The sequence below is a fragment of the Fonticella tunisiensis genome (assembly GCF_004364155.1).
Lineage (GTDB): Bacteria > Bacillota > Clostridia > Clostridiales > Caloramatoraceae > Fonticella > Fonticella tunisiensis.
In genome coordinates this window covers 1-57,671 of the sequence record NZ_SOAZ01000003.1, presented here as the reverse complement: position 1 = coordinate 57,671, position 57,671 = coordinate 1, and the positions used below count along the sequence as shown (strand labels likewise).

52 protein-coding genes and 1 pseudogene (1 of these 53 running past the window's edge) are annotated in these 57,671 nt (G+C 37.0%); 42 read left to right on the top strand and 11 right to left on the bottom strand.

Features of this window, described 5'->3' with window-relative positions:
- On the bottom strand, positions 1-288 hold the 5' end (the start) of the coding sequence (locus tag EDD71_RS02560) for a response regulator transcription factor (RefSeq protein ID WP_133627180.1). It extends 408 nt beyond the left edge of the window; the window shows 288 of its 696 coding nt (coding positions 1-288); its start codon is at positions 286-288; its stop codon lies off the left edge, out of view.
- A 560-nt stretch (positions 289-848) separates the two neighbouring features.
- Between EDD71_RS02560 and EDD71_RS16065 the strand changes: the two are divergent.
- The 15 genes and pseudogenes from EDD71_RS16065 to EDD71_RS02490 form a co-directional block, all read left to right on the top strand.
- Positions 849-959: pseudogene (locus EDD71_RS16065) on the top strand (helix-turn-helix domain-containing protein); the annotation flags it as partial.
- Positions 960-1,485: 526 nt separating this feature from the next.
- Positions 1,486-3,891, top strand: a complete 2,406-nt coding sequence (locus EDD71_RS02550; protein ID WP_243116376.1) for an ATP-binding protein — start codon at positions 1,486-1,488, stop codon at positions 3,889-3,891.
- A 253-nt stretch (positions 3,892-4,144) separates the two neighbouring features.
- Positions 4,145-5,443, top strand: coding sequence for a CitMHS family transporter (locus tag EDD71_RS02545; protein WP_133627178.1), 1,299 nt, complete (start codon positions 4,145-4,147; stop codon positions 5,441-5,443).
- A gap of 266 nt (positions 5,444-5,709) precedes the next feature.
- Positions 5,710-6,393: a GntR family transcriptional regulator gene (locus EDD71_RS02540; RefSeq protein ID WP_133627177.1), complete on the top strand. Its 684-nt coding sequence runs from the start codon at positions 5,710-5,712 to the stop codon at positions 6,391-6,393.
- A gap of 10 nt (positions 6,394-6,403) precedes the next feature.
- On the top strand, positions 6,404-7,282 hold the full coding sequence (citG, locus tag EDD71_RS02535) for a triphosphoribosyl-dephospho-CoA synthase CitG (RefSeq protein WP_133627176.1): 879 nt from the start codon (positions 6,404-6,406) through the stop codon (positions 7,280-7,282).
- Positions 7,283-7,638: 356 nt separating this feature from the next.
- Positions 7,639-7,950 (top strand): citrate lyase acyl carrier protein, encoded by a 312-nt coding sequence (gene citD, locus EDD71_RS02530; RefSeq protein WP_133627175.1) that lies wholly within the window; start codon positions 7,639-7,641, stop codon positions 7,948-7,950.
- Positions 7,938-8,837, top strand: a complete 900-nt coding sequence (gene citE, locus EDD71_RS02525; protein WP_133627174.1) for a citrate (pro-3S)-lyase subunit beta — start codon at positions 7,938-7,940, stop codon at positions 8,835-8,837. The genes citD and citE overlap by 13 nt, the downstream gene beginning before the upstream one ends.
- On the top strand, positions 8,827-10,359 hold the full coding sequence (gene citF, locus EDD71_RS02520; RefSeq protein WP_133627173.1) for a citrate lyase subunit alpha: 1,533 nt from the start codon (positions 8,827-8,829) through the stop codon (positions 10,357-10,359). Before citE ends, citF begins: the two co-directional genes overlap by 11 nt.
- Positions 10,360-10,373: 14 nt before the next feature.
- Entirely contained in the window at positions 10,374-10,919 is a 546-nt protein-coding gene (citX, locus tag EDD71_RS02515) for a citrate lyase holo-[acyl-carrier protein] synthase (RefSeq protein ID WP_133627172.1), read from the top strand.
- Positions 10,920-10,977: 58 nt separating this feature from the next.
- On the top strand, positions 10,978-12,381 hold the full coding sequence (locus tag EDD71_RS02510) for an oxaloacetate decarboxylase subunit alpha (RefSeq protein WP_133627171.1): 1,404 nt from the start codon (positions 10,978-10,980) through the stop codon (positions 12,379-12,381).
- A 23-nt stretch (positions 12,382-12,404) separates the two neighbouring features.
- Positions 12,405-12,605 (top strand): hypothetical protein, encoded by a 201-nt coding sequence (locus tag EDD71_RS02505; RefSeq protein ID WP_133627170.1) that lies wholly within the window; start codon positions 12,405-12,407, stop codon positions 12,603-12,605.
- Positions 12,606-12,625: 20 nt separating this feature from the next.
- On the top strand, positions 12,626-12,982 hold the full coding sequence (locus EDD71_RS02500; protein ID WP_133627169.1) for a biotin/lipoyl-containing protein: 357 nt from the start codon (positions 12,626-12,628) through the stop codon (positions 12,980-12,982).
- Between the two features lie 18 nt (positions 12,983-13,000).
- Positions 13,001-14,125 carry a sodium ion-translocating decarboxylase subunit beta gene (locus tag EDD71_RS02495; protein WP_133627168.1) on the top strand — a complete coding sequence of 375 codons (1,125 nt, stop codon included), beginning with the start codon at positions 13,001-13,003 and terminating at the stop codon, positions 14,123-14,125.
- A gap of 60 nt (positions 14,126-14,185) precedes the next feature.
- The gene (locus EDD71_RS16060; RefSeq protein ID WP_423244796.1) at positions 14,186-14,341 is read left to right on the top strand and encodes an OadG-related small transporter subunit; all 156 of its coding nucleotides are present in this window, start codon (positions 14,186-14,188) and stop codon (positions 14,339-14,341) included.
- Between the two features lie 138 nt (positions 14,342-14,479).
- Positions 14,480-14,677: a thioredoxin domain-containing protein gene (locus tag EDD71_RS02490; protein WP_133627167.1), complete on the top strand. Its 198-nt coding sequence runs from the start codon at positions 14,480-14,482 to the stop codon at positions 14,675-14,677.
- A 29-nt stretch (positions 14,678-14,706) separates the two neighbouring features.
- Here the strand turns inward: EDD71_RS02490 and EDD71_RS02485 are convergent, their stop codons facing one another.
- A complete protein-coding gene (locus EDD71_RS02485) occupies positions 14,707-15,759 on the bottom strand; it encodes a DmpA family aminopeptidase (protein WP_133627166.1) in 1,053 nt (350 codons plus the stop codon).
- A 182-nt stretch (positions 15,760-15,941) separates the two neighbouring features.
- On the bottom strand, positions 15,942-17,183 hold the full coding sequence (locus EDD71_RS02480; RefSeq protein ID WP_133627165.1) for a nickel pincer cofactor-dependent isomerase, group 22: 1,242 nt from the start codon (positions 17,181-17,183) through the stop codon (positions 15,942-15,944).
- A gap of 426 nt (positions 17,184-17,609) precedes the next feature.
- Between EDD71_RS02480 and EDD71_RS02475 the strand changes: the two genes are divergently transcribed.
- From EDD71_RS02475 to EDD71_RS02465, 3 genes are all read left to right on the top strand, one after another.
- Complete coding sequence (locus EDD71_RS02475; RefSeq protein ID WP_133627164.1) at positions 17,610-18,215, top strand: nitroreductase family protein; 606 nt, start codon at positions 17,610-17,612, stop codon at positions 18,213-18,215.
- Between the two features lie 61 nt (positions 18,216-18,276).
- Positions 18,277-18,771, top strand: coding sequence for a YmaF family protein (locus tag EDD71_RS02470; RefSeq protein ID WP_243116375.1), 495 nt, complete (start codon positions 18,277-18,279; stop codon positions 18,769-18,771).
- Positions 18,772-19,056: 285 nt separating this feature from the next.
- On the top strand, positions 19,057-19,974 hold the full coding sequence (locus tag EDD71_RS02465) for an aldo/keto reductase (protein WP_133627163.1): 918 nt from the start codon (positions 19,057-19,059) through the stop codon (positions 19,972-19,974).
- 163 nt (positions 19,975-20,137) lie between these two features.
- On the opposite strand, the gene EDD71_RS02460 is transcribed toward EDD71_RS02465, so the two are convergent.
- Positions 20,138-20,338, bottom strand: coding sequence for a hypothetical protein (locus tag EDD71_RS02460; RefSeq protein ID WP_166636301.1), 201 nt, complete (start codon positions 20,336-20,338; stop codon positions 20,138-20,140).
- Positions 20,339-20,744: 406 nt separating this feature from the next.
- Here EDD71_RS02460 and EDD71_RS02455 point away from each other — a divergent pair, with 406 nt between their 5' ends.
- Positions 20,745-22,943 carry a methyl-accepting chemotaxis protein gene (locus EDD71_RS02455; protein WP_166636300.1) on the top strand — a complete coding sequence of 733 codons (2,199 nt, stop codon included), beginning with the start codon at positions 20,745-20,747 and terminating at the stop codon, positions 22,941-22,943.
- Between the two features lie 170 nt (positions 22,944-23,113).
- Here the strand turns inward: EDD71_RS02455 and EDD71_RS02450 are convergent, their stop codons facing one another.
- From EDD71_RS02450 to EDD71_RS02440, 3 genes are all read right to left on the bottom strand, one after another.
- Entirely contained in the window at positions 23,114-23,401 is a 288-nt protein-coding gene (locus tag EDD71_RS02450) for a spore coat protein (RefSeq protein WP_133627160.1), read from the bottom strand.
- 15 nt (positions 23,402-23,416) lie between these two features.
- Positions 23,417-23,626 carry a hypothetical protein gene (locus tag EDD71_RS02445; RefSeq protein WP_133627159.1) on the bottom strand — a complete coding sequence of 70 codons (210 nt, stop codon included), beginning with the start codon at positions 23,624-23,626 and terminating at the stop codon, positions 23,417-23,419.
- A gap of 65 nt (positions 23,627-23,691) precedes the next feature.
- A complete protein-coding gene (locus tag EDD71_RS02440) occupies positions 23,692-23,961 on the bottom strand; it encodes a spore coat protein (RefSeq protein WP_133627158.1) in 270 nt (89 codons plus the stop codon).
- Between the two features lie 364 nt (positions 23,962-24,325).
- Here EDD71_RS02440 and EDD71_RS02435 point away from each other — a divergent pair, with 364 nt between their 5' ends.
- The 11 genes from EDD71_RS02435 (at position 24,326) to EDD71_RS02385 (ending at position 40,332) form a co-directional block, all read left to right on the top strand.
- Entirely contained in the window at positions 24,326-27,487 is a 3,162-nt protein-coding gene (locus EDD71_RS02435) for a DEAD/DEAH box helicase (protein ID WP_243116374.1), read from the top strand.
- A 253-nt stretch (positions 27,488-27,740) separates the two neighbouring features.
- On the top strand, positions 27,741-27,929 hold the full coding sequence (locus EDD71_RS02430) for a ferredoxin (protein WP_133627156.1): 189 nt from the start codon (positions 27,741-27,743) through the stop codon (positions 27,927-27,929).
- A 262-nt stretch (positions 27,930-28,191) separates the two neighbouring features.
- Positions 28,192-30,219, top strand: coding sequence for a BglG family transcription antiterminator (locus tag EDD71_RS02425; protein ID WP_207669260.1), 2,028 nt, complete (start codon positions 28,192-28,194; stop codon positions 30,217-30,219).
- Between the two features lie 43 nt (positions 30,220-30,262).
- A complete protein-coding gene (locus EDD71_RS02420; RefSeq protein ID WP_133627154.1) occupies positions 30,263-30,727 on the top strand; it encodes a PTS sugar transporter subunit IIA in 465 nt (154 codons plus the stop codon).
- A gap of 42 nt (positions 30,728-30,769) precedes the next feature.
- Positions 30,770-31,081 carry a PTS fructose transporter subunit IIB gene (locus tag EDD71_RS02415; RefSeq protein ID WP_133627153.1) on the top strand — a complete coding sequence of 104 codons (312 nt, stop codon included), beginning with the start codon at positions 30,770-30,772 and terminating at the stop codon, positions 31,079-31,081.
- Between the two features lie 26 nt (positions 31,082-31,107).
- Complete coding sequence (locus EDD71_RS02410) at positions 31,108-32,151, top strand: PTS fructose transporter subunit IIC (RefSeq protein ID WP_133627152.1); 1,044 nt, start codon at positions 31,108-31,110, stop codon at positions 32,149-32,151.
- A gap of 62 nt (positions 32,152-32,213) precedes the next feature.
- Positions 32,214-34,901 (top strand): glycoside hydrolase family 38 N-terminal domain-containing protein, encoded by a 2,688-nt coding sequence (locus EDD71_RS02405; protein WP_133627151.1) that lies wholly within the window; start codon positions 32,214-32,216, stop codon positions 34,899-34,901.
- Between the two features lie 270 nt (positions 34,902-35,171).
- Positions 35,172-36,320: a glutamate 5-kinase gene (gene proB, locus EDD71_RS02400; protein WP_133627150.1), complete on the top strand. Its 1,149-nt coding sequence runs from the start codon at positions 35,172-35,174 to the stop codon at positions 36,318-36,320.
- 3 nt (positions 36,321-36,323) lie between these two features.
- Entirely contained in the window at positions 36,324-37,580 is a 1,257-nt protein-coding gene (locus EDD71_RS02395) for a glutamate-5-semialdehyde dehydrogenase (RefSeq protein ID WP_133627149.1), read from the top strand.
- Between the two features lie 56 nt (positions 37,581-37,636).
- On the top strand, positions 37,637-38,593 hold the full coding sequence (gene menA / locus EDD71_RS02390; RefSeq protein WP_133627148.1) for a 1,4-dihydroxy-2-naphthoate polyprenyltransferase: 957 nt from the start codon (positions 37,637-37,639) through the stop codon (positions 38,591-38,593).
- Between the two features lie 494 nt (positions 38,594-39,087).
- On the top strand, positions 39,088-40,332 hold the full coding sequence (locus EDD71_RS02385) for an MDR family MFS transporter (RefSeq protein WP_133627147.1): 1,245 nt from the start codon (positions 39,088-39,090) through the stop codon (positions 40,330-40,332).
- Between the two features lie 17 nt (positions 40,333-40,349).
- Here the strand turns inward: EDD71_RS02385 and EDD71_RS15175 are convergent, their stop codons facing one another.
- The gene (locus EDD71_RS15175) at positions 40,350-40,496 is read right to left on the bottom strand and encodes a hypothetical protein (RefSeq protein WP_166636299.1); all 147 of its coding nucleotides are present in this window, start codon (positions 40,494-40,496) and stop codon (positions 40,350-40,352) included.
- A 336-nt stretch (positions 40,497-40,832) separates the two neighbouring features.
- On the opposite strand from EDD71_RS15175, the gene EDD71_RS15905 reads away from it, so the two are divergent.
- Positions 40,833-40,958 carry a hypothetical protein gene (locus EDD71_RS15905; RefSeq protein ID WP_279232994.1) on the top strand — a complete coding sequence of 42 codons (126 nt, stop codon included), beginning with the start codon at positions 40,833-40,835 and terminating at the stop codon, positions 40,956-40,958.
- 58 nt (positions 40,959-41,016) lie between these two features.
- Here the strand turns inward: EDD71_RS15905 and EDD71_RS02380 are convergent, their stop codons facing one another.
- On the bottom strand, positions 41,017-41,880 hold the full coding sequence (locus EDD71_RS02380; protein WP_133627146.1) for a DUF4438 domain-containing protein: 864 nt from the start codon (positions 41,878-41,880) through the stop codon (positions 41,017-41,019).
- Between the two features lie 237 nt (positions 41,881-42,117).
- Between EDD71_RS02380 and EDD71_RS02375 the strand changes: the two genes are divergently transcribed.
- Positions 42,118-42,330, top strand: coding sequence for a hypothetical protein (locus tag EDD71_RS02375; protein ID WP_133627145.1), 213 nt, complete (start codon positions 42,118-42,120; stop codon positions 42,328-42,330).
- A gap of 82 nt (positions 42,331-42,412) precedes the next feature.
- On the opposite strand, the gene EDD71_RS02370 is transcribed toward EDD71_RS02375, so the two are convergent.
- On the bottom strand, positions 42,413-43,762 hold the full coding sequence (locus EDD71_RS02370) for a 6-phospho-beta-glucosidase (RefSeq protein WP_133627144.1): 1,350 nt from the start codon (positions 43,760-43,762) through the stop codon (positions 42,413-42,415).
- Positions 43,763-43,881: 119 nt separating this feature from the next.
- Here EDD71_RS02370 and EDD71_RS02365 point away from each other — a divergent pair, with 119 nt between their 5' ends.
- From EDD71_RS02365 to EDD71_RS02340, 6 genes are all read left to right on the top strand, one after another.
- Entirely contained in the window at positions 43,882-45,225 is a 1,344-nt protein-coding gene (locus tag EDD71_RS02365) for an aminotransferase-like domain-containing protein (protein ID WP_133627143.1), read from the top strand.
- A gap of 294 nt (positions 45,226-45,519) precedes the next feature.
- Positions 45,520-46,245, top strand: a complete 726-nt coding sequence (locus tag EDD71_RS02360; RefSeq protein ID WP_133627142.1) for an amino acid ABC transporter ATP-binding protein — start codon at positions 45,520-45,522, stop codon at positions 46,243-46,245.
- Positions 46,246-46,330: 85 nt separating this feature from the next.
- Positions 46,331-47,140, top strand: coding sequence for a transporter substrate-binding domain-containing protein (locus EDD71_RS02355; RefSeq protein WP_133627141.1), 810 nt, complete (start codon positions 46,331-46,333; stop codon positions 47,138-47,140).
- The gene (locus EDD71_RS02350) at positions 47,140-47,805 is read left to right on the top strand and encodes an amino acid ABC transporter permease (RefSeq protein WP_133627140.1); all 666 of its coding nucleotides are present in this window, start codon (positions 47,140-47,142) and stop codon (positions 47,803-47,805) included. The genes EDD71_RS02355 and EDD71_RS02350 overlap by 1 nt, the downstream gene beginning before the upstream one ends.
- Before the next feature lie 2 nt (positions 47,806-47,807).
- Positions 47,808-48,455: an amino acid ABC transporter permease gene (locus tag EDD71_RS02345; protein WP_133627139.1), complete on the top strand. Its 648-nt coding sequence runs from the start codon at positions 47,808-47,810 to the stop codon at positions 48,453-48,455.
- Between the two features lie 489 nt (positions 48,456-48,944).
- Positions 48,945-50,693, top strand: coding sequence for a phosphoenolpyruvate carboxykinase (locus EDD71_RS02340; protein ID WP_133627138.1), 1,749 nt, complete (start codon positions 48,945-48,947; stop codon positions 50,691-50,693).
- A gap of 70 nt (positions 50,694-50,763) precedes the next feature.
- Here the strand turns inward: EDD71_RS02340 and EDD71_RS02335 are convergent, their stop codons facing one another.
- On the bottom strand, positions 50,764-52,158 hold the full coding sequence (locus EDD71_RS02335; RefSeq protein WP_133627137.1) for a hypothetical protein: 1,395 nt from the start codon (positions 52,156-52,158) through the stop codon (positions 50,764-50,766).
- 353 nt (positions 52,159-52,511) lie between these two features.
- On the opposite strand from EDD71_RS02335, the gene EDD71_RS02330 reads away from it, so the two are divergent.
- The 4 genes from EDD71_RS02330 to malQ all read left to right on the top strand — a co-directional run bounded on the left by EDD71_RS02330 (position 52,512) and on the right by malQ (position 57,153).
- Positions 52,512-53,870 (top strand): ABC transporter substrate-binding protein, encoded by a 1,359-nt coding sequence (locus EDD71_RS02330; protein ID WP_133627136.1) that lies wholly within the window; start codon positions 52,512-52,514, stop codon positions 53,868-53,870.
- A gap of 90 nt (positions 53,871-53,960) precedes the next feature.
- On the top strand, positions 53,961-54,803 hold the full coding sequence (locus EDD71_RS02325) for a carbohydrate ABC transporter permease (protein WP_133627135.1): 843 nt from the start codon (positions 53,961-53,963) through the stop codon (positions 54,801-54,803).
- Positions 54,803-55,636, top strand: a complete 834-nt coding sequence (locus EDD71_RS02320; protein WP_133627134.1) for a carbohydrate ABC transporter permease — start codon at positions 54,803-54,805, stop codon at positions 55,634-55,636. The genes EDD71_RS02325 and EDD71_RS02320 overlap by 1 nt, the downstream gene beginning before the upstream one ends.
- A gap of 38 nt (positions 55,637-55,674) precedes the next feature.
- Positions 55,675-57,153: a 4-alpha-glucanotransferase gene (malQ, locus tag EDD71_RS02315; protein WP_133627133.1), complete on the top strand. Its 1,479-nt coding sequence runs from the start codon at positions 55,675-55,677 to the stop codon at positions 57,151-57,153.
- Positions 57,154-57,671: the final 518 nt, after the last annotated feature.

Genomic DNA, 57,671 nt, shown 5'->3' with positions numbered 1-57,671 from the left:
AATATCCAGGCCACGAATGATATCTTCATTTTCTTTTTTTCCACTAAGAAATATAATTGGTAATTTTAAGTCGTGCTCCCTTATAGCTCTAGCCACATCATAACCGGAGATATCGTCCATTAAAATATCTAGAATTATCAAATCAAAGTCGTATTTATCTATCTTTTGAAGAGCCTGTTTGCCATTTTCAGCCTGATAAGTAAGCATGCCTTCCTTTGTAAGTATTCTGGAAATTAATTTTCTTATAGACTCATCATCTTCAACAATAAGAATTTTTGGCTGTTTCATATGTACCACCCTCAATATACAAAGTAATAGATTCAAAAGACAATACAGAATTATTGGATTATTATTAAAATCAAAATAATTATATTAAATATATCCTGGAGAAATCAATAATTCATTATGTTTTGTAGCCATTATTAAACGAAATTTAACCTGAAAAATCTTTAATTTTCAGCAACTTTTTATAATTTAACGTGTTATGTTACTCTGAAAAGCCCATTGGAATAAAAGCAGAAAAAATATACAGACCGATGCTGCGATAAAAATTTAAATTATTGCATTTATTTTTTCCACCGAACAAAAAAGTTTTGGGAAATATAGCAGGTATTTATATTATCTGCGTTAGCCTTGGAAGTTAGCCTATATGACTTTAATAGAAATAACCCATAAACCTCGTACCCATGTGGTCGAGGATGTAAGGGGATTGGATTAGGGAAGTTCGATGATTCCCTAATTCACATTACACTAATTTCTAATTTTGGATGTAACTTTAAATTGTTTTAGCATTAAAGTATAATATACATAAATAGTGATGTGAAATGAAGTGACATTGTAATAAAGAGCAAGAATTAATGTTAAATATGACCTTTGATCATTGTAGGTTTGTATATAATTGCTATCTTGCGAAAAGGGTAGAGCTATACAAAACAAAGGTAAAACTAATTCTTATGTAGAATGTGCCAATGATATGAAAAATCTTAAAAACCAATAAGAATGGTTAAAAAAGAGGCAGTATCACTTTAACAGAGTTTACTGATTTAATTCGTTGTGCCAGATAAATTTACAGATCGGCGCTGCGATAAAAAATATATTTCATTCACCAGTACGCTAGGCAAAGAAGTTCTAAGGCTCGGGATTTGAAAAATCAAGAACTTTCGTTAAACTCGCCTTGCTTAAGTCACGAAAGTTCTAGGATTTTTCTGCATCCCTTTGCCTAGAACTTCTAGTTACACGCTTTATGTGAATTTCATATATTTTTTATCTCCGCTTAGCCTCTGAACTAGCACAACGGATTGATTTAGATAAAGCATATAAGAATTTATTAATGGAAAGTGGATTTCCCAGTTAAAAATCCAAAGTTAGCACAATCCATTAGTGATGTAAGTCGGTATGAATTTACGTGGTTGCAAAGGGCAATGATATGGTAGAACAATACATAAAGTAGATAAATTCTACCCTGAAGTTAGTCATGATCTAATTGTGGATACGAGAATACAGACACAGGTCATTGTTGCGGGAAGGCCTATCTTCTTTTGGGTAGGCAAAGTTTATATATTTGCAATTATTTACCACAGGGCTTTGCGTTATAACACAAGGAAAAAATGGGAGATGATAGGTATGATTGGCACATTAATCAATAGATGGTTTGAAAGGGCAACATTTAAAAAGGGTAGGGCAAAAATAATAGTATATATTACTTTAGTATTAATTTTGAGTACTCTTATTTATCTTACATACGATGAGTATAAAAAAGCAATAATAGTACAACAGCAGCAGAACATGCTGAGAACAGCCAGATCTATATCTAGAAGTATAGAATTGTTTACCAGGGAAGTTGTGGATAGTATAAGGATTCTTACCCTCGATAAAGATTTTGCTAAAAATATTTCAGATATTGAGCAGGGTAAAGTGTTAGACGTTTATAATGATAAGCTTAAATCATACTATGAAGCCGAGGGTAAAGCGTTAAATGCAGTTTATCTTTTTGATGAAAATGGTAAGCTTTTGACGCAATATCCACAGGGGAAAACCCAAATTAACAGTATTCTAAAGGCTGATATTGATTATGTTGTAATCGGAAAAAAGACTCATATTGGAAAGGTATATTTGGATGAAGCTAAAAACACCTTCATATTGAGTGTAAGCGAACCTGTTTTTGATGGAGATAACTTTAAGGGGGTGGTTTCGGTAGAGATAAGCCTCTATGATATATATAACAGATTAATTGCACCCGTGAAAGTAGGAGAAAAAGGGTATGCAATGGTAAAGGATCAGTACGGTACAATCATAATGCACCCTGTAAAGGAACAGGTTGGGATGAATGTTATTGACAGCAGAAAGAAAAAGTACCCAGATCTGGATTATAGTGAGCTTGAAGATCTAATAAAGAACCAGCTAAAAGGAAATGAAGGTACGGCAATCTATTATTCTTATTGGTGGGGGGACAACGTCCTTAGAAAAATAAAAAAGCTAAATGCCTACACGCCTGTTCGACTTGGTGAGCAATTTTGGGTAATTGCATTAGTAATGTCCTATGATGAGATTCAGGAACCAATAAACAAGTTTTTGATTAAAATTGCCGGAATAGTAAGCTTGATTGCTTCTTTAATATATATTCTTATTTCTGAATTAATTATGATGAGAAAAAGCAAGGAGGAACTTGAAAAAGAAACAATATATCTAAAGATGTTAAATGAATCCTCAGAGAAGCTAAGAAAGAAGGAGGCGGAACTTTATCACTCACACAAGCTAAAGATGATTGGTACCCTTGCAGGAGGAATAGCCCATGATATTAATAATCTGCTAACCCCAATACTCGGCTATTCAGAATTATTACTTGAAAGCCTGCCTGAAGGCAGTGAATATTATGATGATATTGATGAAATCTTTAAGGCAGCTCAAAGGGGTAAGGAATTGGTTGAACAGATTTTATCCTTCAGTAGAAACGATACTGGAGCGGTTAAAATGGAATCATTTAGCATTAGCAGGATTACAAAGGAAACGTTAAAGCTCTTAAAGACAGTTTTGCCGAAGAATGTGGTTCTAAAGGAAAATATTAAAGAGGACTGTGGATATATAAGGGGCAATTATGCACAAATTCATCAGGTTATTTTCAACCTCTGCACCAATGCCTATCAAGCTATAAAAGATAATGAGGGAATCATTGAAATATCCCTGCGCACTGTTCAGGGTGCAGAAATTAACGAAAATAATGTATCACTATCTAGTGAAAGAAATTATGTGGAACTTACAGTTAAGGATACAGGATGCGGTATGGATGAAGAAACAAAAGTAAGAATATTTGAGCCCTTCTTTACAACAAAAACGATAGGAGAAGGAACAGGATTAGGCCTTTTTGTAGTTCAAAGCATCATAGACAAACATGAGGGGGCCATTACTGTTGAAAGTGAGAAGGGCAGAGGAAGCTGCTTTAGGGTATATTTACCTTTGATTGATGGACAAGCAGATTTAGAGAATGATAATGGTCCTGAAGTAACTATAAAGAATAATAAAAAAATACTATTAGTTGATGATAATGAGAAAATTATTAAAGTATTGAAAAAAGGCCTGGAGCACCTTGGTTATGAAGTGGTTGCTGAAACAAACAGCCAGAGGGCACTGGAGAAGTTTTGGTCAGATTATAATAAATTCGACATTGTTATAACTGATTATATGATGCCGGGGCTTAAGGGAAGTGAACTGGCAGCTGATATAAAAAAGATTAAGAAAAATACAGGAGTAATATTAATGTCCGGCTATATAGATGAAAGTGAAAAGGTGGTAAGCAGCAATAATCTTATAGATGCATACATTTCAAAACCCATAGAGCTTATAAAGCTTTCTAAAGTTATAGAAAGAGTATTAGTTGGTATGAGCTTAAAGTAAATATTAAGTTTATTGACAAAAATTGGTGTAAAAAATACTAAGCCCTTCTAACTCCAATCATCCCTTTAATATTATTTTAAGATTTTTTTAATATTATTTTAAGGTTTTCAGAAAATTTTAAATTTTTAATAGGAAAAGTGTATGGATTTTATTGAACTGTGTTTTGCACCCCTATATAATGAATGATAGTAGGCTGGCCGAATATTTTAAATATTTATATTATTAAAAATTATTGGGGGGTGTAATTTATATTATGTTAGCTTTATTGGGTTATGGTATTGTCATTACTTTCATGATTTTGATCATGACTAAGCGTATGACTGCGTTTACTTCTCTTATAGTAGTGCCTATTATTTTTGCAATTATAGGTGGGTTTGGTCCGAATGTTGGAAAATTTGCCCTTGAAGGTATTAAGGGTGTATCAACAACTTCTGTAATGTTGCTTTTTGCAATAATTTTCTTCGGAATAATGATAAATGTTGGATTGTTTGATCCGCTTGTCAATGTGATTATTAAGTGTGTTAAGGGCGATCCATTAAAGGTACTTGTTGGAACAGCAATTTTAGCAGCTGTGGTATCCGTAGATGGAGATGGAACAACAACTACCATGATTGTTACTTCTGCCTTATTACCTGTATATAAAAGACTTAAAATTAAACCGCTTTATTTAGCAACAATAATAATATTACAAAACTCAATTATGAACCTCTTGCCCTGGGGAGGTCCAACTGCCCGTATAATGTCGGCTTTAAAAATTGAAGGATCAGATATTCTGCGTCCTTTAGTTCCAGGGATGGTAATTGCTGTAATTTGGGTTATAATTGTGGCATACATTATCGGGTTGAAGGAACGTAAGAGATTAGGTATTGTGGCTTTTGATGATAAAACATTGGAAGAAATGTCTGCTACAGCAGATTCAGAAGAATTAGCTCTTAAGAGACCAAAGCTTATATGGGTAAATTTTATTTTAACAATACTTGTCATGTATGCATTAATCAGCGGAAAACTTCCATCTGCTGTAATTTTTGAAATAGCTGTGGCGTTAGCTCTTATCATCAACTATCCTTCACTTAAGACACAAAGACAACTTATAGAAAATCATGCTGGAAATGCTATACAAGTCATAGCTATGGTACTTGCAGCAGGAGTGTTCATGGGAATACTAACAGAAAGCAAAATGGCAGAGGCTATCGCTCTAAATCTAGCTTCCCTGGTACCAAAATCCTTCGGATCACACTGGGCTTTAGTTACAGCTATTATTAGTATCCCAGGTACCTTCCTCCTATCAAACGATGCATTCTACTTCGGTGTACTTCCTATACTTGCACAAACGGGTGCAGCATATGGATTTACCCCTCTACAGATTGGCATTGCATCTACAATGGGACAAGCGTTCCACCTTTTAAGCCCATTAGTTGCATTCATATATCTGCTTCTACAAATAACAGAAGTAGATATGGGAGAATGGCAAAGGTATGCCGCTAAATGGTCAATCGGCACTTTCATAATCTTTGTTTTAGCTGCAGCACTTACAGGTGCTATGCCTCTATAGTAATTTCCTAAATCCTTCATGCTTTTCCAAAGTATAATAAAAAAGTTCCCCAGGGAACTTTTTTATTATGCTGACATGTGAAGTTAAGTGGTTATAAGATAAAAATAGAAGTTGAAAATATAATTATCAACTTCTGTTTTTTATTAAATACTATTTATTATATTTGAAAGCTACTAATACAATAAAGTACTCGAAATCTTTTATGTTTTTGGTTAAAATTTATATAGTATCAAATATTAACCATTTACATAGAAAGGAAGTTTTTCATGATAAACTATATTGATGAGTTTGTCAAAAATACAAACTTTAATCAGAACAAGCCTATAAGAGAAATAGTATATGAGGGTTTAAGAAAAACCATAATTAGTGGAGTGATTCCTGTTGGAGAGAGAATTGTTGAAAAGGAGTATGCGGAAAGATTAAACATAAGCAGAACACCTGTTAGAGAGGCCTTAAGAAGGCTTGAAATGGAGGAATTAGTAGAGTATCAACCGAGAATAGGAGTTATAGTTAAGAAGATTACTATTGAAGATGTAATTGAGATTTACAAAATCAGGCATAATTTGGAAGTTTTAGCTGCAGTTGATGCAATGGAGAATATAACCCAAGAGGAAATAAAGAAAATTGAAGAATTGCTTGATTTAACTGAGGAAGAAAATAGAAAGGACAATGTTGAAGAGGTTATAAGATTATTTGGTGAATTCAATTTAATGATATATAAGGCCAGCAGAATGAAAAGGCTTACGGGGATGATTAGCAGGCTCAATGAGTATCTGCAAAGGTTTAGAAACATTTCTATCTCTGATAAGGAGAGAAGGGAAAAGGCGATAAAGGAGCACAGGGATATTTTAAAGGCTATAGTTGAAAAAAATAAGGAAGATATTGATAAAATTATTAAAAAGCATCTAGATTACTCCCTTGAGATTGTAATGGCAGAAATCAGGGATTAGGAGGGAAAACTTGAAAGGCAAGGAAGAGTTTGCACATTATGCTGCCTCTTTAGCACAGAGGGCTATATTGTATGAGGTAAGCACTACACCAAAGCCCGGTCTGGTTGATCGCCATAACTCAGGTGCCCATAGGGACATGGATTTTTTTACTTTTATGGCAAGCAGTACTGCCTTATATAGGTGGTTGTATGAGTTTGTCATAGAGGGATTGTCCTTTGAAGATGATGATAGCACAAAGCTTCTTGATAGAATAAGAATTCCAGGTATCCAATGTGAAAGGGATATGTTTGAGGCTACAAATGGAGTGAATACTCATAGGGGTATTATCTTTTCACTTGGTATTCTCTGTGCAGTGGTTGGAAAGCTGTATAGAAAATATGAAACCACAAACTTTATCATCGAGGAGATCTGTGAGGAGGTAAAAAAGGTTGCAAAGGACTTAACTAAAAAAGACTTCAAAGCAGTTTGGAGTAAGAAAGTTTTAACCCATGGAGAAAGATTATTTATAGAGTACGGCTTTAGGGGTATACGGGGAGAGGTTGAAAGCGGTTTTGATACAGTACAGAAAAGGGCAGTTAGGATAATGAGGGATTGGGGAAAAAGCAGGCGGCTTTCCATAAATGATCTGTTTTTGGAAATCCTATTAAACCTTATGGCGGAGAGCGAAGATACGAATGTGATTATAAGGGGTGGAATAGAAAGTCTTGAATACGTCAAGGCCATATCAAAGGAATTTATCGAAACGGGAGGAATGTATCAGCCTAAGGCAAAGGAAAAACTGGAGAGTATAAATTTGGAGTTTATTCGAAGAAATATAAGTCCTGGTGGATCAGCTGATCTTCTGGCGGTTAGCATTTTTCTTGGAATGATGGAAGGAATCATAAATTAAGGAACAACCATAATTGGGCTGTTCCTTTTTTAGTTTATGGATTTAGAGTCTCAGGTGGTTATTCCAAAAAAACACCAAAAATACACAAAAAAACACTGAAAAAACTTGGGGCGTACCATTGAGTGACTTATAATTAAGTTGAAAAAGGACGGCGCTAAACTTTACATGATTGGAAATAATACAATCCATATTGGATTTACAAATAAAATAAAGGTTTTGAGAATATAGATTTAAATAAAGATATTTAAAGGGTCAGCTCCCTACATAGCATATCATTAACCCAGGTCCAAGGAATAAATAGCTTTTATCCCAATTTTTAATAAATTTAGGAGAATAAATTAATGGAGGTGTATACAATGAAACTTATAAAACGTGCAGTAGCTGGAACCTTAGAGTCAAGCGATATTCAAGTCATAATTGAACCCAGGGAAGAGGCGTGCATAGAGATTGAACTTAAAAGCAGTGTGGAAAAGCAATTTGGAAGACAGATAAGAAGAGTTATAAGAGAAACTTTAGAAGCATTAGGAGTAGAAAACGCAAGAGTAATTGCAACTGACAGGGGAGCCCTTGACTGCACTATAAGAGCGAGGGTTCTGTGTGCAGCCTATAGGGCATCAGGTATTAAGGGAAAGTATGATTGGGAGGTAATTGATAAATGGAACGCTTAAGAAGAACTATGATGTTTGTTCCAGGAAGCAACCCTGGTATGGTTAAGGATGCATATATATATGGATCCGATTCCATAATGTTTGACCTGGAGGATGCTGTTGCATTAACAGAAAAGGATTCAGCAAGATTTCTTGTATATAATGCAATAAAGACATTAGACTACGGTGATAAGGAAATAGTTGTAAGAATAAATGGACTTGATACTCCCTATGGGAGGGATGACATTGAGGCTGTTGTAAGGGCAGGAGTAGATGTTATAAGGCTTCCAAAAACAGAAGCCAGAGAAGATGTTATAGCTGTAGATGAAGTCATAGAAGAAGTCGAAAGAAAGATTGGAAGAGAAATAGGATCAACAAAAATGATGGCAGCAATTGAAAGTCCTCTTGGAGTTTTAAATGCCTATTCAATTGCTACAGCAAGTAAAAGATTAATAGGTATAGCCCTCGGTGCAGAGGACTATGTAACAAATATGAAAACTAAAAGATATCCCGATGGACTTGAGCTTTTAGGGGCAAGAAGCCAGATTGTTATGGCTGCAAGGGCCGCAGGTATATACGCTATAGATACTGTATATACAGACGTAGATAATGAGGAAGGCTTTAGAAAAGAAGTAGAACTTATTAAGCAATTAGGATTTGACGGTAAATCCGTAATAAATCCAAGACAGATTCCATTAGTACATGAGATCTACACCCCTACACAGGATGAAATCCAAAAGGCAATAAAAGTAGTTAGGGCAGCAAGGGAAGCTGAAGAAAAAGGACTAGGTGTTATATCCCTGAATGGAAAAATGATAGACAAGCCGATTGTAGAGAGGGCAGAAAGAATACTTCAACTAGCAGTTGCTTCAGGTGTGTATAAGGAGGGAATGGAAAATGAAAAATAGTATCGGAAGGGAAATTCCAGAATCCGTTATAAATGGTTTGGAACTTTATCAGGGTCCCTTTGCAAAAAATGGTGAGGTGAAAAAGGCTGCACCAAAAGTTAAACCTGCAAAGCCTGGTGAAAGCAAACTCGTATCCAGCATTGAAGAAGCAATTGTTAAATGTGGACTCAGGGATGGAATGACAATATCCTTCCATCATCACTTTAGAGAAGGCGACTACATACTTAATATGGTAGTTGATGCCATTGCAAAACTGGGTATTAAAAACCTTACCCTGGCATCAAGCTCCCTTGGAAGCGTACACTCACCACTTGTAAAACACATTAAAAATGGTGTAATTACTAAAATTACAACAAGCGGTCTTAGAGGAGCACTGGCAGAGGAAATATCAAGGGGACTCATGAATGAACCGGTAATAATAAGATCCCATGGTGGAAGAGCAAGGGCAATAGAGGCTGGGGATATCAAGATAGACCTGGCGTTTTTAGGAGCATCCTCCTCAGATGAATATGGAAACGCAAGTGGAGCAAGGGGAAAGGCGATTTGTGGCTCCTTGGGATATGCAAGGGTTGATGCTGATTATGCAGACAAGGTAGTAATTATTACTGACACACTGGTAGACTTTCCAAATGTTCCTGCAAGCATTCCACAGACAAAGGTAGACTATGTTGTAAGGGTTGACGAAATAGGAAACCCTTCAGGAATAGCATCAGGTGCTACAAGGTTTACAAAAAATCCAAAGGAATTACTTATAGCAGAATATGCAAGCCGAGTAATAATTGAGTCAGGTTACTTTAAGGATGGCTTTTCCTTCCAGACAGGATCAGGTGGTTCTGCCCTGGCTGTAAGTAGATTCTTAAGAAATGAAATGATTAAGCAGGGTATTACAGCAAGCTTTGCACTGGGTGGAATAACAAAGCCAATGGTTGAAATGCTTGAGGAAGGATTAATAAAAAACCTTTTTGACGTTCAAAGCTTTGATCTTGTGGCCGCAGACTCAATAAGCAGGAATGAAAGACACCATGAAATAGATGCATCTTTCTATGCAAACCCTCACAACAGGGGCTGCATTGCAAATAATCTTGACGTTGTAATACTATCTGCACTTGAAATAGATACGGACTTTAACATAAATGTAATGACAGGTTCAGATGGAGTAATGAGGGGAGCCTCTGGTGGACACTGCGATACAGCAGCAGGAGCAAAGTTAACTGTAATTGTTGCACCGTTGATTCGTGGAAGAATACCCACTGTAGTAGATTCAGTAAACACTGTTATTACTCCAGGGGAAACCATAGACGTGCTTGTAACAGACCATGGAATTGCAGTTAATCCAAGAAGGACTGATTTAATAGAAAGATTTATGAATGTCAGTATTCCTGTATACACAATAGAACAGCTGAAGGAAAGGGCAGAAAGTATTGTTGGAAAGCCTGATCCAATAGAGTACGAGGATCAGGTAGTTGGTATAGTTGAGTACAGGGATGGAACAATAATAGACGTTGTGAGAAAAGTAAAATAAAGAGGTGTTTTAAGGTGAGTCTATACTTTATGGGAGTAGAACAGTCTTTAAGTGATATTTTAAAGGCAAGGGAAACAAGGGCCGAGTATCAACAGTATTTATTGGATAATTACAGGAATACAGTTGTGTCCTATAAACTCAACATACCTGGTCCTGTAAAGTATAGCCCCTTTATTAGGAAAATATTTGATGAAGGGCTGGCGGTCTTTACTAAAAAAATAGGTGAATCTTCAATTGTGAGCCTGTTTGAAAAGGTTATCTATAAAAATAGTGGACCGGAGTATTTGGCTGTTTTTGATATATCACCATATATAATCAAGGGAATGGCAGCCAATATCGAGGAAATGCATCCTTTAGGAAGGCTGTACGACTTCGATGTATTTGCCCCCCAGGGTAGACAGATATCAAGGGAGGAGCTTGGAATAGGACCAAGAAAATGCCTGCTTTGTGATAGCAATGCCTTTGAGTGCGGGAGGTCAAGAAAGCATGATATAAGGGATTTGATTTCTAAGATAGAAAACATGGCACTTGAGTATTTTAATTCCTATGATAAAGGATAATAGATTAATTAAAGTAAACCCAGCGTATTTAGTGATATTTTTAGGGAGTGATAAAACAGTGAATCCAATTAAAATAACAGAGACATCGCTTAGAGACGGGCATCAATCTCTTATTGCCACTAGATTAAGAACTGAAGAAATACTTCCTATCCTGGAGAAGATGGACAGGGTTGGATATCATGCTCTTGAGGTTTGGGGAGGAGCAACCTTCGATGCATGCCTTCGCTTTCTTAATGAAGACCCTTGGGAAAGGTTAAGGAAAATTCGTAGGAAGGTTAAGAATACTAAACTTCAAATGCTTTTAAGGGGACAAAATCTCCTGGGATACAAGCACTATGCCGATGATGTGGTGGATACCTTCATAAAGAAGTCCGTTGAAAATGGAATAGATATAATCAGGGTTTTTGATGCTTTAAACGATACAAGAAACCTCGAAACTTCAATTAAAGCCATAAAGGAATCCGGGGCTCACTGCCAGTGCGCTATAAGTTATACAACAAGCAAGGTTCACACCATAGAATACTATGTTAAGCTGTCAAAGAAAATGGAGGAATTAGGAGCGGACTCTATTTGCATTAAGGATATGGCTGGTATATTAACGCCCTACTCAGCCTACAAACTTGTTAAGAGGCTAAAGGAAGCAGTAAGCGTACCTATAGAACTCCATACACATTCAACCAGTGGAATTGCTTCAATGACATATCTAAAGGCAGTAGAGGCTGGAGTTGATATAATAGACACCGCTATCTCCCCCTTTGCTGAAGGAACTTCACAGCCTGCAACAGAATCCATGGTTGTTACATTAAGTGAAGGTGAGAGAGCTCCAGAGTTAAACATAAGCTTACTCAACGAAATATCAGACTATTTTAAACCAATAAAAGAAAAATACAGAGAAAGCGGAATATTAAATCCAAAGGTAATGGATGTAGAGCCAAATACCCTAACATATCAGGTTCCGGGAGGAATGCTGTCTAACCTATTATCCCAATTAAAGGGACAGGGTGCCTTGGATAAATATGAAGAGGTACTCAGTGAAATACCAAGGGTTAGAGAAGATTTAGGATTCCCGCCGCTTGTTACTCCACTTAGTCAGATGGTTGGAACACAGGCGGTATTCAATGTTTTGACAGGTGAAAGATACAGGATAGTTCCAAAGGAAATTAAAGAATACGTTAAGGGACTTTACGGAATGCCACCTGCGCCAATTAGCGACGATATTAAGCAAAAGATTATCGGTGATGAGAAGGTAATAACCCAGAGACCGGCTGATCTGTTAGAACCTGAAATAGGAAAACACAGTAAGGAAATCGGAGATTTAGCCACCTCTATGGAGGATGTATTGTCCTATATTTTATTCCCTCAGGTTGCAAAGAAGTTCTTTGAAAACAGATTGAATGGTAAAGCAGAAAACGAGAACGAGGACAGTGGTGAAACGGTGCATTATATTACTGTAACCATGTAGTATATATAAAGGTGGTGAAGAAAATGGCATTATCGGATTTTTTAAAAAGACTTTTTAATAAAGAAGAGAGTTCAGATAATCTTAAGGAACAAACGGTAGAGAAAGTGACATATGAAATAGATGAAGAGGATAAAATAGTAGTAGCCCTGGTGGCATCGATTATGGCTGGGAAGGATAAACCAAATTCCCACTTCCATATTTCAAGAATTACCAGGGTTAAATAGTAAGGAAGGAGTAAGTGAGAATGAAAAAGTATGTTATAAAGCTAAATGGCAAGGTTTATGAGGTGGAAATTGAGGAAGTAACTGGAGAGGTTGCCTCTTCTACATCTGAAAGTGTAAAACCTGTTCCAGGGAATAGTTCAGCGCCAGGCTCAGGTGGAGAAACTGTAAAGGCGCCAATGCCTGGAAATATACTTGATGTTTATGTAAAAGTCGGTGATCATGTGAAAAGGGGACAGGTTTTAATGATACTTGAGGCAATGAAAATGGAAAATGAAATAGTGTCTCCGGTGGATGGAAAAGTCCTTTCAGTAGGCGTTTCAAAGGGACAAGCTGTAAACCCGGGAGAGGTCCTTGTACAAATTGGTACAATAATTTAAACGCTAGGAGGAAAATAAATGGAAATCTTATTAGGTGGAATTATGTCTATTACCCTTAAGCAGATAATCATGTGGGCTGTGGGTGGAATTCTTATATATCTTGCCATAGTGAAGGAATATGAGCCTGCTCTTCTTCTTCCAATGGGGTTTGGTTCTATCCTTGTTAACTTTCCTATGACAGGCGTTTTGAACCAGGTAATAGGAGGAACTGAAGTTGAGGGTATATTGAATTTCCTATTTGAGGGAGGTATTGCTACGGAGCTTTTCCCACTTTTGATATTCATAGGAATCGGAGCTATGATTGACTTTGGCCCACTGCTTCAAAACCCCTTCATGCTCTTGTTTGGAGCCGCTGCGCAGTTTGGCATATTCTTTACAATATGCGCTGCTGCCCTCTTTGGTGGATTTAATATAAAGGAGGCTGCATCGATAGGTATAATAGGTGCTGCTGACGGCCCCACTTCAATATTTGTAACAAGCCAGCTTGCCTATAATCTCTTAGGGCCGGTAACTATAGCGGCATATTCCTACATGGCCCTTGTGCCAATAATACAACCCTTTGCCATAAAGCTTGTTACAACAAAAAAAGAACGTATGATAAGAATGCCATACAAGGCGGAAAATGTTTCAAAGACTACAAGGATACTTTTCCCGATAACAATAACCATGATAGCAGGATTAATAGCTCCGGTTTCACTTCCGCTTATAGGCTTCCTCATGTTTGGAAACCTGCTGAGGGAGTGTGGAGTTCTTGACAGGCTTTCAAATGCTGCTTCGAATGAACTTGTTAATATAGTTACAATTTTACTTGGAATAACAATAGCTGCAAATATGACTGCTGAGGAATTTATACAGTTTAAGACTCTGCTTATAATTGGATTCGGATTATTAGCCTTCATATTCGACACTATAGGGGGCGTAATGTTTGCCAAGTTTATTAACCTCTTTAGAAAGGAAAAGATAAACCCAATGATAGGTGCAGCGGGAATATCAGCCTTTCCAATGTCTGCAAGGGTGATACAGAAAATGGCTCAGAAGGAAGACAGCCAAAACTTTGTACTTATGTATGCTGTCGGAGCCAACGTAGCTGGACAGATAGCTTCGGTTATAGCGGGTGGCCTTCTCCTGGCATTCTTTGCATAAGGATTAGGTAATAGAATCGGGGTTATTTAACTAAATCAACTGTGGAGAGGATGTGTTAATGTGAATACTATAGCAAGTTTAAGTAATAATCTCCCTACCTTTTTCCAGGGTCTTAAGCTCATGGGATTTGGAATGACAGGAATATTCTTAGTTCTGCTATTATTATTTGCCTTAGTGAAGGTTCTAATTAAGCTATTTCCACCAAAAACGCAGTAACAGGATTTATAAATTTGATAAGAAGAGCAACACCAATATGATAAAGCATATCGGAGTTGCTTTTTAGTTACAGAACCAGGAGATGGTTAGCGTGTTATAATAAAAATAAGGGAAATCCTCGGCAAGCGTATAATATAAATGGGACTTGATGAGAAGGACTTTAAAGAAGCACTTGAGCATAGAAGATATAGGGAGGTACATCAGAGGATGCTTCACCATGCCTATAACGAGGTGGGTATAAATGCAGTTCCTACCTTTATAATAGGAGAGAGCGTGCTGCAGGGACTATACAGTGAGGAAATGCTGAGGGATGTAATTGACAGGGAGCTTGGGTAAAAGACTCAGGAGGCAGCCTCCTGAGCCTTTTAAAGGATATCCTCAATGAACTCCTTCAGGGAATGTCTTGTATGTCCATCTCTCCCAACGGTTGTTTCGGCGCAGACAAGTGAGTTTAGTATTGCCTCCTCTATGGTCTCAGCTGCTGCTTTAAAGACGAGGTCCATTTTATCTTCCTTTAGCATTTTTATCTCTCGTAGGTCCTTTTCTTCATAATGCTTGACTTTATTTGCAGTTGTAAAGGCAATGACAATATCGCCACTTCCATTTCCTATGAAGGAGCCTGTCCTTGAAAGGCCCACCACTGCACGTTTACATACCCTTTTGAGCTGTCTTTCACTCAAGGGGATGTCGGTGGCTATTATCATAATAATAGAGCCCCTATCTGGTTCATCATAGCTTCTGGAAAGTAGCTCCTTTATTTTCTCTCCGGCTTTAATTCCATCTATTAAAAGTTCCTCTCCTACTCCAAAGTTTGATAAAACAAGGCTCCCAAGGGTATAGTTCCTATCATCCAGCTCTATAACCCTGGAAGCGGTGCCTACTCCGCCCTTAAGGCCAAGGCAGGACATACCTGTACCGGCGCCTACAGAGCCCTCCTCAAATTCGACTTCGGCACTTCGTATGGCAGCTATCACATGGGACTTTTCTACCCTTCGCTTTCTTATATCGTTTAAATATCCATCGTTACATTCACATACTATAGGATTTACAGTGCCCGTTGTTCTACCTATGTCATCATTTTGACTCAGCATATATTCTACAATTCCGTCACAGGCAGTGCCAACGCTTAGGGTATTGGTTAAAATTATAGGTGTTTCAATGGTTCCCAATTCATCTATCTGAATGGTTCCAATGGACTTCCCAAAACCGTTTATAACATAGCTGGCGGCCATAACCTTCTCCTTAAAAAGGTTTCCGCCATGGGGAAGTATGGCAGTAACACCTGTTTTAACCTCGCCATCATTAAGAGTTACGTGTCCAACCCTTATACCTTCAACATCCGTAATGGAATTTAGCCTTCCAGGCTTCATTCTGCCGATGGTAATGCCATAATCTCTAATTCGCCTTTGTTCCTTCATAATAATCACCTCACTAAGTAATAACACCATCAAGTATCCCAAAACTGGGCGTCAGGTCCCCAAAATCACCCCAGGGCAAAGGTTGCGGTTTCAAAACTTTTAGGGGCATTTAAATCTATAACTGGCACATCATTATCATAGTATCTCTGCCTTTTATTTGTATTATTGCTCAAGGGGTTTATTTAAAACTCCGTTAGTTCACCCTTCTCATTGAGAATATCTACAAATTCTCCCACGATATCTATACCTGGTTTGTCTTGAATTTCCTGAAGAAGGGAACTTGACACATATATTTCATCAAGCTTTAAGGTATTTTTTATGCGTACAATCCTTGCGTTTTTTATATCTATTGGCCCACAAGTCCTTAGTGCATATTGAATTGCATCCCTGTCGGTTTCCCCTACAATAGGCATCTTTGCCCTTTCTATAAAGGTACTTGTAATTGTATTTTCATAGGTCGCCTTAAAATCTATTTTATCTGCGAATTTTCTTGTAATAAAATCTGCAAGCCCCATACCGAGGGCATTACCATGTGACTCCTCTGTAAGGTCTGAAACAACAATATTTGTAATTTTAATTCCCTCTGGTTCTGGCTCATTTTTAATCTTAATTCTATTTATTATGTTTGTATCCATTCCTGTTCCGCTTATATTTTTACCCATTTCATCAACTATGAGAACATCTAACTTATCAAAGGGTATTCTAGGCATGTTCTTCCTGCTGTAGGATAGAAGCTTTATTTCCTCCACCTCAATCTCTGAAGGTCTAAGGGCCCTTATTATAGCCGTCTCATCATAGGCATTTTCTACTACAGCAATACCTAGTATAATATTTCCATGCTTTAAAACCTGCCTGGCTGTTTTAGGAATTAACTCCTTTAGCCCATATACTCCATACCTGTGTATTTCAAGTGCCTGCTTATGCTTTCCAAGGCCAATAACACACATCTTCATAAGCCCGCTTTCCGTTGGGCCATGAAAATCAGTGTGAACCTTTATTCTATTAATTATTATTGTTCCATCTGCTTCATAGGCATACTTGTCCATATATACCTTGTTTATTAAATTCCCCTGTGGAAGTTCCACAGTTTCCATGGAGGATTTTATAGGTGCTCCCGTGTACTCCTCTGTAACACCATAGCCCTCAAGTACTGCTCTTTGTCCATCGGCAGTTGCACCGCCATGGCTTCCCATCGCAGGAACAATAAATGGCTCTCCACCTGCTTCCTTTATCCATTCTACAGTTGCCTTAACAATCCTGTGTATATTTGCAACACCTCTGCTGCCTACAGCAATTGCAATACGGCTTCCCCTTTCAATTTTAATTCCTGAGCTTTTTATTTGTTCCTTTACTGTACCCTCGATATCCTCAATATGTTCCCTGTTAAAGTGCTGCCTTATCTTTATCATCTTTGGTAGTTCCATGGACATCCCTCCAATAAAATTTTCTTATTTATAAAGTCTTTACATTAATCTTTCAGCAGGCTTTATGCCTCAATCGTGCTCTCCTCACTTGTGGTCAACGCAGGTTCTTATGTAATTTCTATGTCACCCTATATTTATTCATTTTTATAATAAACATTAAATCCATATTATTATTTTATATCTTTGTAAGTTTTCCCTACAACTTAAAGGACAGAAAAATTATAATTTTTTTCTATTATGCATTTTTGATTGAGAGCTATGATTTTGTCCATTTCCACTCCACACAATTTTTATTAATAATTTTGAACTCATCATGTTGTTTGACTGAAGTTAGAGATTGAAATATAATCAAAGTATATCTGATAATTATTTTCACAAAATATGTATAATGTATTTTAAAACAATTTATGATAAGGAGATAATACTATGGATGTATATGAAGCTATAAAGGGCAGAAGCACAATATATAAATTTAAGCCAACTGAAGTCCCAAAGGAAAAACTCGAAAGGATACTTGAAGCAGGTACCTGGGCTCCTAATAGGTTTTTAACGGAGCCTTGGAGATTCTGGGTCTTTACTGGTGAGGGAAGAAGCCTTCTTTCCAGGATTCTTGTTGAGATTGAAAAGGATGGGATGGAAAACCCTGATAGTGAAGAAAACAGAAAACGCATTGCTAAAAGAGCACAGCAGCCCTTCAATGCTCCGGCAGCAATAATAGTTGGATGTGAAGTTTCTGAAAAGGATAGAGTAAATCCAATAGAAGAGGTTGCTGCAGTTAATGCCTGTGTTCAAAATATGCTCCTTGCCGCCCACGCTGAGGGCCTTGCAGGTTTTTGGGGAACAGGTAATTATGTATATCATCCCCTCTTTAAGGAATTCCTTGGTCTTAAAGAAAAGGACAGGGTTATAGGTGTAATTTATATTGGATACCCTGCACGCAGCAAGACCGAAAGAAGCAGAACTCATTTTTCTAAGTTTACAAAATGGATAGATGAGGATAAAAACACCACACTGGGTTTAATTAATATTTAAATAGCAGATCCTGGTATGCTGAATATGATGATAATGTGATTTTGATTTTTGGGAGGCTTTTATGAATTCGTCTTTTAACCCGGTTCCTAACTATTATCAATTTAATATACCTTATTATATGCTGCCTGGCAATAGATATAGTGATGGATACGGTTACAGATCGGAGGGAGAAGGATTCAATCAACCCCAAGCCGATGCAAAAAATGGAGAAGAAAAAGGCAAGGAAGTCTATAAGGATGATTTTGTTACTGGATTTGTTCCCGATCACAATCATGGCACTGTAGATTATACATCAATTGAAGATGGCCATGTACATCAATGTCTCGATATAACTTTTCCCCCAAAACTCTTAAAAGATGGTACACATATTCACTATGTAGAGGGGTATGTCCTTTTTGAAGATGGTCACCATCATTACTATAAGGCCTGGTCAGGGCCGGGAATTCCGGTTGGCAATGGCATGCATGTTCATTATTATGATTTCTATACGACGGTGAATGACGGCCACAGGCACCGCATCAAGGGAGTGGATATGCCGGCGCCTGGAACTTTATAAAAATACAGAGTATGGAATGTAGAAAAAATAGAAATTGCTATAGGAGTTGTTTCCTATAGTAATTTCTATTTTGAAGAAATCACTTTTATACTCATTGAGCCGCTTACTCTCTAAGAAAACGGTTGCAGGAAAATATTAGAGTTATACGCTTTTTTATTATAATCTATATTAGAGCTGTAGACACGAGTAAATACCATGGTATAAAGTAATTATAAGCGATGATATTTTTTATCGTAACGTTGTTCCATAGATTCTTTATCATTAAATAGAAAAGGGGGTTTTTTTATGAAATATATCGATATTGGAAATGGTAAAATCAGCGCCTCTGAGATTTCCCTTGGCTGTATGAGAATTGCAAACCTTGAAGTTAGCGAGGTAACCAAGCTTATTAATACTGCCATGGAGGAAGGAATCAACTTTTTTGACCATGCTGATATATATGGGGGAGGAAAATCTGAGGAAGTTTTTGCAGAGGCTGTTGATATGAAGCCCAGCGTTAGGGAAAAATTTATTATTCAGACTAAATGTGGTATCCGAAAGGGATTTTATGATTTTTCAAAGGAACATATTTTAAACTCTGTTGAGGGCAGCTTAAAGAGGCTGAGAACCGACTATATAGATATATTGCTTCTCCATCGTCCTGACACATTAATGGAGCCTGAGGAGGTTGCCGAAGCCTTTGATATACTGCACAGCAGCGGCAAGGTTAGGTACTTTGGAGTAAGCAACCATAATCCCATGCAGATTGAACTGCTTAACAAATATTTAAACCAGAAGATAATAATAAATCAGCTCCAGTTAAGCATAACCAACACCGGCATGATTGATTTCGGGCTTAATGTCAACATGAAAAAAGACGCCTCTATTGACAGGGATGGAAGCGTTTTGGAATACTGCCGTTTGAAGGACATAACAATTCAGGCTTGGTCGCCACTTCAATATGGTTTCTTTGAAGGTGTGTTCCTGAATAACGATAAATTCCCAGAGCTGAACAGAAAAATAAACGAAATAGCAGAGGCTAAGGGTGTACAAAACGTAGCCATCGCCATTGCCTGGATATTAAGGCATCCCGCTAAAATTCAAACAATAGTTGGTACAACTAACATCAAACGCCTTAAGGACATCTGCAAGGCTTCCCAGGTTGAGTTAACAAGGCAGGAATGGTACGAATTATATAGAGCAGCAGGAAATCAGCTGCCATAGGATACGCAGAATGTTAAATGAGAAATGCACTTTGATATGTTGCAGGTAAAAGGAAAACGGAGCATACATAGATTTGTTTAAATCACATCTATGTATGCTCTTTTTATGCATGTGTAACTGGTAAACATGGAAATAATAACTACAAACATTTTGAAAGGAGTAATCAATTATTCTTAAATTGAACATACATGATATTGACCTTAATTCTGAATTGAAAAAATGCAGGAGCATGGGGGACTAAATCTTTCTTTTTAACCTTAATTTTTATTGGATGCTTCCCATTATATATGTTTACACTAACTCCAGAAACTTCAACCTCAGATACCTTTTCTTCAATAAGCCTTTGAAGCTCCCTAAGCTCCATCTTAACTAGGGCCTCTATCTCTTCACCAGAAATTTTATACTTCTCAATTCTCAAGGGGCATATTGTTTTCGTATAAAAATAGATGGGAGAATTGATAGTCCCTGTATTCAGGCTCTTCGTTTTGCTGCTTAACGATGCCCAGGGGAATCAGGTCCTCAAATCTGGCCTTGATGCCAAGTTCCTCCTCTAATAATTTATATCAATTAAATAAAATGTATCTTATTTAAGCTAAGCCACCAAGTGGTATATCGCCAAATCCCAGGATCATTAAGGGTGTTATCCTTTGGCTTGTTTACTATGTGTAAAAATTTTTGTTTTAACATGAAGGAAAATATAGAATGATAAAGAATATAATAGAATGTTAAGAAAATATCATAATCATATAATAATTAATTGGGGGTTAAAAATGCGAAAGAAAAAATTTATTAATGGTAAAGTAAAAAACAAAATTACCTCAGCTATTGTTGCCTGTTCCATTATTTCCACTCTGCTGGTAGGGGGAGTCAGCCTCGCAAGCAGCAGCAGGATTATAAAGCTGCAGGCAGAGAAAAACCTTTCTTTGATAGCTGAAAATAAGGCAAATGAGTTCAATGCAATGATCTCAAGGGTGGAAAATTCCGTTCAGACCCTGGCTGCCACCATTAACTCGTCAATTGATATAGAAAAGTTTGATCGGGGAGAAAGCTACATTGAGGATTATGAGAGAAGTATTGAGAAAATTGTAAAGGGGTTTGCGGAAACTACCGATGGAGCTATTGGCGCTTATTTTTACATAAATCCGGAGCTTACAAAGGGGGTATATGGAGTCAGGTTTGTAGATGAAAAGAATGATGGGAAGTTTGTAGCCCAGCCCCTTGAAACGATTGATGAGTTTACCCCTGAAAACAAGGATATGTATTGGTATTATGCTACTGTTAAGGCTAAAAAAGCCCTCTGGCTGGATCCCTATGTTGATTCTCAGTTTAATGTTTACATGATTTCATACGTTGTACCAATATATAAGAATGAAATTTTGGCAGGCGTTGTTGGAATGGATATCAATTTTGACAATTTTCGTAGGATAGTAAAATCAACGGATATATATGATACGGGTAACGTAGCCCTTGTAAATCAGAAATATGATTTTCTGGTTCCTCCAAGCATTAAGCACAAGGGAAACACAGGTTTCTTTGAAAGAATAAAGGCCAAGTATTTTGATAAAAAAGTAGAAAAGGTTGATAGCGTAGCCCAGGCTTCTCAACAGGGGGGAAATGGAAACTTTGCTGAAATGAATAACGGGAGTTTGAAGTTTTTAACTGAAGAAATAGATAAAAAGCAGTCGGGAACGATTAACTATAAATATGAAAACTTGGACAAGATACTGGCCTATTCACATCTTTCCAATGGCTATATAATGCTAATTGATGTTCCACAAGTAGAAGTGCTGAGACAAATGAATAGCGTTGTTGTCAGGGTTGCTTTCATGATGCTTATAGGGATAATTTTATCCTTGATAGTAGGATGGTTCATAGGCGGGGCAATAGGCAGCCCAATTGTTAAAGTTGCTCAGCTTGTAGATAAAATCGCAAAGCTGGATTTAACCGATGACAACTCCTTTGAGGTTCTGCTTAAACGTCGGGATGAGGTTGGATTAATAACAAAGTCGGTTGAAAATATGAGAGGATATTTTAGAAGCACCGTCGAAGAGATAATGAATGGGGCTGAAAAGATAGCCAATCACTCCAACAGCCTCGCCAATGCAATGAATGAAACTACAATGTCCATAAATGAAATATCCATGACAACGAGTGAACTAGCTTCAGGCGCTTCCCATCAGGCAGCTGTGGCACAGGAAGGCTTAAGCAAATTAATGTACCTTGCACGTGAGATACAGAATGTCACCACTAATTCAAGCATTGTTAAGGAACATATTGATGAAACAGATAAGTTCAATAAGAAAGCCATTTTAGCAGTTGAAAATCTGCAAAAGCAATTTAATAACAACAATGATATTACCCGGGAAATAAGCAAGAGCATAGATTTACTTGCAAGCAGGTCAGAATCAATAAGCGATATATTAACCGCCATCAAATATGTTGCAGAGCAAACAAAGCTTTTAGCATTAAATGCTGCAATAGAGGCAGCCAGGGCAGGAGAAACGGGCCGGGGCTTTGCTGTTGTTGCCGATGAGATAAGGAAGCTTTCAGAGCAAACATCCATTTCAACTACAGATATAGAGAATATTATTGAAGGAATTAAGCAGGATATTGCAAAGACTAGAAACAAGATGGATATTGCAAATAAAATCGTAGATGAGTCCAATAGGGCACTTGGTGATACAAGTGAATCCTTCAGGGTAATAGATAAGGCAGTGAAAAACATGTTTGAGAGAATTAACAGTCTTGTAGAGAGCGTAGAAAAAATGGATAACGCCAAAAAAGACGTTGTCACCTCTATAGAGGAGATATACTCAATAACCGAAGAGTCGGTTGCCGCGACCGAAGAGGTTTCAAATACCATTGAAAGTCAAAGCATTACTATTAACGATGTTTCTAAGGCTACAGAGGATTTAAAGGAAATAGCCCTAAACCTAAAAAGGCTTATAGAACAGTTTAAAATAAAATAGCAGTACCCTTAGCTTCCTAAAGGCCAAAACGAATATAAGGTGCCGGACACAATCGAAGGGAGGAAAGACAAATCCCTAATCGACTGTGTCTGGAACCTTTTGTTTATATTTTACGTAAAAAATTTCATGTGAATGGACATGGTTTTTAATATTTTTTAAAAATATCCTTATCAAGTTAAATTTTGAGATTTTGCATAATCCTTTCTTAGCTGTTCCATTGGTTCATCATATGCTGGATACCAGCCTTTATTTATAAGCATATCAGATAATTCGAAATGTTCGTTTATAGCTTTATTTAACTGATGTTTCAGCATTTCCCTTAGCTCTGGATTAACAGCTTCTGCTGTTGCAGCAGCTAAAGAGGTTACTGCAAACTTTGAATCCTTAGTCATATCCTGTGCAATATCTCTAGATGCTAATTTATTATCAGTTCCCAATAACGTTTCTAAAAAGGACATTGCCTTCACCTCCGATTACATATTAAGATTATTTTGGGCAAAAGTCTGCATTGAGTTTATATTTTCTTTTTTAGTGTTTAAGCACCTTTCCATAAATGATTTAAGTTCACCATCATCTACCATAGGCATGCTGGCCTGTATTTTTTTTGCTCCAATAAGGTTAGTATCCATTAATTCTCTAAGTTCAAGAATTTCATGTGGTGCCAAGCTATTTTTATTGTTCATAATTTCACCTCCGGGTTTTGCTATGTTTTGAGTTAATATAAGTATGGAGAAATATTGAAGCAGGTTTACTGAGTTATTGTATTTATTGCAGATAAATCCTGCTGAAGCTGCTGCTGTGGGCTTGCATATGCATTATACCAGCCCTTGCTTATTGCAATATCAGACAGTCTGTAGTGAGAATTAATACAGGCAGTTAGTTCATTCTTCAGGGCATCTCTCAACTTTGGGTTTGTTGTTTCTGTAAGCACCTTTGCTAAAGTTGCTATTGTTCCTTTGGAACTACTTAATAAATCAAGAGCAATATCTTTATCCGTTAGTGAAGTGTTATTTGCCATTAAGCTTCTCCCCTTTCTATTTCATTTGAGTAACAGCTCCTAATGCTGATTGTATATTTTGAAGTGCGGTTTTTTTAGATGACACCGAATCCTGCATATAGTTTCTCAATTCGGTGTCATTGACCATATTAAGGTGCCAGGCTCTTGAGAATTGAGAATTTCTTTTTAAGGATGCTGGCACCTTTATTATGATTGAAATTTTTGAAAAACTGTTTTAAACTCTATAATTAGTTGATACTATAGATAAAATATATTATTCAAAGGAAATGATGCTATGTTTAATATTACAAAAAGCAAGATTAAAAAACTTTGCACAAATTCAAACACATTTTTTAAAGGCTATGAATATTATTTGGAGGGCCGTGTGAAAATTGTTGATATTGACATTAGGGATGGGCTTATTAGTGCTGTAGTTTCCGGGGGACAGGAATATGAGGTTATCCTCGAGCTCTCATATAATGATGATGAAGTAGAATATGCACAATGTGAATGTCCGGCATATGCAGAATACCCCGGGTACTGCAAACATATAGCTGCTGTGCTTTTTCAATTAATGGAGATGGAGGATATTCCTTATCAAAGGAAAAATCAGATAAAAGTTGATGATTCACGAAATCAGCTGGCAGATGAAATAATAGACTTCTTTGATTATAACTTAAATAGAGCTCATAATGAAAGGCTTGAAATGGAGCTTACCCTTGAGCTGCTTTCTGAAGGATATAATGAAAGGGAGATTACGCCGGCCCTTTCCATGAAGCTGGGCACTCAAAAGCTTTACTCTGTAAAAAGCATTAAGGGTCTCCTTAAGGCCATGGAAAATTATGAAACCATTGAATTTGGAAAGAACTTCACATTTAACCCGGAGCGGCATTCCTTTAAAGATGAGGATGAGGCCATTATAGAATTTTTAGAAGAACTATATGAAATGGATAAAATGATGGCCGGGGATTATGGCTTTGGATATATAGGCAAAAGGCTGTTCAAGGGGAAATATGTTCTTCTTCCTGACAGGACTGCTGAGCGTTTTTTAAGGCTTGTAGAAAACAGGCCTTTAAAGGTTATTGCCTTTGGTGATAAATATGATAATGTAAAAATTATAAAAGAGGATTTGCCCGTCAAATTTTCACTGAAAAAGGATAATAGCGATCTTCTGCTTAATGCAGATATTCCTGCCGGTATTATTCCCTTAACTGTCGATGGAAAGTATATGTTTTTGAATGGTGTTATATACAATATATCAAAATCACAGCGCAAAAATCTTGCACCATTTTATAGTATGCTTGCAAGGTATGGGTCAAGCAATATAAGATTTAGTGAAGATCAGAGGGAGAAATTTGTTTCCCTCATAATGCCGAACATCAAAAGGGCTGGAGAGTTTTCAATTGACAAAAGCGCTGAGGGTATGTTTTATGAAAAGCCTCTGGAAGCAAGGGTATATATCGATAAAGCTGGTAAAAGGGTTACGGTTTCTGTTAATTTTATATATGGTGAATATAATATTGATCCATTCTATGGTAAAAATGAATTAAATAGCAGTAGAATTGTTGTAAGGGACAGGGAAGGCGAGAAAAGGATAATGGACCTCCTTGAGGATTCCGGGTTTAAGGTTGGCAGAGACACGTTATACATTGAGGATGATGAGAGAATATATGATTTTATTACCCATTATGTCCCTATCCTTCAGGAGATGTGTGAGGTTTACTACTCCGATGAATTTAAAAAGATTAAGATATATGATTCATCATATTACAGAAGCTCCATACGACTTAATGAGGAAACGGATCTTTTAGAATTTAGTTTTTCTATTGAGGGCATAGACAGGAAAAGCTTACCCGATATATTTAATTCACTCAAGCAGAAAAAGAAGTTCTATCATCTTGAAGATGGTTCCTTTATACCACTGGATTCTGAGGGACTGGGTAAGGTGTCGGATATGATGGAGAGCCTGGGACTAAAGGAAAGTGACCTTGAAAAAGAAATTATCGATCTGCCGAAGTTTAAGGCCATGTATATGGATGAGAAGCTCAGGGAGTTTGAGAGCGGATATATAGAAAGAAATATTGCATTTAAGCGTCTTGTTGAAAGCATAAAGGAGCCAAGGGATACTGATTTTAAAGTTCCAGATAGTTTAAAAAATATTATGAGAAGCTATCAGATAACAGGATTTAAGTGGCTCAAAACCCTGGCCTCCTATGGACTTGGAGGAATACTTGCAGATGATATGGGGCTTGGGAAAACTCTCCAGACCATTGCTTTTATACAATCGGAGGTGGAAAGTGTTAAGCTGCCTTCATTAGTAGTATGTCCAACATCACTTGTATACAACTGGGAAAGTGAAATACAAAAATTCGCTCCTTCTTTGAAGGCGCTGGTTATTTCAGGAGGAAAAAGGCAGAGAGAGGAGCAAATAAAGGAAATACCTGGTGTAGACGTGGTTATAACTTCATATCCTCTAATACGAAGGGATATTGAGCATTACAGAAAGATGGAATTTGGCTACTGTATACTTGATGAGGCGCAGCACATAAAAAACCCTAATTCCATAAATGCAAAATCTGTAAAGGAAATCAGGGCTAAGGGCTATTTTGCCCTTACAGGTACCCCCATTGAAAATAATTTGACTGAGCTATGGTCTATTTTCGATTTTCTGATGCCGGGGTATTTACTCAGCCATCAAAAATTCCTTGAGAGATTTGAAAGGCCCATTGCATCGGGGGATAAAAACGCCCTGGAGGATTTAAACAAGCATGTAAAACCATTTATCCTTAGAAGGCTTAAAAAGGATGTCTTAAAGGAACTGCCTCCTAAAATTGAAAGCCTTCTTTCTGCAGAGCTTACAGAAGGGCAGAAGAAGATATATCTTGCATACCTTGAACAGATTAAAGGCCAGATTGAAAACAAAATACGGGAGGATGGGCTTGAAAAGAGTTATATTCAAATACTTGCAGGACTCACAAGATTAAGGCAAATATGCTGCCATCCATCCCTCTTCATTGAAAATTATAATGAGGGCAGCGGTAAGATGGATATGCTTATGGAGCTTTTGGAGGAGCTCAGGGAAGGTGGACACAGGGTTTTGTTGTTCTCACAGTTCACAGGTGCTTTAAAGCTTATAAAGGAGCAGCTTGAAAGGGAAAAAATTTCATATTTTTATCTTGATGGAAGCACAAAGGCAGAGGATAGGGAAGAGATGGTCAGGGCCTTTAACCAGGGCTTCAGGGATGTATTTCTTATATCACTGAAGGCCGGGGGTACAGGTCTTAACCTGACGGGAGCGGACACAGTAATACATTTTGACCCGTGGTGGAATCCGGCAGTTGAGGAACAGGCTTCGGACAGGGCCTACAGAATAGGGCAGAAAAACTCAGTTCAGGTTATGAAGCTTATTACAAAGGGTACCATAGAAGAAAAAATATACAACCTTCAGCAGAAGAAAAAGGAGCTTATAAACTCTGTACTTCAGTCAGGAGAGAACTTTATATCAAAGATGACTGAGGAGGAAATAAAGGAGCTTTTTGCCATATAGAAGAGTGTTAAATAGGCCTTTTAGATTGAAAGAATATTTGTGGCCTTGCAAAAATTAAACTGTAGGGGCAAGCCTCTGGGCTAGCCACTCACTTGTTGTGCAAGTAATTATTTTAATTTATGCAATATTAGTACCTTTTTAGACAGGCATTTTAGATTTTGTAGAATTGTGATTTGAATTACAGATTTTTTGAGCTTTAAATTGTATTATTGATAAAGTAATGTGATAAATGTTTATTCAGGAGGTATTAGCTATGAAGGGATTTGTTGATAAAAATATCTGTATAGGCTGCGGCTTATGTTCTTCAATATGCCCTGAGGTGTTCGAAATGGACGTTGATGGACTTGCTAAAGCAAAGGATATAGATTTAACCGACTCCCTGCAGGATACCGCTAAGGAAGCCGAATCCAGCTGTCCTGTAAGTGCAATCACTATAAAGTAAAATTAAAACCAATTAAGCCCGCTATGATGGAAGGAAAGGTGTCATGTGCTTTTCCTTCTGCCTATAGCGGATTTTTTATTTGCAGGCAGCTTCCTATCATTTCCTTGAAACTATAATTTTATCGCTAATCACACATGTCATAATTGTCTAATAATAGAGCTTTTTATTCAGGAAAATATCTAAATTTTCTTTCATAGCCCAAAACTATATAATAATGCTGTAACGGAAAGGAAATAAAAGCGATGGTTGGTGATTGCACATGTTGCTTCTTGATTCAAGAAAGAGATATATAGTTGAAGCGCTTCTAGAATCTGATGGGGTTTTAAAAGAGCATGAGCTTGCTGAAAAGCTTGATGTTTCGATAAGAACAATAAGAAATGATATAAACTACTTAAAATCCTATCTTGAAAAGTCCAACATATTTATAAAGTCAAAGCCAAGAATTGGGGTATGGGTTGAAGCAGATGAAAATAATAAAAAAGCTTTGTGGGATAAACTGGACGTACAAAATGGCAATGCAGAAGTCGCTTTTGAGCAGCAGAGTAGATGCCGTTACATTATAAAAAAACTTTTAAATAGCGATAGAAATATTACTATGCAGGAGCTTGCTGATGAACTTTTTATTAGTAAAGCAACTGTAAACCTTGATATGAAGCTTGTTGAGGAATGGATTAAAAAACACAATTTAGGGCTTCATAAAAAGACCTATCATGGTATTAAAGTAGTTGGCAATGAAAAGGATTTCAGGTTTGCTATAGCTTCCTATATCAGGGAAAATACAAATAAGTCAATAAACATAGATAGCATTAACCAGATGTTCCAAAATACACTTATGCCTGATGTGGAAGGTTTGAAGGACATATTAACCCATGTTGGTGAAATGGAGTTAATATATGTAAATAAGATTATATATGATATCCAGAGGGAAAATAATATAAGTTTGACAGATGATAGCTATTGGGAATTAACCATATATTTCCTTATAATGGTTGATAGAATAAGAAAGGGGAAACATGTTAGATTTCTCAATGCAGATGCTGTACGAATAATGAAAACAAGAGAATATTCCATGGCATTAACTGTAGCTGATAAAATAATGAAGCTTTTACATCTAAATATTAATCAGGATGAGATATGTTATATAACAATGCACCTTCTTGGAATAAAGGTAAATGTATATTCTGTTTCTGATGATGAGACTGTAAACTTCAGGTTTAATGAGGAAATTGAAGTTGTAATAAACAGGCTTATTAAATATATTAAAGACCGTTTCAATCTTGATCTAACAATGGATAAAAAATTGATACTGGGATTAAGCCTTCACTTTGTATCTGCAATAAATAGATTGAAATATGGTACAAGCATCCATAACCCAATGATAGATGAAATTAAAAGAAATTATCCTTATGCATTCAATATTGCAGTTGAGATAAGCAATATCTTAAAGGATAGTTTCCAGATAGATATTATAGAGGATGAGATTGGATTTATTGCTCTTCATCTTCAGGCTGCAATTGAAAGAAATGAGGAAATAAAAAATCAAAGAATTAGGACATATGTAGTATGTAATTCTGGTATAGGTGTTGCTCAGCTTTTATCAATACAGTTGAAGAAAAACTTTCCACAGATTGAAATAAGCAAAATAGTATCTATTTCAGATCTTATTAGTGAAATTAAAACTACTGAATATAAGGGCAAGATCCAGCTTGTTATATCTACAATACCAATTAAAGAGATAGATGTGCCAATCATACATGTTAATCCAGTTATATCACCACAGGACATAAAAAATATCGAAAGAGAGATAACACGACTGACTAAACTTAGAGAATATAAGAACAGGCTGAAAAGGTTTTTAAGCCTAAGGGCCTATACAAGGGAAGATTTAATTTTCCTGGAAATGAATTTTAAAAATAAGATTGAGCTTGTGGAATTTGTAAGCAGCAAACTTTTCGATGCTGGATTTGTGACCCGTGAATTTGCAGAATCTGTACTGGAGAGAGAGAAACTTTCAACAACCTATATTGGAAACGGTGCAGCAATGCCTCATGGATATTCACAATATGTAAATAAACCAATCATAAGCATTGTTCAGCTTAAGGAACCTATAGATTGGGAAGGTAAAAAAGTAAACATCGTGTTCCTGTGTGCGATGGATTTATCCCTTAATAAGGATGCTGAAAAATTGTTTGAAGATATATACGAGATAGTTAACAATAAAGAGTATTTAAAAAAGCTCAAACAAATCAGCAATAAAGCAGAATTTATGGAGATCCTTGGTTGGGCATAGTGATATGACAGCAAATATTTAAAGTACATGTGGGAGTGGTAGCGTGGACATCAAAAATTTAATCAATATAAATCTTATTAAAGCAGAAATTAAAGCTACAAGAAAGGAGGAGGTTATAAAGGAACTTGCGGAATTGCTTGATCAAAATAACAAGTTAAATTCCCTGGAAGTCTATCTTCATGATGTATTTAAAAGGGAAGAAGAATATACTACAGGAATAGGCAGAGGAATAGCGATTCCACATGGTAAATCAGAGGGAGTAAAGGAATCATGTATTGCTATAGGAAAATGTAATGATGTTGAGTGGGATTCAATGGATGGGAATCCTGTGAAGATTGTAATTCTTATAGCAGTTCCTTTATCAGGTGCTCAGAATGAACATTTAATGATTCTCGCAAAGCTTGCTGAGCTTCTTATGGATGAAGAATTTACACAAAACCTTGTAAATTCTAAAAACCCAGAAGATATATACAGGCTTTTAACAGGTCAGGAAGAATTAGCTAGTTAATAATTATTCTGAATAATATATAAAGTTAAGGGGGAATTATAAATGAAAATTGTAGCAGTAACAGCATGTGTAGCGGGTTTAGCGCATACCTATATGGCAGCAACAGGGCTAAAAAAGGCAGCAAAGGCAAGAAATATAGAAATACATGTTGAGACCCAGGGAAGTATGGGAATTCAAAACAAGATAAAGCAGTCAGATATTGATACAGCAGATGTTGTTATATTTGCAGTAGACACAAATGTTGCTCATAGAGACAGATTTGAAAAGAAGCCAATTCTGACAGTAAAGGTAGCAGAGGCAGTTAAAAATGCTGATAATGTTATAAATAAAGCCCTGGAGCTTATAAAAAAATAAAAATATATTAAAAAAGGGGGATTATTATGAGTTTTAAAGAAAGATTGGACAACCTTAGCAGACATTTGATGACTGGTGTATCATACATGATTCCAGTTGTCGTTGCTGGCGGACTTATGGTATCTATAGCAATAATGATTGGTGGAACAGGGGTATGGGAAGCCAAGGAAGGATTTGCAGCAACAATAAAGGATATTGGTCTCTACGGTCTTGGTCTTATTGTTCCAGTAATTGCAGCATATATCGCATATTCAATAGCGGATAAGCCTGGAATTGCACCTGGATTCATCGTTGGTATGCTGGCGAAAGATATGGGTACTGGATTCCTGGGTGGAATCATAGTAGGTCTGATGGTTGGTTACTTTGTTGAATTGCTTAAGAAGATTCAGGCACCAGCAGCAATTATGCCTGTAATATCGATTCTTTTAATACCAGTTGCATCTACATTTGTTGTAGGAGTGACACTTAAGTATATAATAGGTGGGCCAATTATAGCGGCTACAAAGGGTATTACAGCATGGCTTGGTGGAATGCAGGCTGGTAACCAGATTATTCTTGCTGCAATATTGGGAGCTATGATGGCATTTGATATGGGAGGTCCAGTAAACAAGACTGCTTTAACCTTTGCATATGGATTATATGCTGAAAAGATTTACGGACCTGCTACAGCAATACATATTGCAATAGCTATTCCACCACTTGGACTGGCATTGGCTGCTTTCCTTGCATCAAAGAGATATTCAAATGAAGAAAAAGAAGCAGCAAAATCAGCCCTTGTTATGGGAATAGTAGGAATTACAGAAGGTGCTATACCATTTGCTCTGGCTGACCCTGTCAGAGTAATACCTGCCATTATGATAGGTTCAGCCGTATCTTCCGGATTATCAGCAGCCCTTGGAGTTGTAAATCCTGTTTTAATGGCGACAGTTTTCGCAACACCCTTTGTAAATAAGCCACTTCTCCATGTAGTTGCGGTACTTGCGGGTGTTGTAACAACAGCTGTTTTAGTAAATGTTTTCAAATCAATAGGAGCTAAAAAAAATAATTCAGAAACTGAAGTAGTAGCATAATTACAAACTCCAGAGAATTAACTTTATAATTCTCTGGAGAAATTTTTAAAAGAGGTGATAATATGCATAGAGCACACGTTATTTCACATACACACTGGGATAGGGAATGGTATAAGACTTTCCAGCATTTCAGAGTAAGGCTCGTACACTTAATAGATAAATTAATGGATATGATAGAAAAAGACAAGGACTACAAATGCTTTATGCTTGATGGACAAACCGTAGTGCTTGAGGATTATCTTCAGATAAAGCCTAAGAGCCATGAAAGGCTTAAAAGGTTAATTCAGGAAGGAAAAATAATTATAGGGCCATGGTATATTCAGCCCGATGAATTCGTGCCCGATGGAGAATCACTTTTAAGAAACCTGTTGATAAGTGATAGAATAGCAAGGGATTTTGGAAAACAAATGAAGGTTGGATATCTTCCAGACTCCTTTGGACAGTCAGGTCAAATGCCGCAGATACTTAAGGGCTTTGGAATAAATTCTGCGGTTATGATGAGAGGAGTTCCACTGCATGAACTTCAGGCCTCTGAATTTGCTTGGGAAGCAATAAGCGGGGATGACGTAGTAGCAGTATATCTTCCATTAGGATACAGCAACGCAATGTTTCTGCCAAAGGATTTTGAAAAAGCGGATATTAGAATGAAGAAAACTGTAAGTGAATTAAAGAAGTGGGCTACAACTGATAATATTTTAATTATGAACGGAGTTGATCATGAATGGCCTGAGCCGCATATAACTAACTATATCAAACATTTAAATGAAACGGATTCAGAGACTGAATACGTTCAGGATACCCTTGAGGATTATATTGATTCGGTAGTAAATGCTAAACCTAATTTAAAGAAGCTTGCTGGAGAACTTATAATTCCTGAGAGAAGCAGGGTTCATACAAGCATAGTATCTTCGAGAATATATCAAAAACAGGCAAACAGAAAGGCAGAGGCTCTTCTTGAAAAGTATGTAGAACCGATATGTTCAATAAGTTGGCTTAAAAATGCTAAATATCCTGGAGAGCTTATCAATCAGGGATGGAAGTATTTAATTCAAAACCAGGCCCATGATAGCATTGGGGGATGCTGCACAGATGAAGCACACAGGGAAATAGATCAAAGATTTACTGATGTAGAGAATATTGGGCAAACATTGTTAAAGAGCTATTCAAGAGCAATAGTAAGACAGACTGGAATTGACAGATTGGCTATTGTAATATTTAACAGCTCTATGACAAAGGGTAAACAGCTCGTAAATGCCGTAATATATGTTGATGATGAACGCTTTATTCTCAAGGATGCAGATGGTAATGTAATACCCCACCAAATAGATAAGGTTACTGAAATAAATGCAGCCTCCTTAAGTATATGGTCAGCTGGTATAAATCTAAAGGAAACTAAAAAGAAGGTAGAGTTCTCATTCTATGTTGATTTTAATTCAAACGTAGGATATAAGACATACTTCATTGAAGAAGAAGAAGGGGAAGCTGAAATCAAACAGGAGACAGAAAAGGGATCCAGCAGGTTTGAAAATGATTTCTTTACTGTAGAAATAAATGAAAATGGAAGTATCAATGTAACTGATAAACAGACCGGTAGAAGATATGATAAGCTACATGTGTTTGAAGACTGCGGAGATGCAGGCGATACTTATAACTTTTCACCTGTTAAAAATGATACAGTAGTAACCTCTGAAACTTCAAAAGCTGAATTTGAAATAGTTGAAAGTGGAGATATTAAAACAACTATTGCTATAAAACTAAACATGGAGGTTCCCAAAAAACTAGTAGATAACGATGAAAGAAGAAGCGATGAAAGGGTATTACTCCCTATAACGACCTATTTAACTTTATATTCCAAGATAAAAAGGATAGACTTTAAAACTGTAGTTGAAAACAACGCCTTCGATCACAGGCTTAGAGTTTTATTCCCATCAGGAGTTAAGTCAGACCATTCCTTTGCTGAAATACAATTTGGTACACTTAAGAGACCAAATAAGATGGATGACAGCAAGTGGGAAACAGGAAAATGGGCAGAAAAGCCTCTCCCAATTTATTCACAGCAGAAGTTTGTGGACTTCAATGATGGAGAATATGGAATTGCTGTATTAAACAGGGGACTAACTGAGTATGAAATATATGACGACACAACTATCGCTCTAACACTTCTCAGAGGTGTTGGTATGATGGGTAAGAGAGAACTTCTTATAAGGCCCGGAAGACCATCTGGAATAGAAGTACCGACCCCTGACGCACTTTGCCTTGGTATACATGTATTTGAATATGCACTTGTGCCACATGCAGGAAACTGGGATGAGGCAGGGATACCAGCAGCTGCAGCAGAATTTGACGCTCCTGCACTTGCAGTTCAGAACATGATAAAACTCAATAATGTTGGAGATGAAGTTAAGCTCTTTGAGGTTGAAACCCTTACAAAGCATATACAAAGCCAGCTTCAAGGGGTTAAGCAGGGAGATGAAGACATCATTAAGCTAAGCAGCAGAAATCTAATTATAAGTGCGTTAAAGAAAGCTGAAGATGAGGAAGCACTAATAATTAGATTATATAATGCGGGAAGTTCTACTGTAAAGAATGAAACTATCTCCATAAATCTTGAAAATATAAGTGAAGTAGTCCTTACAAACTTTAATGAGGATCTGGAAGGAGATAAGCTTTCTATTGATGATGAAGGATCCTTTATTTTACCAGTAGTAAAGCCATACTGTGCTTTAACTTTGAAAGTGAGATTTAAGTAATATATCGATAAATGAAGCTAAACGTAAAATAGGATGGTTTAGGGGTGTTTTATCCTAACCTTCCTATTTTTTTATGGAAATTTTAAAAGATAAAATAGATAATTTATTGTTTAGATAAGTTTGATATCCTGTATACTTGAAGGCCTTCGATTTGATAAAATATATAATATAAATGATCAGCATTTAACTAATACACTAGCGATTGAGATGAAAAATATATGGAACTATTTTATAATAGGATTTAAAATTAAAAGGGAGTGACATACTGCTTTGAATAGGAAGGAATATTTAAGCAAGGTACGGAGGGTGGTTATTAAGGTAGGTTCATCTACTTTAACCTATGAAAACGGGAGATTAAACTTAAGCCGCATTGAAGGCCTCGTAAGGCAGCTTGCCGATATACACAACAGGGGATATGAAGTTATACTCGTAACTTCAGGGGCCATAGGTGCTGGTATGGGCAAGTTGGGGCTTAAGTCGAGGCCTAAAACAATTCCGGAAAAACAGGCTGCGGCAGCGGTGGGCCAGGGAATTCTCCTTCATATGTATGAAAAACTTTTTGGGGAGTATGGCCAGACTGTGGCTCAAATTCTTTTAACCCGTGAAGATATGATACAGAGAACCCGCTTCATAAATGCACGAAATACGCTTTTTAAATTACTTGAGCAAGGTATAATACCCATAATCAATGAAAATGATGCTGTAGTTGTTGATGAAATAAAGTTTGGTGATAATGATACCCTGTCTGCTTTAGTAGCAAGCCTTGTAGAAGCGGATTTACTTATACTGCTTTCTGATATCGATGGCTTATACGATGCCAATCCAAGGTTAAATCCAGAGGCAAAAATCATTCCCTGGGTTAATGAGATCACCGCTGAAATAGAAAATATGGCGGGTGGAGCAGGCAGCAGCCTTGGAACCGGTGGAATGGCAACAAAGATTAGCGCTGCAAGAATTGCAGTGTCCTCAGGGACAGCAATGGTAATTGCCAATGGCTCAAAACAAGGTATTATAAACGATATTTTAAATGGAGAGGAACATGGAACATGGTTTAAACCAGAAGACAGACCACTTCAGTTCAGGAAGAGATGGATTGCCTTTGGAACGAAAGTAATGGGAAGGTTAGTTATTGACGGTGGTGCAGCCGCAGCATTATACAGGGAAAATAAAAGCCTTTTGCCAAGCGGAGTAGTAGCAGTTGAGGGAGATTTTAGCGAGGGTTCGGCTGTATCAATAGTGGATGAAAGCTATAATGAGATTGCAAAGGGTATTGTAAACTACAGCTCGGAAGAAATTGAAAAGATAAAGGGATTACAGTCTATAGAAATTGAGGAAAGGTTGGGACATAAAAATTATGACGAGATAGTTCACAGGGATAACATGGTTATAACCTATAGTTTTATTTCCGGGGAGGAATAATTTATGGATATAAGGCAATATGTTGTAGATAAAGCAAAAAAGGCAAAGACGGCAGGAAGACAAATGGCCGGCATAAGTACTGCAGTGAAAAATTCAGCCCTTTATGCAATGGCGGATGCACTTGAAGCTAATGCGGATAAAATTTTATTTGCCAATGAAAAAGATATTGAAATCGGAAAAAAGGCAGGACTGTCAAAGGCTCTGCTGGATAGACTGCTTCTTAATGAAGGACGAATTAAAGATATGGCTGAAGGACTCAGGCAGGTTGCCTCTTTGGCTGATCCTGTAGGCGAAATAGTAAGGATGTGGACAAGACCGAATGGACTCCAAATAGGACAGATCCGGGTACCCTTAGGCGTTGTTGGTATAATTTATGAAGCAAGGCCAAATGTAACAGTTGATGCTGCCGGCCTTTGCCTTAAGGCGGGAAACACAGTACTTCTCAGGGGAGGTTCAGAAGCCATCCACTCAAACATTGAAATAGTGAATATAATTACGGAGGCGGCAATAGGTAAGGGGCTTCCTGATGGATGCATTCAGCTTATTGAAATAACCGATAGAGAAGCAGCGAATATTATGATGCGCTTAAATGGCTATCTCGATGTATTGATCCCGAGAGGAGGAGCAGGGCTGATACGTTCGGTAGTTGAAAATGCAACAGTTCCTGTAATAGAAACGGGAGTTGGAAACTGCCATGTTTATGTTGACTCAGATGCAGACCTGACTATGGCTGAAAATATCGTTATAAATGCAAAAACTCAAAGGCCTGCGGTTTGCAATGCCATGGAAAAACTGCTTGTTCATGAAGATATTGCAGACAAATTTCTTCCAACCATTGGTGAAAAACTCACGGCATTAGGGGTTGAGCTTCGAGGCTGCCCAAGGACATGTGAAATTCTCCCGGGAATCAAGCCTGCTTTAGAGGAAGACTGGGAAAGGGAGTACCTCGACCTTGTTTTAGCCATTAAGGTAGTTAAAACGCTGGATGAGGCACTGGAACACATTTATATATATGGAACTAAACATTCAGAGGCTATTATAACAAACAGCTATGTAAACAGCAGAAGATTTCTCAAGGAAGTGGATGCAGCCGCTGTATATGTTAATGCCTCGACAAGGTTTACAGATGGATTTGAGTTTGGATTTGGTGCAGAGATTGGAATAAGCACTCAAAAACTTCATGCCCGGGGGCCTATGGGGCTTAAGGAGCTCACAACGACAAAATATATAATCTATGGTGAAGGGCAGATTAGAGGATAAAGTCATAATTTACGCGCTGATTCGTCATAAATTTATCACTTTAGGAGGAATGGAAGTTGTCATTTAGAAGTTTTCTTAAGCTTGTTGAAATTCAAACGAAGATTGCAAGCGTTATACCGTTTTTGCTTGGCACATTTTATTCTTTGTATCGCTACGGAAAGTTTAGATTCGAAAACTTTATAATAATGTTCATATCCCTGTTGGCCTTTGATATGACAACAACGGCAATCAATAACTATATAGATTTTAAGAAGGCCAGGAAAAAGGAGGGGTATGGTTATGAAAAGCATAATGCAATTGTTAGGGACAACCTTAGGGAATCTACGGTTTTAACCACAATATATATACTGCTTTCTATAGCAATAGTATTCGGAATAATACTTACTTTAAGGACTAACCTGGTGGTTCTTTTAATAGGAGTTATTTCCTTTATGGTTGGAATTTTCTATTCCTTTGGCCCTATTCCTATTTCGCGCATGCCCCTTGGAGAGCTGTTTTCCGGAGTATTTATGGGATTTATAATTATGTTTTTGTCGATATACATTCATGTGTACGACCAAAACTTAATTACGCTAACATTTCAAAGCGGCATAATTAATTTGAGCATAAACATTGTTGAAGTGTTTAATATTTTCCTAATATCCATACCTGCCGTAGTTGGCATAGCTAACATAATGCTTGCCAACAATATTTGTGATGTTGAGGATGATATAGTAAATGGGCGCCATACACTTGTATACTATATAGGTAAGGAAAGAGCACTGGTTCTTTTTAAAATTCTCTACTATATTGGGTACATAGATATAGCTATACTTCTTGCTTTAAAACTTGTACCGACTGCATTGCTGATTGTGCTTTTAACATTCATTCCTGTAAGGAAGAACATAGGGCTGTTTCATTCAAACCCAGTAAAAAGTGAAACCTTTGTTTTATCGGTTAAGAATTTTATAATGATGAATCTGTCACAGATAATATTAATTGCTATAGTTGTTGCGTTTAAAGGGTTTATGTAATATATACCCGATGGAAGTTTATCTCCATTCAACATTCCAGCAGGGATATTGCTTTAACCGTAACCACTTATCAAGAATCTGTAATGCTGGCTTTGTTTGAAATTTTCTGCCTGGGTGGATACGATGCAATACTCCCTGTTCCATTCTGTTTTACCACAAGGTAGCAAAGGCATTAATCCTTCGTACCCAGCTTTAGCTGCCAGAAAACGTTCAATGGAAATTTTAGAACCCCTGTGCGCAAGCGTAGTTGTGAGAGCAATATATTTTTTATCACAGCGTCTTTTGAAAATAAAACTAGCATAACGTGTTAACATAATGAATTATCTTAAGGCTTCTACTTTTTAAGAAGTCTTTTATTTTACACAAATTTTGATTCAATTATCAAAAGGTCCTAATGCAGGATTTTTTACACTTCCATCGAAATATTAACCTTGAAAATGATTTCTTAACTAATTTTATAGGACCTCCACTATATTTGGAAGGAAGATAGCTATATGAAACTACCTAAATTTCTTGAACCCTATTCAAATCTTCCCAGGAGCATATACATACTATTTCTGGTGAGGGTTATAAATAGCATGGGAAGCTTCGTTTTCCCACTTTTAACTTTGTTTTTAACTGACAGGCTGGGACTTGGGGCAAAGGAGGCTGGTGCATTTGTGTCCCTTTCAACCATGTCCTATGTGCCTGGAGGTCTTTTGGGAGGAAAGCTCTCAGACATTTTCGGAAGGAAAAAGGTTATGGTTATTTCTCAAGGACTCGCGGCGCTTTCCTTTATACCCTGTGCTTTTTTAGGAAAGTCAATGGTTATTCCATGGCTCTTAATTTTGGCAGGAGTTCTAAACGGTGCTGCACAGCCTGCAAACAGCGCCATGGTCGCCGATTTAACAAATTCGAAAAATAGAAAAGCAGCCTTTTCATTATTATACATGGGCATAAATATAGGCTTTTCAGTTGGGCCGCTGATTGCAGGATTTCTGTACAAAAAGTATCTTCCCTTTACCTTCCTTGGAAATGCCGCTGCAATTTTTATTGCAATAACTCTTTTAATGCTGTTTGTTGAGGAAACAAAGCCAAGTTATAGGAATATCAGCGATGAAATACCCGAGGAGGAAAAGGCACAGGAGGGAAGCGTGTTTTCAGTGCTGCTTAAAAGGCCTTCGGTTTTAATCTATGCACTTTTATCATCGTTATACTCCTTTGCATATTCCCAGGGAAATTTCAGTACAACCCTTCAACTGAAACAGCTTTACGGTGATAATGCATCAACCCTTATGGGGGGGATTTTCTTTACCAATGGAATTGTTGTTGTGACTATGACGGCCATTATAGTTTACTTAACGAAGAAGAACAAACCCCTTTTTAACATTGCCCTTGCAGGGATTTTCTTTGCCTGCGGCTTTGGGATGCTTTATTTTATAAGTGCATATCCGTTATATATATTTTCAACTGTAGTTTGGACGATTGGTGAGATTCTAAATGCGACTAACTCAGGAGTTTACATTGCAGATCATGCTCCAAGTTCCCACAGAGGAAGATTCAATTCCATTTTAACTATAATAACTGGTGCAGGATCAGCCGTTGGACCATATATCATGGGAGGATATATTCAAAGGTTTGGAGTAAGATTGGTTTGGCCCCTGGTGTTTGCTATTACAATATTCTCTGCAATATCAATGTATACTCTAAATTTGAATGAAGTTAAAAAACAAAAGCTTATTAAAGTGAAGACTTGTTAAGCTGCCAGCCTCCTGCTTTAAAGAGGCTGGCAGTTCCTTAATACTGCCTTTACGGCCCTTTCTATTTCTTCGCAGGAGATAAACCTGCAGATGTTCGATTGAAGACATTCTTTAATCACCATATCATCTGTATCAAATTCGATCTCAACAGCCTGTACTCCCACTGATGAAATTGCTCCTATGGCTGGGTAAGTTCACGGAACTGCAGAGGAATATGGAGGAGATTTGAGGACTTTTGAGGAAAGCTATTTTTATTAACATTAATCTAGACGTATCAAATATTGAGAAACTTTATACGGATTAACCGGATTTGTTAAAACTTTTCCAGAATGATAAAATAAAAATAACACAGAGACGAAGCTCGTTAGGAGGTTATAAAATGTTCTCCGGTGTTGTAGTAACCTTCAAGGAAGGGTTACTCCACAAATATGATGAATCTTTTACTTAGCGCCGATTAGTGAGACCAAACCGGAATTTTTAAAATAGGAGGGGAGGATATCATGGATATCGGCAATAAATTAATAAAGGAAAACATGACTGAGCTTAAGAAGACCAGCAAAAAGGATAAGAAATCCACTGGTAATAAGCAAGGTTGTATTAAGATGAACGACTACTTTGCGTTTTAATAATAGGCCCCAGAAAAGGGGCTTTTTTTATTTTTCAAAGCCCCTATCACATTGGAGTTTACTTTATCCCAAGATAATTTGCTATATTTGCATTCCTGTCTATTACTCCATGTATTTTGCTTTCCTTACAGGTCATTATGGTTGTTATTCCAGGACCGTGGCCCATTTTTATGCAGTCGCTGTGAATAACAACGCCTATACTTACGGCTCCCTTTAGATAGCCTCTTCCAAAGGTGTTGTCAGCGTCCTTTATGAGGACGATGTCTCCAAACCTTAGCTTATCGAGGCCATTTTTTACAACCTCATCCCAGTCTGCCGTCATAATGTCGTAATCGCCGCTGAAGGCTGAGGATGAGCCGATGCCTGAGCCCATCAGGTATGGTGGAACAACTGCAGCAACCGGAACCTTTATAATCCCGCCTTCCTCGGTTATGCCAAGTTTTAAGAACAGCTCAGGATCGATGTTCATAATTTTAATTTCAGGATGACCCTCAATTTGAAGTCCCTGCCCCCATGCTTTAACAAGGATTTTGTCATCAACGGCCATCTTTTCCATATCCTCTTCACTGAAGTAGATGATAACATGTTCAACCCCTCCATGGGTTCCTGTCACAAATCCCTTTGCTCCCTTTGCGTCTCCGCTTACAACCCTTGCTTCATTACCTATACATGAGAGGGTATTAAGTGCAGCATTTTCAGCTGTGTTTTCATTTCTTATTGTAACCCCCGGTTCTATGTGGTCACCAACCCACCCCATAGCGGGATCACCAACCTTAACATTGTATGTAATTCCACCTGTGGCAGGAAGTACATGGGGAATGCCCTCATGACTAATTCTATATGGCGATGGAGCAGACACAGGATGATGAATTTTTCCTTGTACAGACTGGATAATAAGCCTGTCTTTATTAGTTTTTAACATATATGTTCCCTCCTTTATTATATTAATTCTTCATTTTATTGAATTTACCTGCTAAAAATAAATTAATTTGACTGTAATTTAGAAAAGTTATTAATGTCTGTAATGATATTTCCTTTCCTCCCTTTACAAGATTATTTATAATAAGAATATACATAAATATACATGGAAACATTAGGAGGAATGAAGATGAAAAAGGTTGTTGTATTTGGAAGTAAATACTGAAAGGACTGTGAACCGGTGAAAGAGTTTCTTTCACAGAACAACATAAAATTTGCTTTCCTTGATATTTCGGAAAGCTTGTTTAATTTAAAGATGTACCTTAAATACAGGGACTTCAGGCCTGAGTTTGACGAGATAAAAAAAGCAGGTAGGATAGGAATACCTCTAATCGTAGTAAACGATGGGGAGAAGCTGTTTTTCGATAGGCCTGACCTGGATGAGCTTAGATAGGATTTTCTTCTGTTATTTATAAGTGACTGGTATCAGAGAATTGAAAAGGCGGTCATATATCTGACCGCCTTATATTAAAACCTTACTTTAGTTCACCCTTTTCAATCTTTTCAATTGCTTCTGCAAACTGAGGCAAGTGCTTCTTATGAGCAACCAACATTTCGTTTAATACTGTTCTTGCAATCTGTCCACCAGGAACTAATGGGTTGAGTATGAATGCTTGAAGTGCAGTTCCGTAGTTTCCAGTTACAGCAGCTTCAATTGTGAGTTCCTCCATCGCCTTCATAACCTGTACAAGTCCACGTGCAGCTGTTGGGAGCTTTCCAAAGTTGATTGGCTTTGGACCTGAAGCAGTTATAATGCTGCTTACTTCAACTGCGCAGTCATATGGAAGATCGGCTAACGCTCCGTTGTTTCTGGTACTTACAACCATAGTGCTTCTCTTGTCGTTGTAAATTGAGCTTATAAGTTCGCATGCAGCGTCTGAATAGTAAGTACCTCCACGCTGGCTTAATTGGGCTGGCTTTTCCTTAAGGTTTGGATCCTTGTAGAGTTCAAACAATTCAGCTTCAACTTTCTTTACTTTTTCTGCACGGGTTTCGTTCTTAGCATATTCTTCCAGCTCCTTCTTGAGCATGTCATCCTGCAGATAGTAGTATTGGTGATAGCTGCATGGAAGCATTCCTAAATCACGAATTTGTTCCTTAAAGAATGGTATATATCTGATATTTTTTACAATAGGCTCGTTGCTGTTGAACATCTTTTCAATTACCAATTCAGTAAGGTCATTTCCTTCCTTGTCATATACCTTATGCCAGTGATGATGGTTAAGACCTGCAAAATGGAAGAATAAATCGTCAGGGTTCTTCTCAATGAGTTTTGATTCATGCATTATATGATTTATTGGAACGTTGCATAATCCTACAACCTTTTCAAAATTGCCATACTTAAGAACAGCTTCTGTTATCATTCCTGATGGGTTTGTAAAGTTTACGAGCCATGCATCGGGACAAAGTTCCTTCATGTCCTTAACTATATCAAGAATAACAGGAACCGTTCTAAAGGCTTTAAACATTCCACCTGCACCGTTGGTTTCCTGTCCTATTAATCCATGGCTTAGAGGAATACGTTCATCCTTTATTCTGGCATCAAGTAAACCTACTCTAAACTGAGTTGATACGAAATCAGCATCTTTAAGTGCTTCTCTTCTATCTAAGGTAAGATGAATTTCCCAGTCAAGGCCTGCATTTTCGACCATTCTCTTTGCGAGATTTCCAACTATTTCAAGTTTTTCTTTTCCTTCTTCAATGTCTACAAGCCAGATTTCCTTTATTGGAAGCTCGTCTTTTCTCTTTATATACCCTTCAATTAATTCAGGTGTGTAGCTGGAACCACCGCCGATAGTAACTATTTTAAGTCTATCCTTTTTCATTATTAAACCCCCTTTTGACAAATTATTTTAATTTTTTACAATAATAATTATATTCTTATGCCATTCTCATCTCAATTATGATATAATGAAACTGTACCAGTACAGTTAAGGAGGACTATATGAAAAAATTATATGAAACAATAATCCAAGATATAGAAAGAGACATAAGGGAAAAGAATATAAAGCCTGGAAAAAAGCTGCCTTCGGTAAGGGAACTGTGTGAAAGGTATAAATGCAGCAAGAGTACGGTGGTGAAGGCCTTTGAGGTTCTTAAGAGCAATCATATAATATATTCTGTTCCCCAGAGCGGATATTATATAGTTGAAGGGATAAACAGCTATGACGAGGTTTCAAGCTCCATTATTAACTTTTCCACAGGAAACCCAACTGTAAATAATCTTCCGACTCCTGATTTAAAACATTGTCTTGATAGGGCGGTAGATATACACAAGGATGCCCCATTGGGCAACAGCTTAATGGGAATAAACTCCCTAAGGGAGCTTATTCCAAGCTATCTTACAAATTTCCAAGTTTTTACTTCCATAGACAACGTATTTATAAATTTAGGCATACAGCAGGCTTTAAGCGTTCTTACACAGATGCCTTTTCCAAATGGAAAGAAGACCATACTTGTAGAGGAGCCTACCTATAGGTTTTTTATAGGCTTCTTAGAGTTTTCTAAAGTTAATGTCATTGGAATCGAAAGGGATGAAAAGGGGATTGATTTAAACAGGCTGGAAGATATTTTCAAGAACAACGATATTAAATTTTTCTACACGGTGCCAAGGAATCACAACCCCTTGGGAACTTCCTACGATAAAACCCAAAAGAAAGCAATTGCGAGGCTTGCAAGCAAGTATGATGTATATATAGTTGAGGATGATTATTTTGGTGATCTTGATGTTCAGGTGAGCGAAGATCCCATTTATTCCTTTGGTGATCATTACCATCATATATATTTAAAAAGCTTTTCGAAGATCATTCCATGGATAAGAATAGGTATATCCGTAATTCCAACACACCTTCTTAATCTTTTTAGAGAGCATGTTGGGTATTCCTATTATTATTCCTACTTTTCTCCTTCGCTGGTTTCTCAGGCTACGCTGGAGATTTATATAAGGAGCAAAATCCTAAACAAACATGTGAATATAATAAAAAAGCACCACTTAAGCAGAATTGAAACCTTAAGGGAAGGCTTTGAGGAATTTAAAAAGTATGGAATCAAGTGTATAGGCGGCCGATCGGGATTCTATTCCTATATCGAGCTTCCCGATAGGGTAAACGAAAAAATAATAGTTGAAGGTTTAAAGAAGAAGGGAGTACTGGTTTCAGGAGGAAGACAGTATTTTTTATCAGATGAGACCTATAAAAAGGGAATAAGGCTGAGTATAGCAAGAACTGATGAGGAAGAAATAAAGAAGGGCCTGGAAATTATATTAAATGACATTAAAAATTACATGTAGAAAAGTAAGCAGGCAATGGATAAGCCATATGGCTTATCCATTGCCTGCTTACTTTTAAAAAGGACAGTCAATGATATAAGATAAATTTTTTATTGACAAATCAGCCATTCTACTTCATAATGAATATTAAATAAATTGAAATATGAGCAATATAAAATTTCAAATTAACCGTAATAAAACCATATTATATAGGGGAAAAAAGAAAAATATGCAATATTATATTGTGTGTTATGCAAATTTATTCTGACAATTAAGAATTCATAGATTATGATAAATAAGGAAGGTGAAAAAAACATGATTAGACTGGAAGGGGTTCATAAGTATTATGGAAATTTGCATGTACTAAAGGGAATTGATTTAACGGTTGCAAGTGGTGAAAAGCTTGTTATAATTGGTCCAAGCGGTTCAGGAAAAAGCACTCTTATTAGAAGCATGAATCTTTTGGAGAGGCCATCTGAGGGTAAGATAATAGTTGATGGTATCGATATTACAGCTCCTAAAGCTCCAATTACTAATGTGAGACAATCAGTTGCAATGGTTTTTCAACAATTTAATCTATATCCACACAAGACTGTTCTTGAGAATGTAACATTAGCTCCTATACTTGTTAAAAAGGTACCAAGGAAGGAGGCTGAGGAATCAGGGATGGCATTTTTGGAACGGGTTGGCCTTAAGGATAAGGCTTTTGCATATCCCTCACAATTGTCAGGTGGACAACAGCAGCGTGTTGCCATTGCCAGAGCACTTAATATGAGACCGAAGATAATACTGTTCGACGAACCCACGTCGGCGCTGGATCCTGAGATGATTCAGGAGGTATTGGATGTCATGGTTAGCCTTGCTAATGAGGGCATTACAATGGTGGTTGTAACCCATGAAATGGGATTTGCACGTAAGGTGGCTGATAGGGTGATTTTTGTAGACGGAGGCGAAATTATAGAGGAGGGTCCGCCGGAACATTTCTTTAAGAACCCAAATCACGAAAGAACTAAAATGTTTTTAAGCCGTATAATGCATTAATGTTTAAAATTTGGTTTATCCAAGTTTAATGTCAAAAATATTTATTAAAATTTATTAAGAAGCAAATAGATGGGGAGGTTAAAATATGAAAGGTGTAAAAGTACTTATTTTAGGGCTTTTAATGGTATTTGGATTATCGCTTATTGGATGTTCTTCATCATCACAAAAAGCAAGTTCCAGCGGTGAGGCACAGGACATAAAAGCTATAAAAGACAGAGGGGTTCTGAGGGTTGGAGTAAAGGTGGATGTACCTAAATTTGGTTATAGGGATCCTAAAACCAACAAAATAGATGGCTTTGAAATAGATATTGCCAGGGCAATAGCTAAAAAGATTTTAGGTGATGAGAATAAGATTGAGTTTCAAGCAGTAAATGCAAAAACAAGGGGTCCCCTTCTGGATAGTGGACAGGTGGATATTGTTGCAGCTACATTTACAATAACTGAGGAAAGAAAGCAAAGCTACAATTTCTCCGATCCATATTTTACAGATGGCGTAGGATTGTTGGTTAAGAAGGATTCGGGAATTAAAGATTTAAAGGGATTAAATGGCAAGAAAATAGGAGTTGCTCAAAGTGCTACAAGCAAGAAGGCAATACAGGAAGAAGCGGATAAGCTTGGAATTAAGGTTAGCTTCCTGGAATTTAGCACCTATCCGGAAATCAAAGCTGCACTGGATTCAGGTCGTATAGATTGTTTCTCCGTTGATGGAGCAATTCTTAACGGATATTTAGACGGTTCAACAGTAATTTTAGATGAGCGCTTTAGCCCACAAAATTACGGTATAGCATCGAAAAAAGGAAACGATGCTTTAGCTAAGCTTGTGAACGATACTATTAAGGAAATGAAAGACTCTGGTGAGATTGACAATCTTATTAAGAAGTGGGGGATAAAATAGTGAATGGTCCCTTTGCAGCATTTAAATGGAAAGCTGCGCTTAGAGATTGGGTAATATTTGCAGATGGGCTAAAGACAACGATTGCTGTATCTATGGTTGCTCTTGCTATAGCTTTGATAATCGGAGTGATTTTGGGGGTGTTTGGTACATCCCACAATAAAATTCTTAAAAAAATAAATAGAGTCTATGTTTCAGTAATACAAAATACTCCCCTGGTAATTCAAGTGTTTTTCCTGTATAACATGCTTCCACATCTTGGTATAATGCTGCCGGTATTTACTGTAGGCGCCATTGGAGTTGGAATTTATCATGGTGCATATATTGCAGAGGTAGTTAGAGGGGGGATTGAAGCAGTTCCAAGGGGGCAAATGGAAGCTGCAATTTCACAGGGATTTACCTATACCGAGGCAATGAAGCATATTATACTTCCCCAGGCAGTTAAGCTTATGCTGCCGCCCCTTACTAATCAGGCTGTAAGCTTAATTAAAAACACTTCAGTAATGGCTATGATTGCAGGAGGGGATTTAATGTATCAGGCTGATTCATGGTCGAGTTACAACCTTTATTATGGACCAGCTTATGTAATTACAGGAATGCTTTATCTGCTGTTATGTTTACCTCTTGCAAGATTTGCAACAAAATTAGAACTAAGAACTGGGGTGTAAGTATGATTTATGAACTTTTTAAACCAGAAGTATTTCTATTCCTGTCTAAAGGGTTGTTGACCACTTTATATATAGCGGTTATGACCATTATATTCAGCTTGATATTTGGAAGTCTATTAGGCATTGTACGCTATATAAATAATAAATATATTAGCCCGATTGCGGTGATATATATTGAGGCCGTTCGAAACACCCCCCTTCTTTTGTTTATATTGGCTTTCAGATTTATGACGAATTTAAAGCCAATCAACGCAGGTATTGTTGCAATGACTATATTCACAAGCGCCATTATTGCGGAAATTGTAAGGGCGGGAATTGATTCCATTCCAGCAGGACAGTGGGAAGCAGCCATGTCCCAGGGGTTTAGCTATATAGAAACAATGCGCCACATTATTTTACCACAGGCTATTAGAAATGTAATACCTCCCCTGTTTTCAACATGTATTACTGTAATTAAGGATACATCCTTTGTCTGGGTAGTAGGAATTGAGGAACTTACAGGTAAGGGAATGATTATAATGGGACAGTATGCTGCCACGGCTCAGGTGTTTACTATATTTGGTATGCTGGCGCTTATGTACTTTATAATTAATTATACTCTGTCCATTTTTGGATACAGGCAGCAGCTTAAGGCAGTAAAGTTAAAGTAAATGTAAGTATATGCATTGTAGGTTATTGAAGCAGATAACTTTCATATTAAAAAACACCTCACTTCAGGCGATATTTTTACAAAAGTTTGAAGTGGGGTGTTTTTTTATACAAATTTATCACCCTGATTTTCTTAAGGCCCTTAAAAAGGCTTTGATATAATTCTGTATTTTTATATATCCTATAAAATATTCAACATTAACAGTGATTTTGATTAAAAATTTAAATTAAGTGTTTAAAAAAATGTCTTGATACAATATAATATATCTATGAAAATGAAGGATTTGATTGATTTAAAATTCATTTTTATTTATAAACCTTAAAAAGGATATTCATAAAAATAATGAAATAATAGTATTTTATAGGTAATACCTGTATTATAAATCTTTCTTATTTAAATAAAATTTGCAAAAAAGCGGGGTACTAAATTTCATTTTAATTTTTAGTAAGAATTGTTAAAAATAGTAAATGATAAACTTTGGAGGTATACTATGCAAAAGGAATTTTCTCTTAGTAATGAAAAAGTTATGATTAACTTCACTGCAAAATATTGCGATACTGCAGAAGCTGTGCTAAATAGTGAAGGTTTTAGGAGGATACTGGATGCTTATTTAGATAAGATTCAGAGGAAATATTCAGGAGTTTATAGATTTCTGTCAGAAAAGCTTAAAGCAGGAGACAAGGAAGCAGTTGCAAAGTCCATTGCATCACTGTTTAAAATGCTCATAATATTCAAAGCCGATGAAATAGCAGTTCTGAATCCAGAGTATAGTTCCATCTTAAGCAGCAAGGACAATTTTATTGATTTTATTGAGGATCTATATAATTTCTGGAGAAGACTGGAAAGGTATACTATTGTCCAAAACAGAAGGATAAGTGAAGGCCTTGAAAAGGTGAGTTTTATTGAAGCCAACACAAATTTTTCAAATCTTGTATTAAATTTGTACAGAAAAATTGAAGAAAATGTTCTTGGATATCCTCCAAATGTATATAGACAACTACCTGCAGGAGGAAATGCGGGGCTTATTTTAAACAATATTCAGTGGCCTTGCCCTGAGGAATATGAACTTTTAAAAGGTATTCCATTTATCGAGTCCATACTTTTAGACCTGCCCTTTATATCTTACCCAAAGAAAAACACGCGGGGTGGAGTATTTTCAGAGGTTTTTGAAAACCCTCTAAAGGGCTGCAGCGGCATAAACCCCGATCATTGGTTCTGCTATCCTGCAAAGGTTGGAAGCCTATTAAGCTATATATATTTCCACAGGGATTTTATGGCCCACGGAATAGCACTCTGCAACCTCTTTGAAATGGCAAAGAAGGAGGAATACCTCAATAAAAAACCCGATATTATATATGTTTTCGGCTGCAGGGATAATTCCAAGGAGGTTAAAACCGTATTTTATGATGATGCTACAAATGATATAATGCTTGGTTATGTGAGTTATAGCGATGCAATAGATTATTTTGGCTATATGAAAAAGATGACCTTAACCCTTCATAACCTGATAATGATAAAGCAAGGACATCTTCCAATTCATGGAGCAATGGTGAATGTGAAGCTCAAAAGCGGTAAGAGCGCAAATGTTGTACTTGTAGGAGATAGCGGGGCTGGAAAATCAGAAACCCTTGAGGCCTTTAGGAGCTTGAGTGAAGAATATATAAGCGATATGACAATTGTGTTCGATGACATGGGTGTTGTCAAACTAAACGGAGATGGAAAACCACTTGCATATGGAACGGAAATTGGAGCATTTGTAAGGCTTGATGACTTAGATCCAGGTTATGCATTCAGGGAAATCGACAGAAGTATATTTATGAATCCGGATAAAATAAATGCAAGGCTTGTAATACCTGTGTCCACCTATAAGGATATACTAAGGGGATATCCTGTTGATATGTTTTTATATGCCAATAACTATGAAGATCCAGAGGAGTTAGGAGAGCTTGAGTATTTTACTGATATAAATGAAGCCATAAAAGTATTTAAAGATGGGGCGAGAATGGCCAAGGGAACTACAACAGAAAAGGGGATTGTAAAATCATATTTTGCCAACCCATTTGGACCATTGCAGAAGCAGGAGGAAACGGATGTGCTTCTTAGCAGATATTTTAATAAGTTTTATAGTACAGGTGTAAAGGTTGGACAGATAAGAACCGGACTTGGAATATCCGGCAAGGAAAAGGATGGCCCGAAAAATGCTGCCATCAAACTGTTCAAGGCTATAAATCAGTTATAATAAATACACCAAATGAAGGCGCCAGGCGCTGGAGAGGAGAAAATCCCTTTCCGGTGTCTGGCACTTTCTATTAAATAAAGAATATGGCTGCAATGGTTGTTACCACAAGCCCAATTACTACTGGCTTTAGGTTTCTCCTTACAAGCTCAAAGGGGTCTATGTCACATATTGCAGCAACGGGAATTACTGCCCAGGGGATTAATGTTCCTCCGCCTACCCATATTGCAGCTATCTGCCCGAGGGCTGTTAAGGTGGCTGTTCCGCTTCCAATTGCAGTTCCAAACAGTTTTGCTACGGAACCTGCAAGGGATATTCCCGAAAATCCAGAGCCATCGAGGCCAGTTATAGCTCCAACAACAGTAAGTGTTCCAGCCCCTAAAGTGGCGTTTAGGGGAACGGTGTTTGCAAGGGCGATTCCGAGGTCATTAACTATTCCGTGGGATGCCTTTGGAAGTACTTCTCCGAAAACTGCAGTTATTCCTGAATCGCCAAGATAGAAAAAGGCTGCGATTGGAATAACAGGGCCGAACACCTTAAATCCAAATTGAAGACCTTCTATAAGATGAGAGGTTATTTTACTAAGGCCGTTTTCACGATCGTTTAAAAGGGTAAGAGCTATTAGTATAAAGGCTGAAGTACCTCCAACAAGGGCAGTTGCATCTCCTCCCCTTAAGTTTTTAGCATACATAGCTGCAACATCAAGTGCAAACAATATTGGGATTGTAAAAGCAAAGATGTTTTTAAGAATTGGGCTCAGAGTGCTTGTTGCAAGAGTGTCAAAAGCTTCAAAGGAATAAATCTTTTCCTCAACCTTAAGCTCTCCCTTTTTTATGTCCTTCATAAGGAAATAGAAGGCAGCAATTGTTGTCACAGCTCCCATTATGATAACCAGGGGAACGCTTGCCGATATTACGCTATCGACGGGTATACCAGCTCCATCGGCAGTAAGTTTTGGCGCGCCCTGTATGACAAAATCGCTTGAGAGGGCAATTCCATGTCCAAAAAGGTTCATAACAACAGCAACTCCAAGGGCAGGTAGGCCAGCCCTAACTGCAGCAGGTAAAAGAACTACACCGATTAGGGCAACCGCCGGTGAGGGCCAGAAAAACCAGGATATTATCATCATCAAAATACCAACTATCCAGTAGGCTAAAACTTTGTTTTTCATTAGTTTTGTAAATGGACGAATCATGGAGTCGCTAACTCCCGTCTCAGTTAATGCCTTACTCATACCAACGATTATGGAGATGATGAGTATTGTACCTAACAGCTCCTTTATGGCATATATGAAGCTGTTAAATACGCCGGAGACCGATGCAGAAAGGGATTTTGTAACCATAAGCCCCAGCACAAAGATGCCTGCTATGCAGACAAGAGTAGTGTCTTTTTTGAAGATCATTACTCCCAGTATAAGAAGGATGAAAATGAGATAGACATAATGGATTCCCATTAGCTCAATGCCCATAAAACCACCTTTTAAAGAATGTTTATTTTACATTATGCATCAAGTTGAAAAAATGTTTATGGGAGTAAAGCCAAAAGTAAAATTATTTATATGAAAGGAATTTACTAATTGTCAGATCCTCAGCCTCAAAACTTCTTTGCTAAGCATGGTGGTGATATGTATAACCTTTTACTGCTGCTAAATTTTTATTGTAAAAATTATAGGAATATATTATCATTTATGGAATATATTATATTGTAAAATTATGGCATTAAAACAGCGCCGATAACGTTACCTAATCAACAGGGATTTAGTTATCACTGGGGGAGTGATGTAAATCCTAAACAAATTTATAAGTAAAGAGGGGGATTTTTGTGGGAAAGAAGCTACTAAGTCTAGTACTGAGTGCAGCAATGCTTTTAACTTTGCTTGCTGGATGTAGCGGCAGCAAGGAAAAAGCTTCAGGAGCCAAGGAAATTTATTTCTTAAACTTTAAACCCGAAATTGCACAGGTATATGACTCAATTGCTAAGGATTATGAAAAGGAAACAGGTGTTAAAGTAAAGGTTGTTACGGCGGCCAGTGGTACATATGAAACAACTTTAAAATCAGAAATAGCTAAATCTGATGCACCAACAATCTTTCAGATTAATGGTCCCGTCGGTTATCAATCCTGGAAGGATTATTGTGCAGATTTAAAAGATACAAAACTTTACAGTTATTTATCAGATAAAAGCCTGGCAATAAAAGATGGTGATGGAGTTTATGGAATTCCATACGTTGTAGAAGGTTATGGAATTATCTATAATGACGCTATTATGAGAAAATATTTCGCATTAAGCGATAAAGCTGTTTCCGTAAACTCAGCAGCTGAAATCAATAACTTTGATCTATTAAAGAAAGTTGTTGAGGATATGACAAAACATAAAGATCAGCTAGGCATTAAGGGTGTTTTTGCATCTACATCCTTAAAGGCAGGGGAACAGTGGAGATGGCAGACCCACCTGGCAAATATTCCATTCTATTATGAATTCAAGGATAATACCAAATATGACAACACAGTTTTAGCCGGCTTAGCAGCAGATCAGATTGAATTCAAATATGCAGATAACTTTAAGAACATTTTCGATTTATACATCAACAATTCTATTACAGATAAAAAACTTTTGGGCAGCAAGTCTGTAGATGATTCTATGGCTGAATTTGCTCTTGGAAATGTAGCTATGGTTCAAAATGGTAACTGGGCTTGGGCACAAATCAAAGGTGTTAGTGGCAATACTGTAAAAGAATCTGATATCAAGTTTTTACCAATCTACACAGGTGTAAAAGGTGAAGAAAATCAAGGCTTAGCTATTGGTACAGAGAACTACTTCGCAATCAACAGCAAGGTTTCAAAGGAAAAACAAGAGGCATCTATTGAGTTTTTGGAGTGGTTATTCTCAAGTGAAACAGGCAAGAAGTATGTAACTAAGGACTTAGGTTTTATCGCCCCTTTCAATACATTTAAGGATAATGAAAAACCATCGGATCCATTAGCAAAGGAAGTTTTAGCCTGGATGGAAAAGGGTGTTAATTCCGTAGCATGGACATTTGCAGCATTTCCAAGTGAAGATTTTAAAAATTACTTCGGCGATGCGTTATTAGAATATGCTCAAGGCAATAAATCCTGGGACGATGTTGTTAAAGTAGTTAAAGATTCCTGGGCATCTGAGAAAGCAAAGAAAGCGAAATAGTTAATTACCAGGAAACTAAAGATATTAATGGTGGGTCTGGAGGGTTAACTCTGACTCACCATTTTAAAATTAGAGATAGGAGGAGATGGTATGGAAAAGAAATTAATAAAATATTTTCCTATTTTTACCCTCCCCACGTTATTAGCATTTTTGATAGCCTTTTTAATACCCTTTCTTTTAGGTTTATATTTATCTTTTACGGAGTTTACCACAGTGTTAAATGCTAAGTGGGTAGGTTTAAGCAACTATATTAAAGCCTTTGAAAATAAAGAATTTTTAAATGCCCTATGGTTTACTGCAAGGTTTGCTGTGGTATCTGTTATAACAATAAATGTATGTGCTTTTACATTAGCTTTTCTATTAACCAGGGGTATAAAAGGCACAAATTTATTTAGGACAGTATTTTTTATGCCTAATTTAATAGGTGGTATTGTATTGGGATATATATGGCAGTTAATTATTAATGGGATTCTATATAAATTCGGTGTAACTTTGACCTACGATGCCAAATACGGCTTCTGGGGACTTGTTATACTAATGAATTGGCAATTAATAGGATATATGATGATTATTTATATTGCAGGAATTCAAAATGTACCAACAGATTTAATTGAAGCAGCAAAAATAGATGGAGCCAGTCCATTAAAAATATTACGAAACGTTACAATACCAATGGTTATGCCGGCTATTACAATATGCCTGTTTTTAACAATATCCAATTCCTTTAAATTGTTTGATCAAAACCTGGCCTTAACGGCAGGCGCGCCGTCTAAAAAGACAGCCATGCTTGCACTTGACATTTACAATACCTTCTATGGTAGAGTAGGTTGGGAAGGTGTAGGACAAGCAAAGGCAGTAATATTTTTCATTTTGGTAGCAATCATGGCGTTTGCGCAGCTTATTTTCACAAGAAGCAAGGAGGTAGAAAGCTAATGAAAGGTTCAAAGTTAAAAGTTAATTTAATATTAATGGTATTGTTAATATTAGCCATTGCGTTTTTAGCACCTATTTTAATAGTTCTTATGAATTCCTTCAAAGGTAAGTTCTTCATTAGCGATACTCCCTTCCTATTGCCTAACAGCAAAACCTTTGCTGGTTTAAGCAACTATGTTAATGGTTTAATTAAAACAGGTTTTATACAAGCATTTGGCTGGTCATTGTTTATTACTGTATCTTCAGTTGTAGTTATTGTTTTATTTACCTCTATGACAGCCTGGTATATTACAAGGGTTAAGAGCAAGCTTACCAAATCCATATATTATCTATTTGCATTTTCAATGATAGTTCCCTTTCAAATGGTTATGTTCACTATGACCAAGGTAGCTAACGTTTTGCACCTGGATAATCCATTTGGAATTATTATAATATATCTGGGTTTTGCTGCGGGATTGTCGGTATTTATGTTCGCTGGCTTTGTAAAATCTATTCCACTTGAGATAGAGGAAGCAGCAGTAATTGATGGATGTAGTCCAATACAGACATTTTTTATGGTGGTGTTTCCCATCTTAAAGCCTACGGCAATAACAGTTGCAATACTAAATACTATGTGGATATGGAATGACTATTTGCTGCCATACCTGCTTATTGGCAATGAATATAAGACAATTCCAATTGCTATCCAATATCTAAGAGGCGGATATGGCTCAATTGATATGGGGGCAATGATGGCAATGCTGGTATTAGCGATTATTCCTATTATAGTATTCTATTTTACGTGTCAAAAATATATCATAAAAGGTGTTATAGCAGGAGCCATTAAGGGATAAAATTTGCGATAATACTGATACTGTAAGGGGGAGAGAAAATGAGGGAGAGCGGGATACTGCTACCGATCGCAAGTTTACCTTCAAAGTATGGAATAGGAGCATTTTCAAAGAGTGCCTATCACTTCATTGATCAATTAAAAGCAGCAGGGCAAAGGTATTGGCAGATATTACCCTTAGGGCCAACAGGATATGGTGATTCGCCATATCAATCCTTTTCTACCTTTGCCGGTAATCCTTACTTCATTGATTTAGAAACATTAATAGATGAAGGATATTTAACTGAGGAAGAATGTGAAGCCTATGACTTTGGGGATAATGATCGGTATATAGATTATGAGAAAATATATTTATCAAGATTTAAGATATTAAAAATTGCATATAAGAGAAGCCGCATTAGTGAAAACGAGAAATTTCAACAGTTCATCAAGGATAATGCATATTGGCTGGATGATTATGCCCTGTATATGGCAGTTAAGAATCATTTCTCTGGCAGGAGCTGGAGTGAATGGGATGACGACATTAGAATGAGGGAACCGGCTGCAATGGAAAGGTATAAAAGTGAATATGCAGATGAAATTACATTTTATCAGTTCCAACAATTTATATTTTTGGAGCAATGGTTAAAATTAAAAGCATACGCCAATGAAAATGGTATTAAAATTATTGGAGATATTCCAATTTATGTCGCTTTTGACAGCGCCGATGCATGGTCTTATCCGGAATTATTTCAATTTGATGAAAACAGGCAACCAATTGCTGTAGCAGGATGTCCACCGGATGCATTTTCACCAACGGGACAATTATGGGGCAATCCACTCTATGATTGGGAGTACCACAAAAAGACTTCCTATGCCTGGTGGATTCAGAGAATTGCGTATTCTTTTAAACTATATGATGTTTTACGTGTGGATCACTTTAGGGGATTTGATGAATACTATTCCATACCCTACGGTGCATCTACAGCAGAAAATGGCAGCTGGCAAAGGGGCCCAGGCTATAACTTTTTTAGAGAATTAAAAAAGCAGCTGGGTGATTTAAATATAATTGCTGAGGACTTGGGATTTCTAACGGAAAGTGTTTTAGAGCTTGTTAAAAAAACCGGGTATCCAGGAATGAAAGTACTGCAGTTTGCCTTCGATTCAAGGGAACAGGGCGATTATTTACCACATAATTACGATAAAAACTGCGTTGTTTATACTGGTACCCATGATAATGAAACTATTGTAGGATGGTATAAAAATCTTAATGCTCAGGATAAGCAGCTGGCCATAGATTATTTGGATATTGATACGGAGAAAGAAGAAGACATCCATTGGAAGTTTATACGATTAGCTCTTTCAAGTGTTGCAGATCTGGCGATTATACCTGTACAGGATTATTTGGGACTAGGCAACGAAGCGAGAATTAATAAACCTTCAACGGTCGGTAATAACTGGAAGTGGCGCCTGCTTAAAAATGAAATTACCGAAGAATTAGTAGAAAAAATATATAAGATTACAAAAATATATGGAAGATAAATTTATGAAAAACTCCAGAGTATAGTTAAGCGATGAGAAGGATGAAGTATAGTAGAAACAATTACAATTAAAGATATTGTGAAATTATGCGGGGTAGGTATTAAGTACTGTATTCAGAGCGATAAATAATCATCCGGATGGCGAAATAAAGAGCATTCATAGATGTGATTTATACAAATCTATGGATGCTCTCCAAGTCATAGATAAAATAAGACAAATTAAATCATTGACAGAAATTTCGCAGCTAAAAAAATAAATAGGGCGTAGCCCCTTGATATGTAATGGTTTAGATGAATAATAATTGAAATATGTAAATTCCGATTTTTACTGGAAAAAATTTAGGGTTTAAAAATGAAAACATCCTTTCTATAATGAATTTTGCTACAAACCCAATAGAAAGGATGTTTTGAGATGAACAAGCGTTATTTAAAACAAATGCTCACCTACTTCTCTAAGGTATACCATCTTGGAGAAAAAATCAAGGGGTTAAAAGATGGAAGAATAAATCCTCAAATTGA

What these genes read in the sequence shown, in the direction of transcription:
- EDD71_RS02545 (WP_133627178.1), top strand. Translation starts at nt 4,145, where the DNA reads ATGTTAGCTTTATTGGGTTATGGTATTGTCATTACTTTCATGATTTTG.
- EDD71_RS02540 (WP_133627177.1), top strand. Translation starts at nt 5,710, where the DNA reads ATGATAAACTATATTGATGAGTTTGTCAAAAATACAAACTTTAATCAG.
- citD (WP_133627175.1), top strand. Translation starts at nt 7,639, where the DNA reads ATGAAACTTATAAAACGTGCAGTAGCTGGAACCTTAGAGTCAAGCGAT.
- citE (WP_133627174.1), top strand. Translation starts at nt 7,938, where the DNA reads ATGGAACGCTTAAGAAGAACTATGATGTTTGTTCCAGGAAGCAACCCT.
- citF (WP_133627173.1), top strand. Translation starts at nt 8,827, where the DNA reads ATGAAAAATAGTATCGGAAGGGAAATTCCAGAATCCGTTATAAATGGT.
- EDD71_RS02505 (WP_133627170.1), top strand. Translation starts at nt 12,405, where the DNA reads ATGGCATTATCGGATTTTTTAAAAAGACTTTTTAATAAAGAAGAGAGT.
- EDD71_RS02500 (WP_133627169.1), top strand. Translation starts at nt 12,626, where the DNA reads ATGAAAAAGTATGTTATAAAGCTAAATGGCAAGGTTTATGAGGTGGAA.
- EDD71_RS02495 (WP_133627168.1), top strand. Translation starts at nt 13,001, where the DNA reads ATGGAAATCTTATTAGGTGGAATTATGTCTATTACCCTTAAGCAGATA.
- EDD71_RS02490 (WP_133627167.1), top strand. Translation starts at nt 14,480, where the DNA reads ATGGGACTTGATGAGAAGGACTTTAAAGAAGCACTTGAGCATAGAAGA.
- EDD71_RS02485 (WP_133627166.1), bottom strand. Translation starts at nt 15,759, where the DNA reads ATGAAGGAACAAAGGCGAATTAGAGATTATGGCATTACCATCGGCAGA.
- EDD71_RS02480 (WP_133627165.1), bottom strand. Translation starts at nt 17,183, where the DNA reads ATGGAACTACCAAAGATGATAAAGATAAGGCAGCACTTTAACAGGGAA.
- EDD71_RS02475 (WP_133627164.1), top strand. Translation starts at nt 17,610, where the DNA reads ATGGATGTATATGAAGCTATAAAGGGCAGAAGCACAATATATAAATTT.
- EDD71_RS02470 (WP_243116375.1), top strand. Translation starts at nt 18,277, where the DNA reads ATGAATTCGTCTTTTAACCCGGTTCCTAACTATTATCAATTTAATATA.
- EDD71_RS02465 (WP_133627163.1), top strand. Translation starts at nt 19,057, where the DNA reads ATGAAATATATCGATATTGGAAATGGTAAAATCAGCGCCTCTGAGATT.
- EDD71_RS02460 (WP_166636301.1), bottom strand. Translation starts at nt 20,338, where the DNA reads ATGGAGCTTAGGGAGCTTCAAAGGCTTATTGAAGAAAAGGTATCTGAG.
- EDD71_RS02455 (WP_166636300.1), top strand. Translation starts at nt 20,745, where the DNA reads ATGCGAAAGAAAAAATTTATTAATGGTAAAGTAAAAAACAAAATTACC.
- EDD71_RS02450 (WP_133627160.1), bottom strand. Translation starts at nt 23,401, where the DNA reads ATGTCCTTTTTAGAAACGTTATTGGGAACTGATAATAAATTAGCATCT.
- EDD71_RS02445 (WP_133627159.1), bottom strand. Translation starts at nt 23,626, where the DNA reads ATGAACAATAAAAATAGCTTGGCACCACATGAAATTCTTGAACTTAGA.
- EDD71_RS02440 (WP_133627158.1), bottom strand. Translation starts at nt 23,961, where the DNA reads ATGGCAAATAACACTTCACTAACGGATAAAGATATTGCTCTTGATTTA.
- EDD71_RS02430 (WP_133627156.1), top strand. Translation starts at nt 27,741, where the DNA reads ATGAAGGGATTTGTTGATAAAAATATCTGTATAGGCTGCGGCTTATGT.
- EDD71_RS02415 (WP_133627153.1), top strand. Translation starts at nt 30,770, where the DNA reads ATGAAAATTGTAGCAGTAACAGCATGTGTAGCGGGTTTAGCGCATACC.
- EDD71_RS02410 (WP_133627152.1), top strand. Translation starts at nt 31,108, where the DNA reads ATGAGTTTTAAAGAAAGATTGGACAACCTTAGCAGACATTTGATGACT.
- EDD71_RS02405 (WP_133627151.1), top strand. Translation starts at nt 32,214, where the DNA reads ATGCATAGAGCACACGTTATTTCACATACACACTGGGATAGGGAATGG.
- EDD71_RS02395 (WP_133627149.1), top strand. Translation starts at nt 36,324, where the DNA reads ATGGATATAAGGCAATATGTTGTAGATAAAGCAAAAAAGGCAAAGACG.
- EDD71_RS02385 (WP_133627147.1), top strand. Translation starts at nt 39,088, where the DNA reads ATGAAACTACCTAAATTTCTTGAACCCTATTCAAATCTTCCCAGGAGC.
- EDD71_RS15905 (WP_279232994.1), top strand. Translation starts at nt 40,833, where the DNA reads ATGGATATCGGCAATAAATTAATAAAGGAAAACATGACTGAGCTTAAG.
- EDD71_RS02380 (WP_133627146.1), bottom strand. Translation starts at nt 41,880, where the DNA reads ATGTTAAAAACTAATAAAGACAGGCTTATTATCCAGTCTGTACAAGGA.
- EDD71_RS02370 (WP_133627144.1), bottom strand. Translation starts at nt 43,762, where the DNA reads ATGAAAAAGGATAGACTTAAAATAGTTACTATCGGCGGTGGTTCCAGC.
- EDD71_RS02365 (WP_133627143.1), top strand. Translation starts at nt 43,882, where the DNA reads ATGAAAAAATTATATGAAACAATAATCCAAGATATAGAAAGAGACATA.
- EDD71_RS02360 (WP_133627142.1), top strand. Translation starts at nt 45,520, where the DNA reads ATGATTAGACTGGAAGGGGTTCATAAGTATTATGGAAATTTGCATGTA.
- EDD71_RS02355 (WP_133627141.1), top strand. Translation starts at nt 46,331, where the DNA reads ATGAAAGGTGTAAAAGTACTTATTTTAGGGCTTTTAATGGTATTTGGA.
- EDD71_RS02345 (WP_133627139.1), top strand. Translation starts at nt 47,808, where the DNA reads ATGATTTATGAACTTTTTAAACCAGAAGTATTTCTATTCCTGTCTAAA.
- EDD71_RS02340 (WP_133627138.1), top strand. Translation starts at nt 48,945, where the DNA reads ATGCAAAAGGAATTTTCTCTTAGTAATGAAAAAGTTATGATTAACTTC.
- EDD71_RS02335 (WP_133627137.1), bottom strand. Translation starts at nt 52,158, where the DNA reads ATGGGCATTGAGCTAATGGGAATCCATTATGTCTATCTCATTTTCATC.
- EDD71_RS02325 (WP_133627135.1), top strand. Translation starts at nt 53,961, where the DNA reads ATGGAAAAGAAATTAATAAAATATTTTCCTATTTTTACCCTCCCCACG.
- EDD71_RS02320 (WP_133627134.1), top strand. Translation starts at nt 54,803, where the DNA reads ATGAAAGGTTCAAAGTTAAAAGTTAATTTAATATTAATGGTATTGTTA.
- malQ (WP_133627133.1), top strand. Translation starts at nt 55,675, where the DNA reads ATGAGGGAGAGCGGGATACTGCTACCGATCGCAAGTTTACCTTCAAAG.